Origin of the sequence: Acinetobacter sp. WC-141, from assembly GCF_000313935.1 — a bacterium.
GTDB lineage: Bacteria > Pseudomonadota > Gammaproteobacteria > Pseudomonadales > Moraxellaceae > Acinetobacter.
In genome coordinates this window covers 173,014-230,684 of the sequence record NZ_AMSS01000043.1, presented here as the reverse complement: position 1 = coordinate 230,684, position 57,671 = coordinate 173,014, and the positions used below count along the sequence as shown (strand labels likewise).

Annotated in this window: 51 protein-coding genes and 1 riboswitch (2 of these 52 only partly in view); of the genes, 26 read left to right on the top strand and 25 right to left on the bottom strand. The window is 39.7% G+C overall.

Annotated elements, in window-relative coordinates; all coding sequences use genetic code 11:
* A protein-coding gene (locus ACINWC141_RS07230; RefSeq protein ID WP_009389458.1) for a glycosyltransferase family 25 protein crosses the window boundary here: on the top strand, window positions 1-400 show its 3' portion. It extends 356 nt beyond the left edge of the window; the window shows 400 of its 756 coding nt (coding positions 357-756); the start codon falls outside the window, past its left edge; its stop codon occupies window positions 398-400.
* 30 nt (window positions 401-430) lie between these two features.
* Complete coding sequence (locus tag ACINWC141_RS07225; protein WP_009389380.1) at window positions 431-1,360, top strand: lipooligosaccharide outer core biosynthesis glycosyltransferase GtrOC6; 930 nt, start codon at window positions 431-433, stop codon at window positions 1,358-1,360.
* A gap of 39 nt (window positions 1,361-1,399) precedes the next feature.
* Here the strand turns inward: ACINWC141_RS07225 and ACINWC141_RS07220 are convergent, their stop codons facing one another.
* Complete coding sequence (locus ACINWC141_RS07220; protein WP_009389608.1) at window positions 1,400-1,618, bottom strand: hypothetical protein; 219 nt, start codon at window positions 1,616-1,618, stop codon at window positions 1,400-1,402.
* A gap of 204 nt (window positions 1,619-1,822) precedes the next feature.
* On the opposite strand from ACINWC141_RS07220, the gene ACINWC141_RS07215 reads away from it, so the two are divergent.
* Window positions 1,823-2,851, top strand: coding sequence for a stealth family protein (locus ACINWC141_RS07215; protein WP_009389350.1), 1,029 nt, complete (start codon window positions 1,823-1,825; stop codon window positions 2,849-2,851).
* A gap of 65 nt (window positions 2,852-2,916) precedes the next feature.
* Here the strand turns inward: ACINWC141_RS07215 and aspS are convergent, their stop codons facing one another.
* Together aspS and ACINWC141_RS07205 are read right to left on the bottom strand one after the other, a co-directional pair.
* Complete coding sequence (aspS, locus tag ACINWC141_RS07210) at window positions 2,917-4,701, bottom strand: aspartate--tRNA ligase (protein WP_009389628.1); 1,785 nt, start codon at window positions 4,699-4,701, stop codon at window positions 2,917-2,919.
* A 171-nt stretch (window positions 4,702-4,872) separates the two neighbouring features.
* Window positions 4,873-5,637 carry a DUF4184 family protein gene (locus ACINWC141_RS07205; protein WP_009389410.1) on the bottom strand — a complete coding sequence of 255 codons (765 nt, stop codon included), beginning with the start codon at window positions 5,635-5,637 and terminating at the stop codon, window positions 4,873-4,875.
* Window positions 5,638-5,773: 136 nt separating this feature from the next.
* Here ACINWC141_RS07205 and znuD point away from each other — a divergent pair, with 136 nt between their 5' ends.
* Both znuD and ACINWC141_RS07195 read left to right on the top strand, forming a co-directional pair.
* A complete protein-coding gene (gene znuD / locus ACINWC141_RS07200) occupies window positions 5,774-7,840 on the top strand; it encodes a zinc piracy TonB-dependent receptor ZnuD (protein ID WP_009389679.1) in 2,067 nt (688 codons plus the stop codon).
* Between the two features lie 75 nt (window positions 7,841-7,915).
* A complete protein-coding gene (locus tag ACINWC141_RS07195; protein ID WP_009389435.1) occupies window positions 7,916-9,379 on the top strand; it encodes a phospholipase D family protein in 1,464 nt (487 codons plus the stop codon).
* Window positions 9,380-9,695: 316 nt separating this feature from the next.
* On the opposite strand, the gene ACINWC141_RS07190 is transcribed toward ACINWC141_RS07195, so the two are convergent.
* Window positions 9,696-10,142: a hypothetical protein gene (locus ACINWC141_RS07190; RefSeq protein WP_009389373.1), complete on the bottom strand. Its 447-nt coding sequence runs from the start codon at window positions 10,140-10,142 to the stop codon at window positions 9,696-9,698.
* A gap of 164 nt (window positions 10,143-10,306) precedes the next feature.
* On the opposite strand from ACINWC141_RS07190, the gene ACINWC141_RS07185 reads away from it, so the two are divergent.
* Window positions 10,307-10,690, top strand: coding sequence for an RcnB family protein (locus tag ACINWC141_RS07185; RefSeq protein WP_009389604.1), 384 nt, complete (start codon window positions 10,307-10,309; stop codon window positions 10,688-10,690).
* Between the two features lie 37 nt (window positions 10,691-10,727).
* On the opposite strand, the gene ACINWC141_RS07180 is transcribed toward ACINWC141_RS07185, so the two are convergent.
* The 4 genes from ACINWC141_RS07180 to ACINWC141_RS07165 all read right to left on the bottom strand — a co-directional run bounded on the left by ACINWC141_RS07180 (window position 10,728) and on the right by ACINWC141_RS07165 (window position 15,751).
* A complete protein-coding gene (locus tag ACINWC141_RS07180; RefSeq protein ID WP_005036172.1) occupies window positions 10,728-11,210 on the bottom strand; it encodes a phosphate-starvation-inducible protein PsiE in 483 nt (160 codons plus the stop codon).
* 122 nt (window positions 11,211-11,332) lie between these two features.
* Entirely contained in the window at window positions 11,333-13,114 is a 1,782-nt protein-coding gene (locus ACINWC141_RS07175; protein ID WP_009389352.1) for an acyl-CoA dehydrogenase C-terminal domain-containing protein, read from the bottom strand.
* A gap of 167 nt (window positions 13,115-13,281) precedes the next feature.
* Complete coding sequence (locus ACINWC141_RS07170) at window positions 13,282-15,084, bottom strand: acyl-CoA dehydrogenase C-terminal domain-containing protein (RefSeq protein WP_009389485.1); 1,803 nt, start codon at window positions 15,082-15,084, stop codon at window positions 13,282-13,284.
* A gap of 289 nt (window positions 15,085-15,373) precedes the next feature.
* A complete protein-coding gene (locus ACINWC141_RS07165) occupies window positions 15,374-15,751 on the bottom strand; it encodes a hypothetical protein (RefSeq protein WP_009389720.1) in 378 nt (125 codons plus the stop codon).
* Window positions 15,752-15,883: 132 nt separating this feature from the next.
* Between ACINWC141_RS07165 and baeS the strand changes: the two genes are divergently transcribed.
* Both baeS and ACINWC141_RS07155 read left to right on the top strand, forming a co-directional pair.
* On the top strand, window positions 15,884-17,542 hold the full coding sequence (baeS, locus tag ACINWC141_RS07160; protein ID WP_009389450.1) for a sensor histidine kinase efflux regulator BaeS: 1,659 nt from the start codon (window positions 15,884-15,886) through the stop codon (window positions 17,540-17,542).
* Window positions 17,543-17,563: 21 nt separating this feature from the next.
* Window positions 17,564-18,250 carry a response regulator gene (locus ACINWC141_RS07155; RefSeq protein WP_003655179.1) on the top strand — a complete coding sequence of 229 codons (687 nt, stop codon included), beginning with the start codon at window positions 17,564-17,566 and terminating at the stop codon, window positions 18,248-18,250.
* A 71-nt stretch (window positions 18,251-18,321) separates the two neighbouring features.
* On the opposite strand, the gene ACINWC141_RS07150 is transcribed toward ACINWC141_RS07155, so the two are convergent.
* The 3 genes from ACINWC141_RS07150 to ACINWC141_RS07140 form a co-directional block, all read right to left on the bottom strand.
* A complete protein-coding gene (locus ACINWC141_RS07150) occupies window positions 18,322-18,903 on the bottom strand; it encodes a L,D-transpeptidase family protein (RefSeq protein ID WP_009389248.1) in 582 nt (193 codons plus the stop codon).
* 65 nt (window positions 18,904-18,968) lie between these two features.
* Window positions 18,969-20,411, bottom strand: coding sequence for a protein adenylyltransferase SelO (locus tag ACINWC141_RS07145; RefSeq protein ID WP_009389490.1), 1,443 nt, complete (start codon window positions 20,409-20,411; stop codon window positions 18,969-18,971).
* 99 nt (window positions 20,412-20,510) lie between these two features.
* Complete coding sequence (locus ACINWC141_RS07140; protein ID WP_009389696.1) at window positions 20,511-21,683, bottom strand: acyl-CoA desaturase; 1,173 nt, start codon at window positions 21,681-21,683, stop codon at window positions 20,511-20,513.
* 208 nt (window positions 21,684-21,891) lie between these two features.
* On the opposite strand from ACINWC141_RS07140, the gene ACINWC141_RS07135 reads away from it, so the two are divergent.
* A complete protein-coding gene (locus ACINWC141_RS07135) occupies window positions 21,892-22,425 on the top strand; it encodes an META domain-containing protein (protein WP_009389246.1) in 534 nt (177 codons plus the stop codon).
* 27 nt (window positions 22,426-22,452) lie between these two features.
* Here ACINWC141_RS07135 and ACINWC141_RS07130 read toward each other — a convergent pair whose 3' ends face one another.
* The 3 genes from ACINWC141_RS07130 to ACINWC141_RS07120 all read right to left on the bottom strand — a co-directional run bounded on the left by ACINWC141_RS07130 (window position 22,453) and on the right by ACINWC141_RS07120 (window position 25,833).
* Window positions 22,453-23,166, bottom strand: a complete 714-nt coding sequence (locus tag ACINWC141_RS07130; RefSeq protein ID WP_009389673.1) for a glycerophosphodiester phosphodiesterase — start codon at window positions 23,164-23,166, stop codon at window positions 22,453-22,455.
* Window positions 23,167-23,241: 75 nt separating this feature from the next.
* Window positions 23,242-23,820 carry a cob(I)yrinic acid a,c-diamide adenosyltransferase gene (locus tag ACINWC141_RS07125; protein ID WP_009389416.1) on the bottom strand — a complete coding sequence of 193 codons (579 nt, stop codon included), beginning with the start codon at window positions 23,818-23,820 and terminating at the stop codon, window positions 23,242-23,244.
* Between the two features lie 96 nt (window positions 23,821-23,916).
* Window positions 23,917-25,833 (bottom strand): TonB-dependent receptor plug domain-containing protein, encoded by a 1,917-nt coding sequence (locus ACINWC141_RS07120; protein WP_009389657.1) that lies wholly within the window; start codon window positions 25,831-25,833, stop codon window positions 23,917-23,919.
* 24 nt (window positions 25,834-25,857) lie between these two features.
* Window positions 25,858-26,064, bottom strand: a riboswitch (cobalamin riboswitch).
* A gap of 126 nt (window positions 26,065-26,190) precedes the next feature.
* On the opposite strand from ACINWC141_RS07120, the gene ACINWC141_RS07115 reads away from it, so the two are divergent.
* Genes ACINWC141_RS07115 through ACINWC141_RS07100 form a run of 4 tightly spaced genes read left to right on the top strand, consistent with a single transcriptional unit; the run spans window position 26,191 to window position 29,619 of the window.
* The gene (locus ACINWC141_RS07115) at window positions 26,191-26,859 is read left to right on the top strand and encodes a phosphoribosylanthranilate isomerase (RefSeq protein ID WP_009389376.1); all 669 of its coding nucleotides are present in this window, start codon (window positions 26,191-26,193) and stop codon (window positions 26,857-26,859) included.
* Window positions 26,834-28,063: a tryptophan synthase subunit beta gene (gene trpB, locus ACINWC141_RS07110; protein WP_009389437.1), complete on the top strand. Its 1,230-nt coding sequence runs from the start codon at window positions 26,834-26,836 to the stop codon at window positions 28,061-28,063. Before ACINWC141_RS07115 ends, trpB begins: the two co-directional genes overlap by 26 nt.
* Before the next feature lie 10 nt (window positions 28,064-28,073).
* Window positions 28,074-28,586 carry a DUF1543 domain-containing protein gene (locus tag ACINWC141_RS07105; RefSeq protein WP_009389709.1) on the top strand — a complete coding sequence of 171 codons (513 nt, stop codon included), beginning with the start codon at window positions 28,074-28,076 and terminating at the stop codon, window positions 28,584-28,586.
* A 37-nt stretch (window positions 28,587-28,623) separates the two neighbouring features.
* Window positions 28,624-29,619 (top strand): DUF2804 domain-containing protein, encoded by a 996-nt coding sequence (locus tag ACINWC141_RS07100; protein ID WP_009389479.1) that lies wholly within the window; start codon window positions 28,624-28,626, stop codon window positions 29,617-29,619.
* An 8-nt stretch (window positions 29,620-29,627) separates the two neighbouring features.
* Here the strand turns inward: ACINWC141_RS07100 and ACINWC141_RS07095 are convergent, their stop codons facing one another.
* A complete protein-coding gene (locus ACINWC141_RS07095; RefSeq protein WP_009389605.1) occupies window positions 29,628-30,503 on the bottom strand; it encodes a metal-dependent hydrolase in 876 nt (291 codons plus the stop codon).
* A gap of 121 nt (window positions 30,504-30,624) precedes the next feature.
* Here ACINWC141_RS07095 and ACINWC141_RS07090 point away from each other — a divergent pair, with 121 nt between their 5' ends.
* The 5 genes from ACINWC141_RS07090 (at window position 30,625) to ACINWC141_RS07070 (ending at window position 35,988) form a co-directional block, all read left to right on the top strand.
* Entirely contained in the window at window positions 30,625-31,674 is a 1,050-nt protein-coding gene (locus tag ACINWC141_RS07090; protein ID WP_009389688.1) for an AraC family transcriptional regulator, read from the top strand.
* A gap of 246 nt (window positions 31,675-31,920) precedes the next feature.
* Window positions 31,921-32,724, top strand: a complete 804-nt coding sequence (gene trpA / locus ACINWC141_RS07085) for a tryptophan synthase subunit alpha (protein WP_009389329.1) — start codon at window positions 31,921-31,923, stop codon at window positions 32,722-32,724.
* Entirely contained in the window at window positions 32,721-33,617 is an 897-nt protein-coding gene (gene accD / locus ACINWC141_RS07080; protein ID WP_009389706.1) for an acetyl-CoA carboxylase, carboxyltransferase subunit beta, read from the top strand. Before trpA ends, accD begins: the two co-directional genes overlap by 4 nt.
* A complete protein-coding gene (folC, locus tag ACINWC141_RS07075; protein WP_009389456.1) occupies window positions 33,614-34,900 on the top strand; it encodes a bifunctional tetrahydrofolate synthase/dihydrofolate synthase in 1,287 nt (428 codons plus the stop codon). The genes accD and folC overlap by 4 nt, the downstream gene beginning before the upstream one ends.
* Window positions 34,891-35,988 carry an SPOR domain-containing protein gene (locus ACINWC141_RS07070; protein ID WP_009389698.1) on the top strand — a complete coding sequence of 366 codons (1,098 nt, stop codon included), beginning with the start codon at window positions 34,891-34,893 and terminating at the stop codon, window positions 35,986-35,988. The genes folC and ACINWC141_RS07070 overlap by 10 nt, the downstream gene beginning before the upstream one ends.
* A 29-nt stretch (window positions 35,989-36,017) precedes the next feature.
* On the opposite strand, the gene ACINWC141_RS07065 is transcribed toward ACINWC141_RS07070, so the two are convergent.
* The 3 genes from ACINWC141_RS07065 to ACINWC141_RS07055 form a co-directional block, all read right to left on the bottom strand.
* Window positions 36,018-36,596 (bottom strand): dual specificity protein phosphatase family protein, encoded by a 579-nt coding sequence (locus tag ACINWC141_RS07065; protein WP_034677910.1) that lies wholly within the window; start codon window positions 36,594-36,596, stop codon window positions 36,018-36,020.
* Complete coding sequence (locus ACINWC141_RS07060; RefSeq protein ID WP_204389095.1) at window positions 36,593-37,405, bottom strand: MBL fold metallo-hydrolase; 813 nt, start codon at window positions 37,403-37,405, stop codon at window positions 36,593-36,595. The genes ACINWC141_RS07065 and ACINWC141_RS07060 overlap by 4 nt, the downstream gene beginning before the upstream one ends.
* 275 nt (window positions 37,406-37,680) lie before the next feature.
* Window positions 37,681-38,322, bottom strand: a complete 642-nt coding sequence (locus tag ACINWC141_RS07055; protein ID WP_009389675.1) for a peroxiredoxin — start codon at window positions 38,320-38,322, stop codon at window positions 37,681-37,683.
* Window positions 38,323-38,729: 407 nt separating this feature from the next.
* On the opposite strand from ACINWC141_RS07055, the gene secA reads away from it, so the two are divergent.
* Window positions 38,730-41,450 carry a preprotein translocase subunit SecA gene (gene secA / locus ACINWC141_RS07050; RefSeq protein WP_009389430.1) on the top strand — a complete coding sequence of 907 codons (2,721 nt, stop codon included), beginning with the start codon at window positions 38,730-38,732 and terminating at the stop codon, window positions 41,448-41,450.
* 131 nt (window positions 41,451-41,581) lie between these two features.
* On the top strand, window positions 41,582-42,025 hold the full coding sequence (locus ACINWC141_RS07045; RefSeq protein WP_009389378.1) for a hypothetical protein: 444 nt from the start codon (window positions 41,582-41,584) through the stop codon (window positions 42,023-42,025).
* A gap of 67 nt (window positions 42,026-42,092) precedes the next feature.
* Here the strand turns inward: ACINWC141_RS07045 and ACINWC141_RS07040 are convergent, their stop codons facing one another.
* Both ACINWC141_RS07040 and trhA read right to left on the bottom strand, forming a co-directional pair.
* Entirely contained in the window at window positions 42,093-43,403 is a 1,311-nt protein-coding gene (locus ACINWC141_RS07040) for an MFS transporter (RefSeq protein ID WP_009389556.1), read from the bottom strand.
* A gap of 133 nt (window positions 43,404-43,536) precedes the next feature.
* Window positions 43,537-44,178 carry a PAQR family membrane homeostasis protein TrhA gene (trhA, locus tag ACINWC141_RS07035; protein ID WP_009389402.1) on the bottom strand — a complete coding sequence of 214 codons (642 nt, stop codon included), beginning with the start codon at window positions 44,176-44,178 and terminating at the stop codon, window positions 43,537-43,539.
* 127 nt (window positions 44,179-44,305) lie between these two features.
* Here trhA and ACINWC141_RS07030 point away from each other — a divergent pair, with 127 nt between their 5' ends.
* Both ACINWC141_RS07030 and ACINWC141_RS07025 read left to right on the top strand, forming a co-directional pair.
* Window positions 44,306-45,517 (top strand): class I SAM-dependent methyltransferase, encoded by a 1,212-nt coding sequence (locus ACINWC141_RS07030; protein ID WP_009389663.1) that lies wholly within the window; start codon window positions 44,306-44,308, stop codon window positions 45,515-45,517.
* A 12-nt stretch (window positions 45,518-45,529) separates the two neighbouring features.
* Window positions 45,530-45,949, top strand: coding sequence for a GNAT family N-acetyltransferase (locus tag ACINWC141_RS07025; protein ID WP_009389242.1), 420 nt, complete (start codon window positions 45,530-45,532; stop codon window positions 45,947-45,949).
* A gap of 29 nt (window positions 45,950-45,978) precedes the next feature.
* On the opposite strand, the gene ACINWC141_RS07020 is transcribed toward ACINWC141_RS07025, so the two are convergent.
* The 5 genes from ACINWC141_RS07020 to ACINWC141_RS07000 all read right to left on the bottom strand — a co-directional run bounded on the left by ACINWC141_RS07020 (window position 45,979) and on the right by ACINWC141_RS07000 (window position 51,817).
* Window positions 45,979-46,839, bottom strand: coding sequence for a patatin-like phospholipase family protein (locus tag ACINWC141_RS07020; protein WP_009389412.1), 861 nt, complete (start codon window positions 46,837-46,839; stop codon window positions 45,979-45,981).
* Between the two features lie 15 nt (window positions 46,840-46,854).
* Window positions 46,855-47,112, bottom strand: coding sequence for a hypothetical protein (locus tag ACINWC141_RS07015; RefSeq protein WP_009389397.1), 258 nt, complete (start codon window positions 47,110-47,112; stop codon window positions 46,855-46,857).
* A gap of 164 nt (window positions 47,113-47,276) precedes the next feature.
* Window positions 47,277-49,412: a 3-hydroxyacyl-CoA dehydrogenase NAD-binding domain-containing protein gene (locus tag ACINWC141_RS07010; RefSeq protein ID WP_009389627.1), complete on the bottom strand. Its 2,136-nt coding sequence runs from the start codon at window positions 49,410-49,412 to the stop codon at window positions 47,277-47,279.
* Window positions 49,413-49,430: 18 nt separating this feature from the next.
* Window positions 49,431-50,636, bottom strand: a complete 1,206-nt coding sequence (locus tag ACINWC141_RS07005; protein ID WP_009389443.1) for an acetyl-CoA C-acetyltransferase — start codon at window positions 50,634-50,636, stop codon at window positions 49,431-49,433.
* Window positions 50,637-50,806: 170 nt separating this feature from the next.
* Window positions 50,807-51,817 (bottom strand): AraC family transcriptional regulator, encoded by a 1,011-nt coding sequence (locus ACINWC141_RS07000; RefSeq protein ID WP_004789200.1) that lies wholly within the window; start codon window positions 51,815-51,817, stop codon window positions 50,807-50,809.
* 210 nt (window positions 51,818-52,027) lie between these two features.
* Between ACINWC141_RS07000 and ACINWC141_RS06995 the strand changes: the two genes are divergently transcribed.
* From ACINWC141_RS06995 to ACINWC141_RS06980, 4 genes are all read left to right on the top strand, one after another.
* Window positions 52,028-53,146, top strand: a complete 1,119-nt coding sequence (locus ACINWC141_RS06995; RefSeq protein ID WP_009389304.1) for a CaiB/BaiF CoA transferase family protein — start codon at window positions 52,028-52,030, stop codon at window positions 53,144-53,146.
* 155 nt (window positions 53,147-53,301) lie between these two features.
* Window positions 53,302-54,534, top strand: a complete 1,233-nt coding sequence (locus ACINWC141_RS06990) for a carbohydrate porin (protein WP_081400057.1) — start codon at window positions 53,302-53,304, stop codon at window positions 54,532-54,534.
* Window positions 54,535-54,708: 174 nt separating this feature from the next.
* Window positions 54,709-57,114, top strand: a complete 2,406-nt coding sequence (locus ACINWC141_RS06985) for a glucose/quinate/shikimate family membrane-bound PQQ-dependent dehydrogenase (protein WP_009389461.1) — start codon at window positions 54,709-54,711, stop codon at window positions 57,112-57,114.
* Between the two features lie 166 nt (window positions 57,115-57,280).
* Window positions 57,281-57,671 carry the 5' end (the start) of a nitrite/sulfite reductase gene (locus tag ACINWC141_RS06980; protein ID WP_004789205.1) on the top strand. The gene runs 1,253 nt beyond the window's last position, so only the first 391 of its 1,644 coding nucleotides appear in the window; the start codon lies at window positions 57,281-57,283; its stop codon lies off the right edge, out of view.

The following is a 57,671-nucleotide window of genomic DNA, read 5'->3' as shown; positions in this document are numbered from 1 at the left end:
CTTGGGCGGTATTCAAATGAAAATATGCAATCGCGTTCGTGGAAAATATTTACCCGAAGAGTTGTATAACCAAAAAATTCTAAAAGTTGATTACGACTATCTCGAAAAACTAGCGTATGCGTATGCCTATGTTGTAGACCGTAAAATGGCCCAGATGTTAGTTGATTATCATCAACCGATAAAAATTTATGATCACTGGCAAGATCTTGTTGGACGAGGTGACTTTAGTTTCTATGTCTGTTTTTTATTCGATCACCCGATCATCGAAAATAATGATGCGTTAAGTTATTTAGAAAAGGAAAGAAGCTTAATTACTCCTACTTCACAAGATGACAGTGATTTTTTACGTTACTTAAGAGTTAAATTAAAGAAATATATACTTAATAAATATATAATTTAACCGTTTTTTTTAGGTTTTATTATTAGTTTTATGATTAAGCAAAAAAATATTATTATTGGGTCAGCAACTGGATACAGTGCTGATCTTATTTCTTCTTTTGTATATTCTTTGGAAAAGACAGACTTTGATGGCATTTTGACTTTAATTATCTATAAAGAGCAAATGCCAGAGTTTGTGAATGCATTTTCAGATATCAAAAATTTTAAAATTGAATTTAAAGTTACGACTATTGGGAAATTTAAATCGAAGTCAAAATACTCAGGTATTTACAAGTTTAAGTTTATAAAAAATATTCTTAAGAAAATTATTGGATTAACTGTAAATGAAGCGCTTCCTGATTCAAAAATAAAAGCCCTTAAAATCACAGGCTATCCGCATGTGAGTCGCTTTTTTGAATATAAAGAAGTTGTAGAAAGTCATCCTGATGCTTCACATGTGCTGCTTAGCGATGTGCGAGACGTTTTTTTTCAGGGTAATCCTTTTAAAGATCTCGGCAAAGGACTCTTTGTTGGTATGGAAAATCCAGATTATACGATAGGCACTGATCAATATAATCAAAAATGGATTATCGATGCATATGGAGATGGTTTTTATAATAGTGCAAAAGATGAGCAGGTTTCGTGCTCAGGCGTCACAATTGGAGATATGAACTCGATTAAAGTCTATATCAATAAAATGATTGAAGAGTTCTGCAAACAGCCATATCAAAAAATGTCTGAAAGAATTTATGATCAGGCAATGCACAATAAATTATTAATTACCAATGATTTAGATGGTGTAACTCGCTGTCAGCCGTTTGAGTCTATTATTGTAACTCTTGGATTATATCGAATAGATCAAATTACGATTAATGATCAAGGTTTCATTATTAATCGCAACCAAAAAATCATTCCTATCGTCCATCAGCATGATAGACATCCAGAATTGATACAGTTATGCGATAACTATATTAGGAAATAAATTTTAGGCTTATCTAAATTTTATGATGAGATGCGGATATTAATTTTTATCCGCATTTCCTTTTAAAACCATATAAATCAGCGCAACAAAAATAAGTAATGCACCTGCTAAGCTACTTACGCAGAAATAAAGAATACGTTGACTTGTAGTAATGTTAAATAATTCATTTGCAAGGATATAGCGCATGAGAAACCATTGCGCAAGAGAGAATACAATTACGATTAAAGCATGTCGACGTACATCAGGGCGCATTGCCATAATGAATCACCAAGGGAGAAAAAGTGGGGATATTATGCCATTTGCCTACTCTCAGCTCAATAGAGTCTTATTTGAAACAATTGTGTAGAAAAAATAAAAAATATGAATAAATTGTGAATTTTTATTAACATTAATAAACCTTAAATTCCATTTTTTATCTAAGATTTTCTAGTAAATTTCTGTACTTATTTGGATATATGTTTAATGCAGCCTGTTGATTTTGTAATGATTTGGGTGGATTCAACCGATACAAAATGGCAGCAACAATATATATATTATAAATCCAAAGAAACTAAAAACAATCTAGTTGAACTTACTGAGCAATGCCGCTATCGCGACTGGAATAATCTTCATTACTGGTTTAGAGCTGTTGAGAAATTTTGCCCGTGGGTTAGAAAGATCCATCTGGTGACTTGTGGTCATTTCCCTGAATTTTTAGTCAAAAATCATCCTAAATTAAATTTGGTTACTCACGATCAAATTATTGAACCAAACTGTTTACCGACATTTAACTCACATGCCATTGAAATCAATATTCATAAAATTGAGGGGTTAGCAGAGCATTTTGTCTATTTTAATGATGATACCTTTATTAATAGGCCTTTAGAACCTGAGTTCTTTTTTAGAAATGGTTTACCTTGTGATGGCTTGCATTTACAGCCTCTCATGGTGGTAGGTGAAGAGAACTTTCTGGGGGCAGTTGCCCTAACGGATGTTGCGATTATTAATAAGCATTTTAATAAGCGAAAATTATTCCATAAAAATCCTTATGCACTTTTTAACTATCGCTATTCTATGAGCAGTAATTTAGGAAATCTTTTAAGTTTATATAATCGAAAATTTTCAAGTTTTTATAGTACTCATTTGCCTCAACCTTTTTTGAAATCCGTATTTGAAGAAGTTTGGAAAACCGAAGAAGCTTATTTAAAAGAAGTATCAAGTCATCGATTTAGACAGCCATTAGACGTTAATCAGTATCTTTTTCGGTTGTGGCAGTTGTGCTCATCCCGTTTTTATCCTGTCAATATATTTGAGCGTGGACAAAACTTTAACTTAAGGATACAAAATCTTCCTGAAATTAATCAGGTTATTAAGAATGAACGACTTCCACAAATTTGTTTAAATGATGATGAACACGTGGTCGATTTTGATAAGCTTAAAACAGAAATCATTCAGATTTTTGATCAAAAATTTAAAACGCTTTCAAGTTTTGAAAAAGAAATATCTCATTAAAATTTGAGAATTAATGAATAAAAAACCCTGCATAAGCAGGGTTTTTTAATTTAAAAATCTAAAAATTATTTAGATTCTTCAGCTTTTGGCTTTTCACGTAAGCGGATGCCCAAGTCACGAAGCTGATTTGCTTCAACAGGAGCAGGTGCTTGAGTAAGTGGACATTCAGCAGTCTTGGTTTTAGGGAATGCAATAACGTCACGAATAGAAGTCGCGCCAGTCATTAACATTACTAAACGGTCAAGACCAAATGCCAAACCACCGTGAGGAGGAGCACCGTAACGAAGCGCATTTAATAAGAAGCTAAATTTCTCTTCCGCTTCTTCATCAGAAATACCAAGCGCTTCAAAAATTGCTTTTTGCATTTCTAATGTGTAAATACGTAGAGAACCACCACCAACTTCAGTACCGTTCAATACCATGTCGTAAGCAACAGAAAGTGCTTCACCTGGATTGCTCTTCACTTCTTCTACGCTTGATTTTGGTAGAGTGAATGGATGGTGAACAGAAGTCCATTTACCATCTTCAGTTTCTTCAAACATTGGGAAGTCAACAACCCAAAGTGGAGCCCACTCACAAGTTGCAAGATTCAAATCATGGCCAATCTTCACACGAAGAGCGCCCATTGCATCATTTACAACTTTAGCTTTATCAGCGCCAAAGAATACGATATCGCCATCTTGCGCACCAACACGTGCTAATAGTTCAAGTACAATCGGTTCAATGAATTTCACGATTGGAGATTGAAGACCTTCAATTCCTTTAGCGAGTTCATTAACTTTGATGTAAGCCAAACCTTTTGCACCATAGATGCCAACGAATTTGGTGTATTCATCGATTGCACTACGTGGCAATGACGCTGCACCCGGAACACGTAAGGCAACAATACGACCTTTAGGATCTTTTGCAGGGCCAGCAAATACTTTGAACTCTACTTCTTGCATTAAGTCTGCAACGTCAACGAGTTTCAAAGGAATACGCATATCAGGTTTGTCTGATGCATAGTCACGCATTGCATCTGCGTAAGTCATACGCTGGAATTTATCGAATTTAACGCCAAGAAGTTCATCGAACATCTTCACAGTCAGGACTTCCATTAAGTCCATGATGTCATCGTCACTCATGAACGATGTTTCAACGTCGATTTGAGTAAATTCTGGTTGACGATCAGCACGTAAGTCTTCGTCGCGGAAACATTTTGCGATTTGGTAGTAACGATCAATACCACCCACCATCAATAATTGTTTGAATAATTGTGGTGATTGCGGAAGTGCATAGAAACTACCATTTTGTACACGACTTGGTACTAAATAGTCACGCGCACCTTCAGGTGTTGCACGTGTCAAAATAGGTGTTTCAACGTCTAAGAAACCATTCTCTTCGAAATAATTACGAATAAGGTTGGTCAATTTAGAACGGAAGCGTAAACGATCCAACATTTCAGGACGACGAATATCTAAGAAACGATATTTCAAACGAATTTCTTCAGAAATATTGGTATTTTCATCATTTAACGGGAATGGAGGTGTTTCTGAAGCGGCAAGAACTTCGATATCTTTACCTAAAACTTCAATTTGACCACTCACCATGTTGGCATTTTCAGTACCTTCATAACGGCGACGAACACGACCTGTAATTTTTAATACATATTCAGAGCGTGCTTTATCTGCTGTTGCAAATGCTTCTGGAGTATCTGGGTCAATAACCACTTGAACGAGACCATCACGGTCACGCATATCAAGGAAAATAACACCGCCATGGTCACGGCGACGATGTACCCAACCGCATAGTGTAACGGTTTGGTCGATTTGGGCTTCAGTTAAAGAGCCACAGTAATGAGTTCGCATCATGATGAAAAATATCCAAACTATATTGGCTGAAAAGACGGATGCGTAAACCGCGCACCGTCAAAAAAAATAAGTTTTCGATTATGCCTTGTTGCATGGTTTGCCACAAGAACTAGATCAAAAAACCGCGGAAATTAAGCTGAAAATGAGCAATTTGGCAGCAAGTTTTCCAATTTATCCCATTCTTTGTTGCCGATCTAAAAACAAGAATAATAAGCATCCTAAGCTAAAGGTACTTAACCAACCTTGCATAAACTCATTAATAGAACGCCCTGTAAAATAATAGGTATCAGCATGCCAAACTTCATGGGGTATGTAGCGCGCATAATCCCAAAATGAAAATAAGCCTAAGACTGTAGATAGAATAAACAGAGACCACGCGAAAATTTTAATTTTTTTACTTACTTTCCAGTGTTGTTTGTAGCGCTGGTAATAGTGAATACACATCCAACCAAGAAAAGGTAAGGCAAGAGCAGAGGTGCCAAGTTGTAAAAGACGATGCAAAGGGTAGGGATGACCAAAAAGATGAATAGTTGTCGCTAATACATCTTTAAATACAAACGTTCGAAAGTCTGAATGTGTTAAACCATCCCAAATCAGATGAGTCGCGATACCGACAATGAGTGCAAATATAACTCCAATAAAAAATATAAAAATACGTTTTAAAGAGTTGAGGCCAAGATCATGTTGCACACCAAAAAAACGGTAAACCACTGGGCGGTAAAGAAAATACCAAAATGCACAAAAAACGAGGCCTAGTGCAAGGTTGGGATAAATCAGACCTTTCCATTGGTGCGTCAGCATGCTGGACTGAACTGTAAATAAGCGGTAAAGATCGGGTGTCATACTCCCAATTGCTAACGCAGCAATCGGTAAAGCGTTTTTGCTAAGCTTGGACAGAGGTGGAGCTATAACGGCATGAGAGATCGTAAAAGGCATTAGAAATCAAAAATTACTCACATCATTTAGGTGATCAGTCTAACGAATCGTCTAATTAGAAATGTTTTTTATTGCAATACAACTGGAATGTTATAATATAACAAAATAAAACATATCGTGATCCGGGACACATCCAATGCAGTTTTATAAAAATATTTTGACCTTATCCATTTTAGCTGTCATATCCGTTCCTTCGTTTGCAGCAGAAAGTGAAAATGTTGAAAAGTTAGAAACCATTCGAATTAAGGCTCATCCACTTGAGCAAACTTCACAAGATTTTGCAGTTGCAGATACTGTTGTTGATCAAAAGCATTTATCGCAAGGGGCCGCCACTATTGGGGATGCGCTCAGTAGTGAAGTAGGAATTTACGCTAATCAGTTTGGGGCAGGCTCGAGTCGACCAGTGATCCGTGGACAAGATGGGCCACGCGTTAAAGTTCTTCAGAATTCATCAGAAAATATTGATGTTTCGACTTTGTCGCCTGACCATGCGGTAACTGTAGATCCTGTACTTGCAAAACAAGTGGAAGTGATTCGAGGCCCTTCTACTTTACTGTTCGGTGCAGGAACTGTCGGTGGTTTAGTCAACGTTATTGATAACAAGATCCCTACGCAAATGCCTGAAAACGGTTATGAAGGACAAGTTGGCTTACGTTACAACACTGGAAGTGATGAAAAACTAGCGAGCGCGGGCGTAACTGTAGGATTGGGTAGCCAAGTGGCTTTACGTGTTGAGGGGTTAACACGCGATGCGAATAACTACATTGCGCCAAATTATATTCATGAAGGTGAAAAAGAGCGCCGTGTAGACAATACTTTTGCTCAGGGTGACTCTGTTAACGTCGGGTTATCTTGGATTTATGACCGTGGTTATACGGGTATCTCTTATAGCAACCGCCGAGACCAATATGGCTTACCAGGTCATAGCCATGAATATGAAAGTTGTAGTGCTCATCTAGGCGGAAGACTACATTTAGATTGTGGCGATCATGACCATGATCACGAAGGTCACAGTGATGAAGAAGCTCACGATCACGAACATGGCGGCCCGTGGATTGACTTAAAATCTGAGCGTTATGATTTTAAAACTGAGTTAAATGATCCATTTGCAGGCTTCCAAAAGTTACGTGCTCAGGCGAGCTATACTGACTATCAGCACGATGAAATTGAAGAAGGAGCAATTGCAACCCGATTCCAAAACAAAGGCTATGACGGGCGTGTTGAGTTAGTACATAACCCGATTGCAAGTTGGGAAGGGGTCATTGGTGCACAGTTAGGTCAGCAAAAACTGAATTTAACTGGCGAAGAAGCCTTTATGGCACCGACCACTACCAAAAAGTGGAGCGTATTTGCTTTAGAACATAAACAATGGAAAGACGTACATTTTGAGCTTTCTGCACGTGCAGATCAGCAAGAAGTTGATGTAGACGATAACTCTAAACAAGATTTTGATGGGTCGGCATTTTCCTATGCAGGTGCTGCGAACTGGGAGTTTGCACCGAACTATAAACTTTCTTTTGTCGCTTCACATCAGGAACGCTTACCTTTAGCTCAAGAGTTATATGCAAATGGTGGGCACTTTGCGACGAATACTTATGAGTTAGGAAATGATCAACTCAGTAAGGAAAAATCCAATAATGTTGAGTTAGGTTTGCATTTTGATAATAACAAACTTGATTATCACCTGCATGTTTACCATAACTGGTTTGATGACTACATCTATGCACAAACCCTTGACCGTTATAAAGACTTCCGTTTAGTTCAATACACTCAAGATAAAGCTCGTTTCTATGGTGCAGAGGGTGAAATTGGTTATCAAATTACCCCAATGTACAAGATCAGTGCTTTTGGTGATTATGTGCGCGGTAAAATTGATGCAGAAGGTAATGCTCCGCGTATTCCAGCAGGACGTTTAGGGACTAAAGTCGACGCAGATTTTGGTGATGGCTTTAGTGGTTCTGCCGAGTATTATCATGTCTTTAACCAAGATAAAATCGCGGCCTACGAGACCGAAACCGAAGGGTACAACATGCTCAACCTTGGGGTGGCATATTCTGGGCAATATGGTGCAAAAACAGATTACCGTGTTTATATGAAAGCCAACAACTTGTTAGATGACACGGTTTATCAACATGCTTCGTTCTTATCAAATATTCCGCAAGTTGGACGTAATTTTACAGTCGGTGTTGATTTTACCTTTTAAGGCTTTAACACGAAACTAAACTTGAAAAATCAATCTAAAAGACCTAATTTGAAAGCATCAAGTTAGGTCTTTTTTATGCGTATTTTTCAACGAATTCATCAAAAAATAAATTGGTCAGGGCGTCGTTATATGGCGGTATTACTTTGCGTTGTTGCTATTGCATATCTTGCATCGGCAATTTACCACACAGTAAAACCATTGCCACAAGGGATTAACTTTAGTGGCAAGCTTAGACATGCCGATGTCAAATTTTTAGCTGATAAAACCTACCTAGATGCGAAAGGGCAACAACAGGTCGATCAGCACATTTTTGATGAAATCTTGAAAATGATTGATGAGGCAAAAACCACGATAGTAGTGGATATGTTCTTGTTTAATTCAGAAGTGGGTGACTCAAAACTGAAGCAAAGACTATTAATGCAAGAGTTAACCGATGCATTAGTAAGTAAAAAAAGACAAAACCGCCAAATTCAGATTGTGATGATTACTGACCCGATTAACTCTGTTTACGGTGGCCTAAGCCCTGAACACTACCGTCAGTTACGTCAAGCGGGTGTTGATGTGATTGAAACCAATTTAGCTCCTTTACGTGCTTCTAATCCATTCTGGTCAGGATTATGGTACATCTGCTGTCAGAATGTTGGAAATAACCCTGAAAAAGGCTGGCTACCCAATCCATTCGGTGATGAAAAAATTACACTGCGCAGTTATTTGAACTTATTTAACTTTAAGGCGAATCACCGTAAAACTGTAGTCGTCGATACCGATGCTGGTTGGAAGTCACTGGTGACTTCAGCAAATCCGCATGATGGTAGTTCTAGACACTCAAATGTTGCTTTGGTGGTAACGGGAGCTACAGCAGCAGATGTTTTACAATCTGAAGCTGCGGTTGCGCGAATGTCAGGTAGTAGTTCTCCATCGCTCATTTTAGGTGACTTTGAAAAAGACGTAACTAAACCTCAAGTTCAAGTGTTAACTGAAGGGGCGATTTATCAATCTGTATTGAAATTGATTAACTCAGCTAAGCCTAAAGAGCATCTTGATTTAAGTATGTTCTATTTATCTGAACGCAAGATTATTGAAGCTCTAAAAAGTGCTCAACAAAGAGGTGTGATTGTCCGAGTTCTACTTGATCCTAATAAAGATGCTTTTGGTCGACAAAAGAATGGTATTCCAAACCGTCAAGTTGCCTCGGAGCTACACGCGGCAGGCATTCCAATTCGTTGGTGTGACACACATGGCGAGCAGAACCATAGCAAAATGATATTGAAATATAACGCCCAACAAGCTGAGTTAATTGTGGGATCTGCTAATTTTACAGCCCGTAATTTAAAAAATTATAACCTTGAAACAGATATGTTGGTTATAGGCAAAGTTCAAGATCAAGTCTTTAAAGATGCACAAGATTACTTCAATACTTCATGGTCAAATTTACAAGGTAAGCAGATGAGTCTGGATTACGCGAAATATGCAGATGAGTCTAAAGTGAAGTATTGGATTTATCGTTTTATGGAATGGTCAGGGCTGTCGACTTTCTAATGACCATCTTTGGAGTTTTCCAAAAATGGTTTGTGCCTAGAGTCATCCATAACCTGAGCGAGGGAAAGCAAACATCGTTTGCTTCGAGCGCAAGACAAACAAAGTGCGTAGTTCAAACTCAAGCATAGCTTTCGCCTTGCGGTACGAATAGCAAAGATTATTAATCTTTGCTATTCGTACCTCAGGTTTTGTGGATGACAAATGCTTTTGGTTACTTTGGGCGAAACCAAAGTAACGAATTGGCTACTACAACTAGAACTTAAAGCGGTAAGACTCCGTCGTGCTAATTAAAAAAGAGAATAAAACTTTGAATATATTAAGGCGCTGGAGGAATCAACTGATCCAAAGTCTTATCATCTAACTTTTCCAATTCACTCAAATCAGTCTTAATTTTCCACTGCGACTCATCATTGACAGGATTTGGTAAGCGTGCCTCAAGCCAGTCACAGACCACATCTGGGTTAAATTCAGGATGGTTACACTGAATAATCCACGATAAAAAGTCTTTTGCTTCACCGTTCATGTAAGGCGGCGGTGAAACAGGGAAGAATAAAGTCGGTAGACGTTCATTCGTCGAGAGATAGTTTAAAACATGTCCTAATTCTTGAACTGTTTGCCATGCTAGCGGATGTTCTACATCAATACTGAACTTAAACCACCAAGCATGTTCGCCGTCTGCTCCATGAGCCATGATACGGGCTTCTTGTACGGTTGGAACTTTGCAAAAAAATTGATGAAGACGTTCAAAACTGATTTCAGACACAGCAATTGACCTAGTTTGAAAAATGGTAATGGTAGCACAGATACAGATTCTTCATATTTTCTTTATAGTCATTACAAACAATATCAATCAAAGCTGTTTTATTCATGGTTTCTCCTTGACTCTCTTTTAATCTAGCTTCAGATCAAGATAAAAGGAAATAGGGTATGAAAAAGCCAATCATTTTAGTACTTTCAACATTAATGTTGGGTATGTCAGCTACTGCGATGGCCGATACAAGTCATCGTTGGGACAATAATCATGGTAAAAACTATGATCGATATGAGCATCGTGATGACCGCCGTCATGACTACCGAAATGATCATCGCGCTCCACAGTGGTCAAATGCCGATCGCGGTAAGCACTATGGTCGATATGTAGCATTTAAACGCGGTGAACGTATCCCTGCTGAATATCGCAATAGCCGCTATTATGTTTCGGATTGGAGAGCGCATCGTTTATATGCGCCCCCACGTGGATACCATTGGGTTAAAACCCCTAATCAATATTTGTTAGTTGATTCAAGACACAACATTTATCGAGTTCGTTAAATATAAAATAAAAAAGGCCTCAATATTGAGGCCTTTTTTATGCTAACTCATCATCTTGAGGTTGTGGTGGCTTTAACGTTGTTGGTGTTTTTGCATGTTTTTCTTTCATCACTGAAGGATAATTCCAAGATGCAAAACGGACCACCAATATAGAAAGAGCTAAAATAAGAATTGAGCCGGTAATAATGACTTGGTCCATATCTGCTTTATGGTCATGTTGAATATCTGAAATGAGTAGGCGGGTTAATGCTGTAATTGCGACATAAATAAGAAAGCGTACTGGCATATGATTGGTTTTAAAGTAAATTCCAACCATTGCCCCAAGTTCTAAATATATAAATAATAATAAAATATCATCAATCGAAGCATACTTTTTGACGGTCAAAATTTCAAAAACAGTATTGGCTGCCGACCAAGCCACCATACATCCAATAATAAACAAGGCTAAATAGTGAAAGGCTTCTACGGCGTAATGACCAAAACGGTCAAGTATTCGCTCATATTTTTTAGGATCAGGCATAGTAATATCTTTTGTTTGCTTTGTAATGTTTAGAAATTAAACAAATTTCATGCCAATGGAAATAGTAAATACAAAATAAAAAAGCGCCTGAATATTCAGGCGCTTTTTTTTAATTTTAAATATTAAGCTTGGTTCGTGAAGTAATCTTCACTAAAGCCCATAATTAAGTCAGAACCCGCCTTAATTTTAGCAATACGCGCATCAATATCCGGCAAGATACGTTCAACAAAGTATTGAGCTAAAGCAAGTTTGTTCTGGTAGAAATCACCAGATTTATCTTTTGCTGCCGCTGCGATTTTAGCAAACATATATGCAAAGCTGAGTAAGCCGACTGCATGTAGATAATCGACTGCCGCAGCATTCGGGAAGTCTACGTTTTCAGCAGCTTGTTCAATAATAAACTGAGTGATTGCTTCAATTTCAGTTGCAGCATCTAAAGTTGCATCTTTAATAAAGTTCAAATCGGTGTCTAGATCATTTGCAAAGTCACGAATTTCAGTGATGTATTCAGCAATGAACGCACCGCCACATTTAATGGTTTTACGACCAATTAAATCTTGAGACTGAACGCCATTTGTTCCTTCGTAGATTTGAGCAATACGAAGATCACGGATACATTGCTCCATACCCCATTCACGGATATAACCGTGACCACCAAACACCATCTGAGCATCTAAAGTTGCTTGGAATGCTGTATCTGTAAGGTAAGCTTTAGCAATCGGTGTTAAAAGCGCAACGCGATTATTAGCTTTTTTCACAGCTTCGGCATCAGTTGAGAATTTAGTAATATCGAGCTGTTGACCTACATAGACTGCAAATGCACGCGATGCTTCATTGTTTGCACGTACGTTTAACAACATACGACGCACGTCGCCATGTACTAAAATGCTGTCAGCAGGTTTGTTTGGTGATTGAACACCAGCTGCACTACGACCTTGTAAGCGGTCAGTCGCATATTGTGCTGCATTTTGATATGCAAATTCAGATGCACCTAAACCTTGGATACCCATAGATAAACGTTCGTAGTTCATCATGACAAACATGGCAGCAAGACCTTCGTTTTCTTTACCAACGAGGTAACCTTTAGCCCCATCAAAGTTCATCACACAAGTTGCAGACGCTTTGATCCCCATTTTATGTTCGATAGAACCTGGACCAACGAGGTTACGTTCACCTAATGAACCATCTTCATTTACTAAATATTTTGGTACGATAAATAGCGAGATACCACGTGAACCCGCAGGGGCATCAGGCGTTTTAGCAAGTACCAAGTGAATGATGTTTTCTGCTAAATCGTTGTCACCGCCAGTAATAAAGATTTTAGTACCCGTAATATTATAAGTACCGTCTTCATTAGGTTCTGCTTTAGTTTTAATAATACCTAAATCAGTACCTGCATGTGGTTCGGTTAAGCACATCGTGCCTGACCATTCACCTGAATAAATCTTAGGTAAATAAGTTTCTTTTTGTTCTTGAGATGCATAGCTGCTTAAAGCCATGCCTGCACCCACCGAAAGAAGCGGGTAGAGCATAAATGATGGGTTAGTTGCAAATAACATTTCATCAGAAAGAACGGTGAGCATTTTTGGCATGCCTTGACCGCCCCATTCTTCATCGGCACCTAAGCCAATCCAACCACCTTCTGCATATTGACGGAATGCATCTTTAAAACCAGCTGGTGTGAACACCTCGCCGTTTTCATAGCGAGCGCCTTCTTCATCACCGGTACGGTTTAACGGATGAGTCACGTTCTGAGCAAATTTAGCCATTTCTTCTAAAATTGCTTCAGCTGTTGCAGCATCTACATGAGCGAGTTTCTCATTAGATTGCCAAAATTGTTCTGCTTTAAATACATCATTTAAGATGAATTTCATATCAGCTAAAGGAGCATTGTAAATTGGCATAATCGTTCACCTTTTTTGTGCACATTGGCCTGTGCTAGATATCCTGTAAAACGAAATGGATATGGAATTTAAAGTGTAAATTTATCATTGATTTTATAAAAAAAGGACCGTCAAAACTGAGCAGTCCTTTTTTGTTTTTTAACATTGCATATCGCAACTAACTATGGTTAGAAAGCGAAATGTTCAGCATCTAATGACATCAATGGGTCTAGACCACCTGCAATCACATCAACATGTGAGCGAACACGTGGCAAGATTTTTTTGAAGTAGAATCGAGCTGTAGTGACTTTTGCGTTGTAGAAGTCAACATCGCTAGTACCTGCTGCCAACTTCTCTTGTGCAACAAGTGCCATACGAGCCCATAGGTACGCTAAAGTAATGTAACCTGAGAAGTAGAGGTAATCTACAGCAGCAGCACCTACTTCATCTGGGTTTTGCATTGCACGCATACCAATTTGCATGGTCAGATCGCCCCATTCTTTGTTAAGAGCAGCAAGCGGCTCAACAAATTCTTTCATGGCAGCGTTGTCTTTATTTGCTTCAACAAATTTGTGAATCATTTTTGTGAAGTCTTTTAGCATTGCACCTTGAGTTTGCAATACTTTACGACCTAACAAATCGAGTGCTTGAATTTCGGTTGTACCTTCATACAAGCAAGCAATACGTGTATCACGTACGATTTGTTCCATGCCATGCTCAGAAATAAAGCCATGGCCACCGAAGACTTGAACACCATGCTTAGCAGATTCAGAACCTGTTTCAGTTAAGAATGCTTTTGCAATTGGAGTCAATAAAGACAAGATGTTGTCAGCAAACTTACGCTCTTCTTCTGTTTCGCCTTTTTCAACGATGTCAGCGTATTGAGCAAGTAAGTAAACAAGTGCACGACCGCCTTCAGCAAACGCTTTTTGAGTTAAAAGCATGTTACGTACAGCTGGGTGAACAATGATTGGATCTGCTTCTTTTTCTGGAGCTTTAGGACCAGAAAGTGAACGCATTGCCAAACGTTCTTTTGCGTAAGTCAACGCACCTTGGAAAGATGATTCTGACGCTGCTAAACCTTGAACAGCAGTACCAATACGTGCTGTGTTCATGAAGGTGAACATACAGTTCAAACCACGGTTCTCAGGTCCAATCAAGTAACCTTTAGCTTGGTCAAAGTTAATGACACAAGTTGCGTTACCATGAATACCCATTTTATGTTCGATTGAACCACAACGTACTGCATTACGCTCGCCTAGTGTTCCGTCTGCATTGACGTTGAACTTAGGAACGATGAATAACGAAATACCTTTAGTGCCTTTTGGTGCACCTGGTAAACGAGCAAGAACGATGTGGATGATGTTTTCAGCCATATCATGTTCACCAGCAGAGATAAAGATTTTCTCGCCAGAGATTGAATAGCTACCATCAGCATTTGGTTCTGCTTTAGAACGAATAATACCTAAATCTGAACCTGCATGAGATTCAGTTAAGCACATCGTACCTGTCCAAACACCTGAAACAAGGTTTGGTAAATAAGTATTTTTCTGTTCATCAGAACCATGATGTTCTAATGTACGTACAGCTCCGTGAGATAAGCCAGGGTACATACCCCATGCCCAGTTAGAGCTACCTACCATTTCAGAAATTGCAATGCCTAAAGAGTTAGGTAAAGCCTGGCCACCGTATTGTTCTTCTGCTGATAAAGACGGAAAGCCGAGTTCAATATATTTTTGATAAGCTTCTTTAAAGCCTGTTGGAGTGGTAACTACGCCATCATTCCAAGTACAACCTTCACGGTCGCCAACTTGGTTTAAAGGAGAAAGTTCATTTTCACAAAAGTCTGCCGCAGCTTCTAAATATTGATCAACCAATTCACGGCTTACGTTACCTTGGAAATCAGGTAATTTTGCATAGTGTTCTTCAGCATTTAATAATTCATGCAAAACGAATTGCATATCACGTAAGGGCGCTTTGTATTGTGGCATATCGGGTTCCTCAATACTGGTGAAACCAGAGTTATAATCTTAATCTATGAGAATGTGCCATGAGGCACCTTGGACTATTACATCGTGCAACAACTTGCATAACTGCACAAGCACCTCAGGACCTTTACTTTGTGACTGCAAAGTCAAGAAAAAAATGCTTAAACTAGCTAAGTGCTTTGAGTGTAAACACTTTTGGTTATGTTTATATGATACAAATAGTCAAAATCGTAAATAGTTATGTATAAACAAAAGGCGCCTATAGGCGCCTTTTGTTTCACGATTTTTAGAATTATTTTGCTTGAGCTGATGCTGGAGCAGGGGCATTAACTGGTGGTTGAGGGCGCTTTGGCTCAAAACGAAGGTTACAAGTACCTTCAAGTGTCTTATCTCCAACTTGAACATTTACTGCTTGTCCATTGGCCTTGCCATCGCATGCTTTTTGGATTTGTTCAAAGCGAGCTTGACGTTCTGCACGGTGCTGTTCCCATGCTGCTTTTTGTTCTGGTGTGAACTCACGATGTTTCATACGGTGGTGGCCTTCACGTGGGCCATCTTGCATCATGCCACGCTCTGGCTTTGGCGGTTGAGTCGTCGATTGACACGCCGCTAAACTTCCCATTGTTACAATTGCCGCACTGAATAATGCAAGTTTTGCCGTCATTTTCATATTTAAAGCCCTTTAATGTTGTGTTTACTGATGGCTTAAAGATTAGATAATAAAGATGTAGAAACAATGGAGAGTTTTTCTTTTCGTTGTTGGTTACAATGCCAAATATAGCGTAAAAATGAGAGAGTGCTTTTGAACGTTCTACGTGTTCCCATTGCATTGCGGTTATTTTTAACAGTCTTGCTCACCACATTGCTTATTGCGACTGCAAGCTTGAGCGTTTTGCACTGGACCATGCAAAAGAACTTTGCCAAATATGTGGCCGACGTTGAAATGCAGAAGCTCGACCGTCTCATTACCAATCTGGGCGATGTTTATAGGGTGTACCATGATTGGGGGAATGCGATTCAAGCACAGATTTTACAAATTGAAGGGAATGCGGCTCCCGATGACTATGACCGCCTCTCACAGTGGTGGCTTCGTCGCCAATATGATATTGCTATACAGCAGCATTCTTTCGATGAACATGCTCTTATTAATCTTTCACCTCAAGTTGCATCGACAAATAAAAATACTATTTTTAGTGATGAAGAGTTAAGAACACTCGAACAAAATTTACCTTCTCAATATCAACCCTTTGAAGGATTAAGATTCCCTTTAAGTGCAAACCAGTTTCGTCCAAGTGATGATAAAAATAAATCAAAAAAAGGGAGCTTAAAAGATATTGAAACCCAAAATGGTAAGAAGCGTTTTATTGCCTTGCCTGACCGTTTGGGTTTGAGCTCCCGTTTATCTTTATATGATGCACGGCACCAGTTTGTGGTGGGTGAACCGCCTTCTTCAGATCAGATGTCATTTCGCCCGATTACCTTAAACAATCAAGTTGTAGGATATTTAGGCTTAAAACCCGTCTTAGATAAAGAAGATGCTTTGAGTATTAATTTCTTTAGTAATCAAAAGCGCTATTTACTCTTAATTTATGCTTTAACCTTACTTTCAAGTTTAGTTGCTGCGCTATTGATGGCGACTTATTTTAAGAAACCGATTCAGCGTTTATTAAATGCGACAAATGAATTAACGAAAGGAAATTATCAACATCAAGTTGTTATTAAGCGAAATGATGAGTTGGGCGATTTATCAACTCAATTGAACCATTTGGCAGAAATTTTACACCAGCATGAAGAGTCGCGACGTCAATGGGTGGCAGATACTTCTCATGAGTTAAAAACGCCGCTGGCTGTATTACAAGCACAAATTGAAGCGATGCAAGACGGGATTCGAAAAGCGACTCCTGAACATCTAGATGCAATGATGCGTCAGGTTTCAAGCTTGAAAAAATTAACACAAGACCTTGCAGACTTGGCGCAGGCAGATGCTCAGCAGCTTAAGTGTTATTTGAGTTCTGTAAACCCGTGGGAAGTGGTATTACAAGAAGTTGAAAACTTTAAACCGAAACTTGAGCAGGCTGGTCTCGAAATTCAAGTTGAAGGAACAAGTTCTCCGTTATTGTTAGACCGTGATCGCTTTAAACAGATTATTGTTAATTTAATTAGTAATAGTATTCGTTACACAGAAACAGGTGGCAAAATTCATATTCATACAGCTCAAACTCCGCAGGAGTGGACTTTGTGTGTCGATGACAGCCCATTTGGTTTAAACGATGAGCAGTTGTCTCGTTTAGGTGAACGTTTCTATCGCGTAGATGATTCGCGTACGCGTAGTACTGGTGGAACAGGGCTAGGCTTGGCTTTGTCTTGTAAAATTGCGCAGGCGCTTGGTGGTACACTCAGTTTTGAACATTCACCATTAGGTGGTTTACGTTGTGTACTTACTTTTAAAAAGCAGAGTTAAATATAAAAGGAAAAATATCTCATGAAACATGTGATGTTGGTTGAAGATGAAGTCGAATTAGCGCATTTAGTGCGTGATTATCTTGAAGCTGCCGGTTTTGAAGTAAGTATGTTTCATGATGGTCAAGATGCCTATGCGAGTTTCCAGCAACGTAAACCGAATTTAATGGTTCTGGACTTAATGGTTCCAAGAATGGATGGTTTGACCATTTGCCGTAAAGTTCGTGAACAGTCAGATTTACCGATTATTATGGTCACTGCCCGTACAGAGGAAATTGACCGTGTATTAGGTCTGAATATGGGCGCTGATGATTACGTATGTAAACCATTTAGCCCAAAAGAGTTGGTGGCTCGCGTACAAGCTGTTCTGCGCCGTTTAGAGCGTAAGGCAGAGCCTGAACAAAATGATTCTTTCCGAATTGATAAAGCACAGCAAAGAATTTGGTATCAACAAAAATCGTTGAGTTTAACACCTACTGAATTTCGCTTACTTGAGCTATTTTTAGAGCATGTAGGGCAAGTATATTCACGTGCACAATTATTGGATCATATTAATCCAGATAGTTTTGACGTTGCCGATCGTGTAATTGACAGTCATATCAAAAACTTGCGCCGAAAAATTAGTGAAGCAGCTGAAACTGGTAACCGTCATGAATGGATTCAAGCTGTTTATGGTGTAGGTTACCGCTTCGAATATCCTGAAGAGTAAAACACTAGCAAAAGTTATTCTGTGGATAACCACAATGTTATCCACAGAAAATGTGGATAGTTTTAAAGATTTTATGGATAAATTATAATCTTTGTATGATCGGGTACTAATTGCCAAATCTCGTCTATATCTACATTTCTAACCGCGATACATCCTAATGTCCAATCCTTATGGGGCATATACGTCGAGCTAAAAGGCATAGATAAGAAGGATTTTGGAACTGATCCGTGAATCATGATATCTCCACCCGTTGGTTGATTATGTTGCTTGGCATAAGCAATATCTTTCGTATCGGGATAGGAAATATGCAAAGATTTATAGTACGTACTTTGTGAATTGCGCCAATCTATAGAATAAATCCCCTCAGGTGTTTTCCCATCATTTTCAAAGTGTTTATGTCCGTTAGGATTAAAGCCAAGACGGAGAGGATAACGGCGAATCACGTCCTGATTACTCTTGAGCAGAAGTAGGCGTTGACTTTTGAACACTTCAATTGAAGTGATGGGCTTTGTCTTGATAAGTTCTAAGATCTCTTTATTTGAAAGTGCTTGATGGCTTGGCGTAAAAGTCGGTAAATATTTTTCATATTTATAAAAAGCGATTCCGAGTGGAACTATAAGAAGTGTACAAATAATGGTAGGTCTAATTTTCATATATTATTCTTTGATGTTTAAGAAACTCCCTTAAGCGACTTAAGAGAGTTTTAGTCTTTAAAGTATTAAGAAGAACAACTGACTGCTACGTCTGGTACGTCACTTGGTAAAGGACCTAAATCTTGTGGTTGTTCGAGCTCTGGTTGTCTTGTATATGGCTGATCAAGTAGCTTAAACAAGCGGTCCACTTCGCTAAAATCATCTCTTTCCGCTGCTTCAATAGCCCGCTGAGCCATGTGATTCCGTAAAATATAAACTGGATTTGCTTTTTCCATATTCGCATCAAGTTCATCGGTATCTTGATGTTCACGAATGCTTTGATATTGGCTAAGAAACTCATCAAACTGTCGAATATCAAGGCAATCATCTCGTAGAGTTTTATATTCTTTATTTTGAAGTCGGATAAAGCTCTGAGTGTAATCAAGTTGTTCAGTTTGTAAGATTCTTAAAAACGCAAAACTACAATCAAGACTGTCTTTATGAAAATGGGGAAGTCCCATTTTTTGACATAAACCAGTTGTGTAATGTTCAATAAAAGTTGGTTCAAATTGTTCTAAGCAACGCGCTAACTCTTCTTTGAACTGATCCTTTTGCTCAGGTTCAGCGAGAGGAATTAAGTTGTTTAACCAAGTCCATAAATTCCAATGACCTATGCTTGGCTGATTTTGATAAGTATAACGGCCTTGATAATCTGAGTGGTTATTGATCCAGTTCGGGCGGAAGCGTTCCATAAAACCATATGGACCGAAATCGAGTGTTGAACCTGTAATATTTAAGTTATCGGTATTCATTACGCCATGAGCAAATCCAACTAATTGCCATTTCGCAATCATGATTGCAGTCCGTTCTATTACTTTCTTTGCAAAGGATAAAATAGGGTTCTCAGTTTCTAGACATTCAGGATAATGCCATTCAATACATTTTTGAGTGAACTCTGACAGTAACTCTGGAGCGTATTGATTAATCCATTCAAAATGTCCTAAGCGGATATGACATTCAGATGTTCTGAGTAGCATTGCGCCTAACTCTAGTTTTTCACGCTGTACACCTTGAGTAGAGGTCGTAAAACCTACCGCGTGACTAGAAGCGACGCCTAAGGCATTTAATGCATGCCCAGCTAAATATTCGCGGACGACAGAACGCAATACCGCGCGCCCATCTCCCATTCTTGAGTAGGGTGTCGGGCCTGCACCTTTTAGATGTAAATCTATAGTTTGGCCCTTTGTATTCAGTATTTGCGCGATAAGTAAGCCGCGTCCATCACCAAGTTGTCCTGCCCACTGTCCGAATTGGTGGCCAGCATAGACCATAGCAAGAGAAGGGAATTCAGGGAAAGTACGCTGCCCGCTACAAATTTCAACCCATGCATTTTTTTCGTCCTCTGACCATCGCAGTTCATCTGCCAAAGCGGTATTAAAATGTCCCGCTTTTGCACCACGCAAAGGTGATGGCTGCTGAACATGGAATAATTTAGACGGAAGTGAAGGGTAGAGCGGATTAAATTGCATGGGCTTGGCAAAATAGAGAGAGCGGATTTCACTATACCATAGTTAAAAAGCAGGCATAAAAATAGCTCCCGAAAGAGCTATTTTAGATCAGAATTTATTTTAGTCTGATACCACATTAGTATTCTTTTTAACACTACGCATAAGTGTTTCTAAGCATTCGCGGTGATGACTTAGACGGTGTTCAAGCAATTGAAAATCAACTTTAAGCTTGTGATCCATTCTATGAATCTTTTCAGCCATTGCTGCTTTTTTCACTTGTAACTCTTGTTCTTTAAGTTTTGCCCAATCATTTAAAGTATGAGTAAATGCTTCGTATTCTTGTGCAATACGTTGCTTCATTTGACTAATGTCAGCATTTACATCATGACCATAAATAGCAAGATCTTGCTCGGCATATTTAAACTTCATCGCCAGTTCAGCTTTCTTAATATTAAAGCTTGGAATACGACGTAAGTTTTTAGCTAAACCAAGTTTAGAACAAGACCAAATCAACCATTTTGTTGGGTCATATTGCCACCATTTCACCCCATTACGATAATCGTATTGGAAGATATGGTGGTAGTTGTGGTAACCCTCGCCCCAAGTGGCGATAGCTAACCAGAAATTATCACGTGCTGAGTTTTCGTCTGTATAAGGACGTTTACCCCACATGTGGCAAAGCGAGTTAATGAAGAAAGTCACTTGATGGCTAATGATTAAACGCAATAGACCACCTATGAGAACTACACCCCATAAATCGCCAGTTGCCCAACCAATTAAACCTAAAATTCCAACGTGAACTGCAACTACGAGTAAACCGTAGTATTTATGCTGGAACATAACCAATTTATCATTGAGCAAGTCAGGTGCATTTTTAAAGTCAGGCTCAGATGGTGAATGATCGCGGATCATCCAACCCATATGGGCATACCAAAAACCACGCTCAATTGAATATGGATCTTCGTCAACATCATCAACATGACGATGGTGTGTACGGTGACCAGATGCCCAAAACAAAATACTATTTTGCACGGCAAACGTTCCACCGATCATTAAAAGAATTTTAAGCGGTAACGACGCTTCGTAAGCTCGGTGAGCCCACAGGCGGTGATAACCAGCAGTAATCCCCATACTACTTAGAGCTAAAAGAAAAAATAAGCTTACCCATGCGCTTACACTAAAATCATAATAATACGCGTAAATCGGGATTATGATTGCGGCAAGAATTGGTAAACCAATTAAGGTAATGCTAGCGGTCCAGTTAATTGGGGCTTTGAGTGGGGCGGAAGTCATATCCGGCAGCGCTCCTAGAATCCTTGTTAGACAAGGTACAAAGACAAAACGACATAGCAAAACCAATCATCAAGATATATTGCTATTCTATCCCTCATATTAGCACGTGCTTAGTGAGAATCACTAACATTATTGTACAGATGTATTGAAAGAACGGTAACAGATTTAAACTATGTCACAGAGTTTTTCAAGTAGGAGAAGTTGTTTAATGAACGTACAACGATTGAAAAAAAAGAACAGCATTGATATTGCAAGAAAATTATCATTGAAGTGTATCTTGGTCACAATCAGTCTTGTATTAGCCGCATGTCAAAGTGCACCCGATCAAAATACAAAAAAAGTTCAAACAAAAAAAACAGTTCATCATGTTCAACCTCCAGTTGTAAAAAAACGAGTGAGTACCGATGGCATTCAAGATATTGATTGGCAGATCACTCAAATCAGTGGTCATAAAGCAAAATTTTTTACACAGTGGCCGACTCTTTCTCTAAATTCTGCGATCAAAACAGTATCAGGCCATACGGGCTGTAACGGCGTTTTTGGTCGATATACATTTGATTTCAGCCAGCAAAAACTTGATATGCAGGTAAATGCAGGACATTTAAGCTGTGATGGTGCTTTGGCTCAAGAGGCAGAGTTGGTGGATGCTTTACAACGTATTCAACGCTTCCAGTTAGTAGGTAATACCTTATATCTGCTCGATCAGAGTGGACAACGCCTCATTCAAGCACAAAAGAAATAAAAGGTGGATTTACCACCTTTTTTATATTTATAGGGCTTGTAACATCGTGGTTGGAATATCTGTAATTAGCCCTTGTACATCTAAATCCTTGAGCCTTTTTGCCCTTTCTACATCATTGACTGTCCAGACACTAATATTTAAGTCGGCCTGCTGGGAAAGTTGAATCATTTCATCTGTTGCGAGTTGATCGTGCCAGCCAATATGACAGCAACCATATTGATGAGCGAGTTCAATTGCGATTGCACCCACTGGAAGCTCAACCAATAAGCCTCGTTTAAATTGAGAATTTATCTCACGTAAGGCGGTTAAAATTTGAAGATCAAAACTTGTGATAGTGACGACTTTTTCATAACCCTGTAATTCAATCTCAAGCTTTTCAACAATTTTTTCTGCTAAAGCCATGTCTCTTACAGCTTTCACTTCAACTTCAATATGTTCAAAGTTATCAAGTAATTTTAAAACGCCTGTAAGGGTAGGTGTTGGTTCTGAATTTGGCCAGTCAGGCCAGTTTCGACGATGATCAAATGACAACGCTTGAGCCAAATTAGATTGCTCAACAATGTGGTCGACTCCAGCTGTACGTAAAAAGTTGTCATCATGAATAACGACTAATTCTTGATCTTGAAGTTGACGAATATCAAATTCGACACCACGAATACCTAAGTCTTTTATGTGCTGAAAACCGCCTAACGTGTTTTCAGGAGCTTCTTTGCGTGCACCACGGTGACCAATAATGCGCATAATTTTCTTCTATCAAGTATTTTCAATGATGGTCTCTTCAAAAAGAGCAGAGACCATTCTTAATCTAATCTATTTTTAAATGATCTCATTAATATTTTTTTGCCAAAGTACTTCTTGTCCACCTTCCGCACGTTGTAAAGCACGAGATGCGACAAACAACCAGTCAGACAGGCGGTTTAAAAGTTGGAGCGCCGTGGTTTGAATATTTTGGTCGCGTGTTTGTACCGACAGCAGTGATCGTTCTGCGCGGCGGCAAACGGCACGGGCTTGATGGGCATAACTGCAAGATAAAGAACCAGACGGGAGAATAAATTCTTTAAGCATCGGCAAGTCTTCATTCATACGGTCAATTTCTTTTTCAAGAAATTCAATACAAACAGGCTCAAGTAAATTGTAGTTTGGAATACAAACCTCGCCACCTAAATCGAAAAGCCAGTGTTGAACAAGACTGAGACTTTTGTCCCAATCAGCTTTATTAGTTACTTGACTGGCTGTGATTTGAGCACGAAGTACCCCAATAATGGCATTGAGTTCATCGACATCACCAAGTGCTGCAATTCGTAAATCATCTTTGGCAACACGAGAACCATCGCCTAAACCTGTTGTGCCTGAGTCGCCTGTGCGTGTATAGATTTTGCTTAAACGGTGTCCCATGAATGGATATCCTGAACATAAAAAAGGGATAATGTCGGTCAGAACATTACCCCGAAACTGGAGTTAAGAAAATATTTTTATAATCAGAGTGAAAAATTAATAACGGAAAGTGACCCCAACAGAAGCTTGGCGGCCACCATTCACATACCAATTACCAAAGTTGTAAACCGTTTTATATTCAGAATCACCCACATTTTCGATATTAGTAAATACTTTAACGTTTGGATTGATATTCCAGTAAGCATTTAAATCGACAGTAGCATAGCCTGGGACTTTTTGTGGATTAGCACTATTTTGAGCATTAGAGTTAGAGCGGGCAATAAGTGAAGCACTGATACCGTAAACAGTATTTTCTAAACCTGTAGTTAAGGTGAGTGTTTGCTTAGGACGATAAGCAATCTCTAAACCAGTTTCTTTATTTTCGGTTTTTACATAGGCATATTCAGTCGATAAAAATAGATCATCTTGTTTCCATTTAAAACCAGCCTCTCCACCAGAAAATCGTGCTTTGTTTAGATTTTCATAAGTACTTGTCGTTGTGTTAGTTGCAGCATCAAAACTAGAACTTGATGCAATTAAATTTTTGACGTCTGTTTTGTATACCGATAAATATGCTGTTAATGCAGGAGTAAACTGATGGTCTAAGCCAATTTCATATGAAGTACTTTCTTCTGGTTTTAGATTGGTATTCCCATAAGTATGATAAATTCCACCAGAACCATAATCAGCTTCGCTGTGATAATACAATTCAGTAAGTGAAGGAGCTCTAAAAGCTGTTCCGATATTTGCATAAATACTGGTTGACGGTAATACAAAATAACGAACAGCTCCTTGCCCCACATTATGTGTTCCAAATTTTTCATTATCTTCGAGGCGTACGCCTAATTGCGTGCTGATTTTATCAGTTTTATATTGGTGTTGTAGATAATAGCCAGTAGAATCAATATCTTGCTTTCCATTTAAAATAGAGGCATCTTGATATTCTGTATTATCAATACTTGCGCCAACCAAGATATTTTGTGCCTGTGTAAATTGCCACTTAACATTTAAATCACCTTCATTGCGTTTAGTGTCAGCATGATAAGGTGATGATTCACGATACTCTTGTGTATCTTTAAAATTAGAATATCTTGTATTGATAGTGATATTAGATGTCGGTTTGTATTCGACTCTGGTACTGACTAACTGATTGTCAAACTCACGTTTAGCTGTATTGCTTATGCCACCATTGTCTGAATAATTATTAGCGCCCTTATTTTGAGAAATTTCAACAATTGTATTTAAATTATTCTTATTGTCATAACCTAATTTTGCGCTATAACCTTTTTGATCATAAGCAGCTTTTAAATTGTCTGGTTGTGTGTTGAAAATATGTGTTCCATCACTTTCCATACTTTGCCCACGAATCTGAGCAAAGAATCCTGCATCACTGACTAAATCTGTTCCAATAATCGCCTTATACGTATTATCCTCACCATAAATACCTGTAACGAATGCAGAGTTTCTTTCAGGTGTAGATGTAATCATTTGGATCACACCACCAATCGCATCAGTACCATATTGAACTGATGCAGGACCTTTTAAGATTTCAATGCGGTCAAGATTAGTTGTATCTAAAAGTTCAGGATAAATTGGGGAAAGGGTATTTGGAGTATTTAGACGTGCCCCATCTTTTAATAACAGTACATGATTTGGATTTGTACCACGAATCAAAAGATTAGTACCTTGCCCAAGACCACCATTTTGTTTTACATAAATAGATGCATCTTTTTGTAAGATATTAGATAAATTTGAAGTAGGGTTTTTTTCAATTTCTTCTTTAGAAATCACTGAAATACGTGCCGGAACCTCACTCGCTTTTTCAGCACTTTTTGAGGCAGTGACTACAATTGGATCAAGTTGAGTTGCGTTCGTTGTATCTTCAGCAAAAATAACAGGCGAAAACCCCATCGCAATAGCGATAGCCCCTACCAGACGGGTAGGTTGAAAAGACTTAGACATAACATGCTCCATACATTCACCCCACGTGAATGATCGGGTAGATAGATGAAACAAGTAGGTCTCCGGACTTCAGCGCCATATTTAATTTATGGACATATTCACCTTCCCACATCATTGCAGTGGTGTAAGTCGATATCGACTTAAAAAATATGCTTTACAGTGTTACCGTTGCGGGGGCAGTGCCGGACTTTCACCAGCTTCCCTAAAGCATTAATTGCTTATACTTGCTTCCAATTTTACGCAGTATAAAGTGGCGATTTATTTCATACAATGTCATTTAGCCCAATTCCCAGAGAACTTTTACGCAAGGGACAAAAATTGCATTACAATGGCGTTTATTTTAAGAAATGGTTGTAGTTTAGGCAGATCATGAGCCCTTCAAACCAAAAACGTACACGCGCAAAAATCTGTGGAATTACTCGCATTCAAGATGTTCAGGCAGTTGTTGCTGCTGGAGCAGATGCGATCGGTTTTGTTTTTTTCCCGCCAAGCCCAAGACATGTAACAGTTGAACAGGCCCAAGAATTAGCAAAAGTAATTCCACCTTATGTACAAATGGTTGGTTTGTTTGTTAATGCAAGTGCCACTGAAATTCAGGATGTACTTGATTGTGTTCCCCTAGATGTATTACAACTACATGGCGATGAAACTCCAGAACAATGTCAGGAAATAGCTCGCCATTGTAAACGTCGCTGGTATAAAGCGATTCAGGTTAAACCTGATTTAGATGTAATTGCTGAAATTCAAAAATATCAGGCGGCAGGAGCCAGTGCTGTATTGCTCGATGCGTGGCATCCTGAGCTTAAAGGCGGTACAGGACATCAGTTTGACTGGTCTAAATTTCCAAAACTTGATATTCCATTAATCTTGGCAGGCGGGTTAACCCCTGACAATGTCATTGACGCTATTCATACTACCGGTGCTTTTGCAGTAGATGTGAGCGGAGGCGTAGAATCCGCAAAAGGTATAAAAGACCAACAACTCATTGAACGATTTATGCAAGGAGTCCAACGTGGATCAGCAAAACAATGTGATTGACTATACACAGTACCCAGATGCTGCAGGGCATTTCGGTATCCATGGCGGACGTTTTGTGTCAGAAACTTTAATGGCGGCATTAGAAGATTTAGAAAATCTCTATTCTCGCATGAAAAATGATGAACAGTTTCTGGCAGAATTCGACCGCGATCTCGCCTACTATGTAGGTCGTCCTAGTCCACTTTATTATGCTGAGCGATGGTCAAAAGAGTTAGGTGGTGCGCAAATTTATCTTAAACGTGAAGATTTGAACCATACAGGCTCGCACAAGGTAAACAACACGATTGGTCAGGCGTTATTGGCAAAGCTTTCTGGTAAAAAACGTATTATTGCCGAAACTGGTGCTGGGCAGCATGGTGTAGCAACTGCAACAATTGCAGCGCGTTTAGGGCTTGAATGTGTTGTTTATATGGGTGCCGAAGACGTTAAGCGCCAAGCGATGAACGTTTATCGTATGCGTTTGTTGGGTGCCACAGTTGTTCCTGTACAAAGTGGTTCTAAAACGCTGAAAGATGCCATGAACGAAGCGATGCGTGACTGGGTAACCAACGTTGATACGACGTACTATGTAATTGGTACAGTTGCAGGCCCACATCCATATCCTCAACTCGTTCGTGACTTCCAGTCGATTATTGGCCGTGAAGCACGTAAACAGATCTTAGAGCAAGCAGGTCGCTTACCAGATGCATTGGTTGCATGTGTGGGTGGCGGTTCAAATGCAATGGGCTTGTTCTATCCATTCTTAAACGATACCAACGTGAAAATGTATGGTGTTGAAGCTGCTGGTTTGGGTATTGAAACTGGTAAGCACTCCGCGCCGTTAAATGCAGGCCATGTGGGCGTATTGCACGGTAACCGTACTTACTTGATGAGTGATGAGCAAGGTCAGATTATTGAGACACATAGTATCTCAGCGGGCCTAGATTATCCGGGTGTTGGTCCTGAACATAGCTTCTTGAAAGATATGAAACGCGTAGAATACGTGCCGATTAATGATACAGAAGCTCTGCAAGGTTTCCGTGATTTAACCAAAATCGAAGGGATTATTCCTGCCCTTGAAAGCTCGCACGCAATGGCATACGTTTCTAAGCTTGCACCAACAATGTCTAAAGATCAGATTATTATTGCGACTGTTTCAGGCCGTGGTGATAAAGATTTAATGACTGTTGCACGCATTGATGGCGTAGAAATGGTCGAGATGTAAGAGAACTATAATGCCAAGCTTGTTTATGGTGATGTTAGGTGGGCGTCATGCACGCGCTAATACAGAAGTTCATGATGTAGTCATGGCTGTAGGGGATACTTTGGAAGAAGTTTATCCTCAACTTAAACAGGCTTGGTTTGGCGAGACTCAAGGATTACATATTGATGCTTGGGCTAAACTCTCTGGTGTTAGCTCTCAAGGGCAAAATTATCAAATTCATTTTACAGATGCTGCACCTAAACCCGATGATTTAAAATTATATTTAATTAATCTGGGTGGATATAATGCTCGTGAATTCGGTGAACTTCACCGTTATGAGTTTGTAGTTGCACCAAATGCTGTCGTTGCTAAACAATTAGGTAAACAATTTATAGATCAACAGTGGCAAAAACCACACACAGATCGGGTCATTGATATTGATGACTGCTTAGCGATAGATTGTGTAGCAGGGCGCTATATTCATTTAATAAAAGGCGATTTTGCTGCAACGATTTGGGAAAATACGTATTTGACCGTGGTATAGGTCATTTGAAATCTAATATTCATATGGAAGTGGGTAAATGGATTTAATTCAAGAAAATGGACAGCCTCGTTACGGGCGTTTTGAATCTGTACCGTCAACCATTCACGTACAACATTATATTTATAAAACCCCTTATGGTAAGGTCTTAAAAGGCTGGCGTAAGCAATTAAAATATAAGAAATTTAAATTCTGCGGCATTCAACATAAACACTATAGTATTGGTCTGGCAATTGCGGATATTGGCTGGGTTGGGCATGGTTTTTTCTATATTTATGATCATGAAACCCAGCAGGTCATTGAGTGGAATGCAATTCAGCCTTTGGGGCATAAAACCTATCTTGATGAACAGCCATTGTTTAATCAAAGCTATTTTTCTAAATCCCCTTATCAGTTTGATATTCAGCATGCCAATGGCGTGCGGTACATTCGAGTGACCAAATATGGTGAGATTCAACTCAGCGCTCGTATTTTTTGTGCTGGGACCGATATCTTAAGTTTATGTACACCGACAGGAATTAACGGTTGGACCTATACCCAAAAGCAGACCACGCTAGGTGTAGAGGGGATGTTTATTAATAAACAAAACCAAGTTGTACAATTTGATGAAAAGACTTTTGCATCGCTAGATGATACTTGTGGCTTTTTGCGACCTGAAACGGCTTGGTTCTGGCTTTCATGTAATTTCTGGGATGAGCAAGGGCGGCGTATTGGTTTAAATTTAGCTTCAGGGGTTAATGAAAGCTTTGGTAATGAAAACTGCTTATGGATTAACGGAGTTTTATTTCCACTGACTGATGTTTTATTTGAAAAAGTAAATGATGAGCTTTGGAAAATTAGCTCTCTAGATCAAAAACTTAATCTACAGGTCCATATTGGTTGGTGTCGATACGAAAATATTAATTTAAGAATGATTGGAAGCCAGTTCAATCAGTGGCAAGCTAAAATTAGCGGGACGATTGAGCATGAGCCAACCGATATAATCAATTGCAAAGAACAATACGGTTTACTCGAACAACATTATGCAAAATGGTAACAAGCAGGTTATAAACCTGCTTGCCAAAATGCTTCACCAGCTGCAATAGGGTCATTTGTCTTTTCGAGTGTTTCAATCCAAACAGGATATTGACGAATGACCGGATGTTGACTTGGATGAAAATCTTTTTTAAACCAATCTAAATATTGGTTTTTCATGGCAGTTAAAGTGCCATTTTTGCCAAAGAACCAAGGTAAGCCTTTAAGGTTCATTAAGAGTCGTTCTCTAGAACTAAAGCCATCACATTTCAACATGATATTCGTGCGATAGAGCGTAAAACCAAACATCAGCACCGTCGTAAGAACTAATACAAAACGACGAGTCGACTCAGGAACTTCACCTACTTGTTTCATGACATCAAAAGCAACATCTCGGTGCTCCATCTCTTCAATGGCATGCCATGCAAACAGCGCTCGGACATACGGATGTGCATTTTCCAATGTTTTTTTATTGCTATAAAAGGTTTCTGCCATTAATGCAGTTAAATGTTCTGCCGCCGCCGTCATCGCAATATTGTATTGCGGTGAGCGTTTGGTAAGTTCAAAACGAAAAATTCTTTTTAGTGTGGTTGTGAATTGGTCAACAGGCATACCTTGCTCTTTCATGAGCTGATTCATTTTGTCATGAGCAATACCGTGTTGAGCTTCTTGTTTAATAAAGTCCATAACTCGTTTTTGTAGTTCTGGATCATCAATTTTGTCTCGGAACATACGAACACATTCGATAAAATAACGCTCTCCATCTGGAAAGGTTAAGCTGAGTGCATCAAACATACGAGTCAAAAAAGGATCATTATTAAACCAAAAGCGAGGTGCTTCGTTTAAGTGAAAATCTAGATCTTTACGAACCACTGGCTCGACTTGATAAGAAACATGTGCGTTCATATTTTTATTTCTCGCATCTAACTTGTTTACTAGTATGTCGCGGCTGGTCGGCTTTGTTTTGACAGTTATTGCCAATTTTTATACAGTTTGCGACAAGATGGCAGTAAAAAAAGGATGCGCCATGCAGGATTTTACGATTTCAAATGGATATTTTTACCTTTGGAATACTTACTTAAAAGAAAGGGAAATGGACTGGCAGGCAATAAATCTAACGGATGTTCAGGCCCGCCAAGTTCAAAATATTTTAGCTTCGTCTATTGATGCTCAATCATCTTTAACTTTTTTTCTTGAGCTTTTAGAGCTAACCGAATCTCAGCTACAAGTTTCCAATTTAGCTTTGGAAATGGCCACTTGCATTACACCTGCCAATTTTGGAGTGTTGGGTTATATGGCATCCCGAAGTGGCAGTTTTGCAGAGGTTCTTGAATATATTATGAAGTTTCATCGTCTGGTGATTGACGGTGAGCAAGTGGTGCCTATGCAAATTGAGCAAGATGCTTCTAAAATTCGTTTGTATTGGCCCTTGGTTGATGACAGCAATATCATACTTTGTGAATTGACTTTGGCAGCGATGGTACAGCTTGCTAAACAGATAGCCCCATTACATGATTTTCTCTTGCATCAAGTTGAGTTCGTGCACCGTGCACGTGGTCCGTTAGTACACTATCAGCGTTTCTTTCAATGCAAATTATCATTTGAAAAACCTTACTATGCATTAACTTTTGCAAGTGAGGGATTAAGTATTCGCCCTCAGCATGCAGACCCAACCTTAATGCAACTTTTGGTGAAACAGGCAGAAGAAGCGTTAGCTCAGCGTAAAATACATACAGATTTAGTTCAGCAAATTCATTGGATCGTTCATGAATATTTTAAGCAAAGGCAGCAAGCCCCTAAAATAGAAGATATTGCCATCGAGTTGAATATTTCAGTACGAAGCTTGCAGCGCCAACTACAGTCATTAAACACTTCATTTAAATTAATTTTAGATGCAGAGCGTATGAGACGCTGTGAGATATTGCTTAACCAAAATGCCAGCCTCACTTTAATTGCTGAACAATTGGGATATTCGGACCAGTCAGCACTTGCACGTGCCCATAAAAATTTGACAGGACAAACCCTATTAGCAAGAAAAAGACAATTACAGCTAACAAATAAAAATGCAATAAAATAGCCTTTCTATGGTGATTTTCTGTTCAGATGACGATCTAATAATGGCTCGAAAATAGGAAGCTTTGATCATTGAGAAAAGTTTCAAAATATTGATAAATGTACGCCATGGGTTGTATGAATCATACAATCGAATATCGCCATAACGTTAGACCTGTTCAATGGACAAAAAATAGCGTTAAAATGCGATGTTCTTGTATTTCTACAAACAACTCCTCAATTTTAAATAATTCAAGGAAAGCACAACCCTATGTCACGTCTTGCCACCCGTTTTGAAAAGCTTAAGTCCCAACAACGTAAAGCGCTTGTATCTTATGTCATGGCGGGTGATCCACAACCGCAAGTAACAGTTCCGTTACTGCATAAAATGGTTGCGGCAGGAGTAGATGTCATTGAGCTTGGTTTACCATTTTCAGATCCAATGGCCGATGGTCCAGTAATTGCGCTTGCAGCTGAACGTGCGCTTGCAGCAGGGACTAACACATTAGATGCGCTTAATATGGTAAAGGAGTTCCGTGAACAGGATCGGGATACACCTGTTGTTTTAATGGGTTATCTGAATCCGGTTGAAGTGATTGGTTACGAGAAGTTTGTTTCTCATGCGAAAGAGTGTGGTGTAGATGGCTTATTACTGGTGGATTTACCGCCAGAAGAGTCAAAAGAGTTTGGTGCTGTGTTGAAGCAACATGACATGGATCAAATCTTCTTGCTCGCACCAACTTCTACAGACCAACGCATTCAACATGTGGCAAATCAGGCAAGTGGATTTATCTACTATGTTTCACTCAAGGGTGTAACGGGAGCCGCAACACTAGATACGGCAGAAGCTGCTGCACGTATTCAAAAAATCAAAAATGCCACTGATATTCCAGTAGGTGTTGGTTTTGGTATCAGTGATGCTGCTTCAGCAAAAGCAATGGGTAGCGTTGCTGACGCGGTGATTGTAGGTAGTGCTTTCGTTAAAAATTTTGCAACGTTGGCAGCGGATGACGCTGTTGAACAGACGGTGAATAAAGTCAAGGAGCTTCGAGCAGCGCTCGATGAGTTAGTATGAATCAAGAAGTGAAATCAGGGAAAGTTCTTAGCCCTTCGACACCATGGACAAAACGTCCGGTTCCAGGTATTGAAGTCGCAAATGAGCAACAAATTCTCAAAGCAACATTTACTGAGCCAACGATTGAATGCCCTGAATGTCATGCTCTAGTGACACGTACAGCAATCTCTTTCAATGCATATGTTTGTCCACAGTGTGATGAACACTTACGAATGAAAGCTCGTGATCGTTTGAACTGGTTCTTCGACAATGTCGTAGCAGAATTAGGGCAAGAATTTAGCGCGAAAGATCCGTTAAAGTTTGTCGACACCAAGCCATATCCAGAACGTATGCGTGAAGCGCAAAGCAAAACTGGTGAAACAGAAGCTTTAATCGCCATGCAAGGTAATTTAAATGGCGTAGATATGATTGCTTGTGCTTTTGAGTTCGACTTTATGGGCGGCTCTATGGGTACTGTAGTAGGCGACCGTTTTGTTCAGGCTGCTGAACTTGCTATTGAAAAACGTCAACCATTGATCTGTTTCGCAGCTTCTGGTGGCGCACGTATGCAAGAAGGCATGTTGTCACTTATGCAAATGGCGCGTACTTCGGCTGCGATTCAAAGATTAAAAGATGCAGGCTTACCTTATATCGTGGTGTTAACACATCCGGTGTATGGCGGCGTAACTGCTTCTTTAGCAATGTTGGGTGATATTCATATTGCTGAACCTAAAGCGATGATCGGTTTTGCTGGTAAACGTGTAATTGAACAAACTGTACGTGAAACGCTAGAAGAACCGTTCCAACGTGCTGAATATTTGCTTGATCATGGTGTAATCGATCAGATTGTTCATCGTCATGCTTTACGTGATACTGTATCTCGACTTGTATCGAAATTGATGAACTTACCTTGAATCAACAAGCTCCACTTTCAATAGACTCTTTAGATACATGGCTCAATTATTGGAGCCATGTTCACGTTACAGGGATAGATCTTGGTCTGGAACGTGTAATTCCTGTTGCAGAAAAGCTGGGTGTAACTCAGCCTACTGCTAAAGTTTTTACAGTAGCCGGAACGAATGGTAAAGGCTCAACTACAACCACACTGGCCGCGATATTAAACGCACAGGGTTATAAAGTTGGGCTATATCAGTCACCGCATATCTATCGCTTTAATGAGCGAGTCAAATTAGGTGGAGTTGAAGTCGATGATCAAAGTCTGATTGATGCTTTTGTTCAAGTCGATCAGGCTCGTCGCGATTGTGATTTAAGCTTATCTTTTTTTGAAGCAACCACTTTGGCTGCTTTTGTTATTTTTAAACAACAACAATGTGATGTATGGGTGCTCGAAGTCGGTTTGGGCGGGCGTTTAGATGTCGTTAATGTAATTGATCCCGACGTTGCAGTTATTACTAATATTGGCTTAGATCATACTGACTGGTTAGGCGATACTATCGAAAAAATTGCTTTTGAAAAAGCAGGCATTATTCGTCCACAAATTCCAGTTGTTTTTGCCGGCGAACAGCTTTTACCGCAAGCAATTCAAGATAAAGTAGAAAGTACGCAAGCAATTTTATATACCGTTAATCGTGATTATTTTTATAAACTCGCCGATGATGGAAAAAACTGGTACTTTGCCTCAGAAGGAACCACTTTAAAGCTTCCTTTAGGTCATTTAGCTATTGAAAATATTGCAGGGGCGGTTGCTGCCATTTTAAATAGCGGACTTGAGATTTCTCAGTTTGCTTTAGAAAAAGGTATTCGAGCTGCACGTTTAGCAGGGCGTTTTGAACAGCGTCAAGTGGAAGGGAAAACGGTAATTTTTGATGCTGGACACAATCCACATGGTGTTGAATTTTTGTTAAAGCAATTGCGAAATTTCTTAGAATACAATAAACAGTACACAGAAGTTGTCGCAGTATTTTCAATGCTGGCAGATAAAGATATAAAATCAGTAGTCGATTTATTGAAACCTACTGTTTTACATTGGAAAATTGCTGAGTTGAATGTGCCGCGTGCTGCATCAATTCAGCAACTCAATGATGCCTTGCAAGGTCAGAGAGTACAACAATATGGCAATATCAAAGAGGCTTTTAAATCAGCGCTTGAGCAAACAAATAACAATCAGCTGATTTTGGCCTGTGGTTCGTTTCATACTTTAGAAGCGATTTGGGAGTATTTGGAAGAATGTCAATGAATAACAAACAACGCTGGATGGGTGGTGTTGTTTTACTGGGAGGTGGTGTTTTATTGGCAGCATTACTTCTAAAAGGAAATGAGGAAATAAAACAGGTTGAAGTTCAACCACCCGCATCCACATCGCCAAAAGCTCAAACTAAACCAAAACAAGCAACCGAAGGACAAATGGTACAACTACAACCTCTAGCGGTTGATGTTGAAACAGAAAAGCGGTTGCTAGAAGAACAACGTCGTTCACGTGAAAAAGCTGTTGCAGAACAAGAAGCACGTGCAGCGGAGTTTTTAGCAATGCAGCAGCAAGCTGAAGCTGATGCGGCTCGTAAAGCTGCAGCGGAGTACGCTGCAATTAATGCACGTCGTACAGCAGCGCAAGAAAGTTCAGATAATATTCCACCAGAGTTAGTGGGTGAGGCGAAAGCTAAAAACCAGCAAACCAATACGGCGAATAAACCAACTGATACTTCAAAAATAGATGCAGACAAAAAAGCAGCTGAAGCAAAACGCCAAGCGGAAGCTGATAAGAAAGCAGCTGAAGCAAAACGCCAAGCCGAAACTGATAAGAAAGCAACTGAAGCAAAACGCCAAGCAGAAGCTGATAAGAAAGCAGCTGAAGCAAAGCGACAGGCAGAAGCTGATAGGAAAGCAGCTGAAGCAAAACGTCAGGCAGAAGCAGATAGAAAATCAACTGAAGCAAAACGCCAAGCGGAAGCTGATAAGAAAACAGCTGAAGCAAAACGCCAAGCAGAAGCCGATAAGAAAGCAGCTGAAGCAAAACGCAAAGCTGAAGCAGATAAAAAAGCCGAAGCTGAAAAAGCACGTGAACTGCTTGAAAATGGTGATAAAAAGTGGATGGTGCAGGTTGCATTGGCTGCTAACCAAGCAAACGCAGATGCCGTTGTTTCTAAATTACGAGCTAAAGGCTATAAGGTAACCACGAGTCAAACTAGTAAGGGAATCCGTATTATGGTAGGACCTGCGAAAGATCGTGATACAGCAGATGCAGCCCGTAAGAAAATTACTTCTGATTCAAGTTTAAATATGAAATCGGCTTGGGTCATTGATTGGGTGCCGTTAGACCAACGCTAGTCAAATCAAAGTTTACACTCAAAAAATTATTAAGATGGATTCGACAGTTGCTGTTGAATCCATCTTACATTTTCAGGTGTAAATAAACGGTCAATGTTCTTCCAAATAATATGATAACCATAACCCCCTTGTTTCATTTCTTTAATCGCATCATCAATTGCCCAATTCTCAAAAATAATTCGATACATCGCAACACTAGCTCCTGTACGGTCTGAACCATGGTAGCAGTGCAATAAGACACGTTGATTATTCTGTTTTGCAATCTTAATTTGTTGCATGACTTCTAATAAGTCTTGTCGGTCAATAGCCCATGTATTGATAGGAATATGCACAAGATTAAAGTTTTCATTTTTAAAAACTAAAGTATCTGCATCTTTAGCTCTTAAATTAATAATAGTTCCAATTCGATTACGTTTTAACTCAGGAATCATCGCTGCATCGGGTTGTTCACTGCGAAAAACATCATTACTAATTTGATAAAAATTATGAGTCTGCGCGACTATAGTGCCCCATTCTTGTGGTCGATGCTCATGTGCAATATTTTCATGCTGCATACATCCCTGTAAATTTATACAGATGAGCAGTGTGATGAGCGTTAATTTTTTCATTTTTGATACCGGTTAAGCTCATAAGGATCATGAGCACAAATTATTTCAATCGTTGGCTCATGTTGAGCTAAATGCTGTAAGCATTTGAGATTAACAAGGCGTTTCTCATTATCCTCTGCAAATGTTTTTTCCAGCAGACTGAGTGATCTTAATTTATTTTTAGGGTTTAGCTCTAGGTGAGAGTAGTAGGCATCCCCACAAAATAATAACCATTGATTTTGTTGTTTTATCGCAATTCCACAATGGCCGGCTGAATGCCCTAATAGAGGCACCATTAAAATTTCATCATGAAACTGAGGAAAGCCTTTTACTTTTTCGAGGTTAAACCATGCTTCACCATGCTGATATTCAACAAAGTTCCAGTAGCGATGGTCTTTATATTGATTAGTTCTATAACGAAGTTTGCCCTTAAAATTTGGAAGTTGAGCTGCGTTATATTCTGCTGCTAAAACATGCACAGTGGCATGTGGAAAATCTGAAATTCCACCTGCATGATCAAAATCAAGATGAGTGACAAAGATGTGCTGTACATCCTTCGGATTAAACCCGAGCTTTTGGATTTGCTGAATGGCACTAAACTCAAGGTTAGGCTCAATTTTGCCTAAACGTTTAACTAATGTGCCTAGGCGTTGTTTCATATGTAAGTAATCTTGTAAGCCAAAACCTGTATCGATAAGCACTAGACCCCGATCAGTTTCAACCAGAAGACAGTGACAGATGACTTCAGCCCGGAAACCTTTTTGACCAAAGAGTGGAGCGCAAACTGGGCACATGCTGCCACACTTTAAATGATGAATTTTATAGATCATGATTTTTATTTTTTATACCGAATCGCTTCGAGTTATAACTGATCTGAACAGTAAAAACCATGTGTATTCAATACATAAATAAAAAGCCATCGCGTTGGATGACTTTTCAAGGGTGGGATATTTACTTATTTTGCTTAAGATTTACTACGCGCTTGGCTTATTTGAAATTTTCTGATGTTTGCCTACGCGCTTCGTTTATCTCGTAGCCAACTTTTCGAATGCTTGCCTACGCGCTTCGCTTGTCTTGCGCTTCAATTAAAGCCTTTTTAAAAGCTTTAATCTTGCTCAGGCTGTGGCGTTAAGCGTAGATAAGGCTTAACCGCTGTATAACCTTTAGGGAAACGTTGTTTAATTTCTTCTTCATCTTTAAGTGAAGGCACAATAACTACATCTTCGCCTTGTTGCCAGTTCGCTGGTGTAGCGACTTTATGCTTATCGGTTAATTGTAATGAGTCAACAACACGTAAGACTTCATTAAAATTTCGACCTGTTGAAGCAGGGTAGGTAATAATTAAACGAACTTTTTTATTTGGGTCGATAATCACTAAAGAACGAACGGTGAGCGTTTCACTGGCGTTAGGATGGATGAAATCATATAGCTCAGATACTTTACGATCTTTATCTGCAATGATTGGAAAGTTTACAGTTGTATTTTGTGTTTCGTTAATGTCGTTGATCCAACCCTTATGAGACTCTACATCATCTACTGACAGTGCGATCGCTTTAACATTACGTTTTTCAAATTCATCTTTTAATTTTGCTGTGTAGCCTAACTCTGTTGTACATACTGGCGTATAGTCGGCTGGATGTGAAAATAAGATTCCCCAACTATCTCCTAGAAAATCATAAAAATGAATAGTGCCTTCGCTCGATTCTTGTTGAAAATCGGGGGCAGTGTCTCCTAATCGTAGTGTCATGGTCGTTCCTTAATTGCTCATAATTTGTTATGTGTTCTAATGAATATGCAGCATTTACTTTATGATTAAAATTATTGTTTTTGTATTTTATTATGAACTTTTTATATAAGTGTAAATATATATGACTAAAACTCACTATTTTATATGCTTAATCAATGTAACTTTAAGGTAAATTTGCTAAATTAGATTTCTCGGAAGTTATGCGTAATAGATGAGCGCTAATGTTACGTTTTTAGGTGCAAGGCACATTACGGGGGACTAGAGGAATGATAAAACCATTCGTCTAACTATCAGATTTTTTTTAGGGGTTTTGTGCAAACCCCTTGTACTTCAAATTTCTGGCACCATAATAAACGACTGAGAAAAAGTTTATTCATTTGACCAAGCAAGATTTAGAGAGTTTATCCATGTTGGCAAGTCTGATCGGAGGTATCTTCGGTACAAAAAATGAGCGCGAACTCAAACGCATGCGCAAAATTGTTGAGCAAATCAATGCGCTCGAGCCGACGATATCAGCTTTAAGCGATGCAGACTTATCTGCAAAAACTCCAGAATTCAAACAACGTTATAATAATGGCGAAAGTTTAGATAAATTACTTCCAGAAGCGTTTGCAGTTTGTCGTGAAGCAGCCAAGCGTGTAATGGGCATGCGTCACTATGACGTTCAGCTTATTGGTGGTATTACCTTACATGAAGGTAAAATTGCCGAAATGCGTACCGGTGAAGGTAAAACCCTGATGGGTACTTTGGCGTGTTATTTAAACGCATTAAGTGGCGAAGGCGTTCATGTGATTACTGTGAACGATTATTTGGCACAACGTGATGCTGAGTTGAACCGCCCATTATTTGAATTTTTGGGTTTATCGATTGGTACGATCTATTCAATGCAAGGCCCGTCTGAAAAAGCGGAAGCTTATCTTGCTGATATTACGTATGGTACCAATAACGAATTCGGTTTTGACTACTTACGTGACAACATGGTGTTTTCTTTAGCAGAAAAGAAACAACGTGGCTTGCACTATGCCATTATCGATGAAGTTGACTCAATCTTGATTGACGAAGCACGTACACCATTAATTATTTCTGGTCAAAGTGAAGACTCTTCGCATCTGTATGCTGCAATTAATACAATTCCCCCTAAATTACATCCGCAAAAAGAAGAAAAAGTGGTAGATGGTGGGCATTTCTGGATTGACGAAAAGCAGCGTTCAGTTGAAATGACCGAAATTGGTTATGAAACTGTTGAACAAGAACTCATTCAGATGGGGTTGTTGGCCGAAGGTGAAAGCTTATATTCAGCAACGAATCTAAGCCTTGTTCACCATGTATCTGCCGCTATTCGTGCACATTTCTTATTCCAGCGCGATGTTCACTATATTATTCACGATGGTGAAGTCGTGATTGTTGATGAACATACTGGTCGTACAATGCCAGGTCGTCGTTGGTCAGAAGGTTTGCATCAAGCAGTTGAAGCGAAAGAAGGTTTGGAAATTCAACCTGAAAACCAGACTTTAGCGACCACAACATTCCAGAATTACTTCCGTCTATATAAAAAGCTTTCAGGTATGACAGGTACTGCTGATACTGAAGCTGCGGAAATGAAAGAAATTTATGGCCTTGACGTTGTGATTATTCCAACTCACCGTCCAATGATCCGTAACGACCAAAACGATTTAATTTATTTAAACCGTAACGGTAAATACAATGCGATTATTCAAGAAATTATGAATATTCGTCAGCAGGGTGTTGCTCCGATTCTGATCGGTACAGCAACCATTGAAGCCAGTGAAATTCTATCTTCTAAGTTAATGCAGGCTGGTATTCACCACGAAGTTTTGAATGCAAAGCAACATGAGCGTGAAGCTGACATTATTGCTCAGGCAGGTAGCCCGAATGCAGTAACGATTGCAACGAACATGGCTGGTCGTGGTACTGACATTATCTTGGGTGGTAACTGGAAGGCGAAACTTGCCAAGCTTGAAAACCCTACTGCTGAAGATGAAGCACGTCTGAAAGCACAATGGGAACAAGACCACGAAGATGTATTGCAAGCAGGTGGTTTGCACATCATTGGTTCTGAACGCCATGAATCACGTCGTATTGATAACCAGTTACGTGGTCGTGCGGGCCGTCAGGGTGACCCTGGTGTTTCTCGTTTCTATTTGTCTCTTGAAGATGACCTTATGCGTATTTTCGCAGGTGACCGTGTCGTTGGAATGATGCGCGCAATGGGTTTAAAAGAAGACGAAGCGATTGAACATAAAATGGTGAGTCGTTCAATTGAGAACGCTCAGCGTAAAGTTGAAGCGCGTAACTTTGATATTCGTAAAAACTTATTGAAATACGATGATGTGAATAATGAACAACGTAAGATCATTTATTCACAACGTGATGAAGTGTTAGCGGAAAATACTTTAAAAGAATACGTTGAAGAAATGCATCATGAAGTGATGAAAGGCGTGATTGCTAACTTTATTCCGCCAGAGTCGATTCATGACCAGTGGGATGTTGAAGGTTTAGAAAACGCTTTACGTATTGATTTAGGTATTGAGTTACCAATTCAAGAATGGTTAGATCAAGATCGCCGTCTAGATGAAGAAGGTTTAGTTGAGCGAATCAGTGATGAAGTGATTGAGCGCTATCGTCAACGCCGCGCTCAAATGGGTGATGAATCAGCAGCAATGCTTGAACGTCACTTCGTTTTAAACTCTCTTGATCGTCATTGGAAAGATCACTTAGCGGCAATGGATTATTTGCGTCAAGGTATTCACTTACGTGGCTATGCGCAAAAGAATCCTGAACAGGAATACAAGAAGGAAGCTTTCAACCTGTTTGTAAATATGCTGGGTATTATTAAAACTGATGTTGTGACTGATCTGTCTCGCGTACATATCCCAACACCAGAAGAACTTGCAGAAATGGAAGCTCAACAGCAGCAGCAAGCTGAATCGATGAAGCTTTCTTTTGAACATGATGATGTAGATGGTTTAACTGGAGAAGTTACACTTTCTCAAGAAACCATGAACGAGTCTGATGATCAGCAAGCTTTCCCTGTTCCAGAAAGTCGCAATGCGCCATGCCCATGTGGATCTGGCCTAAAATATAAACAATGTCACGGTAAGATCTAATCTGCCTTACGAAAAAAAGCAGAACAATTGTTCTGCTTTTTTTATGTTTGTAGTAAGCCTGTGAATAATGTTTGCAGTTTTAAGCATTAAATGCTATTTACTTCTCATCCAGAGTGTATGTTGGAAAGACAATGAAAAAATTATTACAACCTTTATTTTTAACTGTTCTTGCTGTGCCTAGTTTTGTTTTCGCAGCAGAAGCAACTTCAGCCCCTCAAACGACAACGGTTGATAAAGTACTGGCAGCAAAAGGGCCAACTTCGGCTCAGGCTGTAGTGAAGCAAGAAAATACAACAGTGATTAGTCCGCGTACAGGCATTCGCTATACGTTGGGTAATACAGGTAATCGCCCAATTATTTTACAAACTACAGCGATTGCTCCAGCAAATTCAGCAAATATTAATCGCATTGTGGCAACTAATCCTGCTTTATCTGCGAAGAGCCAAGAAAAAGCAAAAGTGGCACTCATTGGTGAAGCTGCTGTTGCCGGACCAGCTGCTGTTGCAGCAAGCAATTTAACAGCTCCCGCTGTAACGAATAGCATTGCACCTTCGAATCCAGCATCAATAAATTAAGTCATATATTTATAAAAAAAGCCGGTCAATCATGAACCGGCTTTTTTTATATAAGAATTTCTAATTTTTAGATCTGATTATTCACATCATCATTTTTTGTTTCACGAATGAGTAAGAACGCGATGAGTGATAAAAGGGATGCCGCGGTAAGATAATAACCAACCGCATATAAACCATAAGTTTCAGCAAGCTTAGTGGCAATAAGGGGCGCAAATGACGCACCAAAAATACCAGCCAAGTTAAACGTTAATGCTGAACCTGTATAACGCACTGAAGTTGGGAAAAGTTCAGAAAGAACTGTACCAATTGGACCATAAGTCAATCCCATAATTGCCAAGCCAGTACATAAGAAAAGGAATACGATTAAGGTATTTCCAGACTCTAACATGCTAGAGAAGAACAAACCGAAAATCGCAGCTGCAATACAGACGCCAATTGAAGTTGTTTTACGGCCAAATTTTTCTGCAAAAATAGCTGATAAAGGTATGAATGCAGCAAAGCAAAGGGTGGCAAAGAGTTGAAGTTCTAAGAACTCACCACGCGCATAGCCAAGCTTTGTGGTTCCCCAGTTTAAGGCAAATACGGTAGTAAGATAGAACACGACAAAAGTACAGATTGCGGCAACTGTGCCCAGAATAAGTTTGCCTGTGTGTTTGGTTAAGACTTCTTTAAATGGAATATTTACTTCTTTTTGCTTATCCAAAACTTTTTGGAATGCTGGCGTCTCATGGAGCTTTAAACGGATATATAAGCCCACAATCACTAATACAGCACTTGCAATAAAGGGAATACGCCAGCCCCATTGCATGAAGGCTTGCTCAGGAATAGTCGCACTCAATAATAAAAATGAACCAGTTGCTAAAATAAAACCAATTGGAGCGCCGAGCTGTGGGAACATGCCATACCATGCTCTTTTCCCTTCTGGGGCATTTTCGGTCGCGAGTAATACGGCTCCACTCCATTCACCACCTAAGCCTAGACCTTGTCCTAAACGACATACGGCCAATAGTAAGGGGGCAAAAATCCCGATGTGTGCATAGGTTGGAAGTAAACCAATACAGACGGTTGAAATACCCATGGTCAGTAAAGCTGCAACCAATGTGGCTTTACGACCAATACGGTCACCTAAATGTCCGAATATTGCTGCACCGATGGGGCGGGCAATAAAGGCAATTGCGAAGGTTGCTAAAGATTGTAAGACTGCGGCACTGCCACTACTAGCAGGGAAAAACAGGTGAGGAAAAATAATAACGGCAGCCGTTGCATAGATATAAAAGTCGAAGAACTCAATAGTTGTACCGACTAAGCTTGCAAACAGAACCCGTGTTTTCGAATTAGTGGCTACCGCCGGAGCAGCAGTCGCAGAGGTTGACTCCATATAAGACCTTATATCAGTTAAAATTTATTTTTGATTTACTATTCTTTTTAAAGACGTATTTTTCTAAAAGAATAGCGTGAAAGAACATCATCCATGACTCTTTCAGGATCACTGAATAAGAGTGAAAAATGAACTAAACTATGTACCAATAGATAGCAAGGAAATGTGCTCCTGCACCTAAAAGCACAAAAATGTGCCAGATCGCATGGGTATATCTTACCTTTTTTAACGCGTAAAACAATGCTCCAACCGTATAAGCTAATCCACCAATGATCAAGAAAATCAATGCATCTTTACTTAAATAGGTGCGCATATCGTCCATTACAAAAACGGCAAGCCATCCCATTAAAATATAAGCGAGCAAAGAAATTTTTTGAAAGCGATGAATAAAAACTAACTTGAAAAGTGTACCAATTGCAGCAATGCTCCATAGTGCAATTAGCAGATAATGAGCTTTTGTAGTAGGAATCGCGATGCTTAAGAAAGGGGTATATGTTCCTGCAATTAAATAATAAATGGCTGTATGGTCAAGCTTCTTATACCAGTAACGTAGATTTTGTGTTTGAGCAAAGTGATAGAGTGTAGAGCTAGTGAAAACTAAAATGAGACTAAATGAGTATACCCATAAACCAACCCACTGAGCAGTTGGAAGATAAGATCCCTTCATAATTAAAAAGATAGAAGCAACAACTGCCATAACCACACCAGCACCATGGCTGTAGGCGTTAAATAATTCCTCTTTAGGATCGTAAGTTTCCAGTACAGATTTACTCATAAGTTTAATTTTTTTGATTAAAAATACGAATGTATAGAAATACAAAACAGTCGTAAAGTTATTTTATTTTTAATCCTAGACCCTTTAAACTTCTATTCTATATGAGTCTTCATTTTTAGGTATATCCGTGTCGGTTTTTTCCTTTGAGCAAGAGCAACAATTCTTCCATGAAATTAAGCAAATGCTTGATCAACAAACTTTTGAGCGTTTGATCTTGAGCCAGTACAAGGGGGAGTTGGAACAGTTGGAAAAAATCACTTTCCGTGTTGTAGAGTTACATGGTCAAAAACAGCTTTCCGCGCTATATCACCACACTACTCAGGATGTGACCAAAAACTATTCATTTGAAGAAGGTTTGCAGCAGATTAAGCAATTAATCATGGAGTGTAAGCAAGCGAATTTATTTTCGACTACTCAAGAAATTCAACTCAAAAAAAATAAGAAAAAAGCCTTATTGAATATGGGTAAAAAGCAGGCGGTAAATGCGACACAAACGGTTCAGACACATGATCGTGAAAAGCATCGCTATGTACAGCAGGGCAATGCGTTTTTAAAAGAGCTTGGTATTACTGATGAAAAAGGCCAAGTTATTCCAAGCATGGCCCGTAAATGGAAACAGATTAATAAATTTATTGAAATTTTTGCGAGCGCTTATGAGCAAATTGATGCATCTCAGCAAGAACTACGCATTGTAGATTTTGGTTCGGGTAAAGGTTATTTAACTTTTGCGTTATATGACTATTTGCAAGAGCAGCAAAAAACACCATTGATCACTGGAGTTGAATTGCGCCCGAATCTGGTTGAGTTTTGCCAGAATGTTGCGGACAAAGTGCATTTTAACCACTTAGACTTTTTTGAAGGTGACGTCCGTAGTTATCAGCCAGAAAAACTGGACGTTATGATTGCCTTACACGCGTGTGATATTGCAACAGACTTTGCCATTCATACTGGAATTCGTTTAAACGCTTCGATGATTATGTGTGCGCCGTGTTGTCACAAAGAGTTACGCCCACAATTACATAGTCCTGAAGTGTTACAGCCAATGCTGCAATTTGGTATTCATGCGGGGCAACAAGCCGAGATGCTGACGGATACTTTACGTGCGTTACTTTTAAAAGCGTATGGCTATGAAACTAAAGTTTTTGAGTTTGTATCGCTTGAACATACCAGTAAAAACAAAATGATTTTGGCCACGAAACGCAAAAACGTTTCTGAACCTGATGCGAAAATTATGGCTCAAATTCAAGCATTGAAAGAAATGTACGGTATTAAAAAACAAACGTTGGAATTACTATTGCAAGATCAGTTGCCGATCGAAAATATTGGTTGTAAGTGCTAGGGTGGTGATCGGATGTATAAAATTATAGCGGGTGGTTGGGAACAGCTTGAGCAAGATGCGAAATATATCCGTGAACAAGTCTTTATTCAAGAACAGGGGATTGCGCCTGAAGATGAATGGGACGATTTGGATGCCACAGTTTTGCATTTTATTGTTTATGACAAAGAACAGCCTATTGCTACAGCACGTCTGTTGCCACAGCATAGCGTAGGGCGTGTTGCGGTTTTAGTGCCTTATCGAAAGCAGGGTATTGGTAAAATTTTAATGCAGCATATTATTGACTATGCACGTTATCATAAACTGCCTTATTTAAAGCTTTCAGCACAAACCTATGTAACAGCTTTTTACGAAGCTTTAGGTTTTCATGTGCAAGGTGAAGTTTATCAAGATTGTGGTATTCCACATATTGATATGGTTTTAGAGTTAAATTGAGACTTCTTTTTAGAAATCTCAATTTAAATTTATTTCATTGCATTCCAGCTTTCAATTGCCTGTAGACCTGTTTCTAAACCGACTTCATAGCTGTAACGAAGCTTTTTCGGGTTAGTAGTTAAACGGCCAGCCATATTTTTAAGTGGCGGTGGGCAAACTTCTAAAATTTGCTGGTCTGGGTTTTGACCACGCACAAAATCTACTGAAGCGTTATAACGAGCGCAACGGCTACGCAAACTATTTGCAAAACCATAATGATGTTTAAATGCATATTTCGCGAGGAATTGATCACCGCGACTACTGGCCTTAAAGTAATTTTTCGGACGAGTGCGTAAAACCAATAGTTTTTTGACGTCACTTTGCTGAGCCGTCCAGCGAACGGGTAGGGCATCTGCAACGCCACCATCAAAGTAGGGTTCACCCATAATATCGACCGGATGACGCGTTAAAACTGGAATTGAGCTAGATGCACGAAGCGCATTTAACAGGTTATCTTTACCGGCACGAAGGTATTCAGCATGGCCTGTTTTAGCATGCGTCAACACCATATAAAAATCAGGATTTTTGGCAAACAGACTTTGTTGATCAAGTGGGTGCTCTTTTTCACCAATTTCCCACATCCATTCTAAATCGAGTAAATCACCGCCTTTAAGGAAGCGCTTGTAATCGATAAATTCAGGGCGAAGTGAGTGATCGACATAAAACGTTAGAGTGCGGCCTTGTTGACCAGCTAAGTAGTTTGCAACATTGGTTGAGCCAGATGACACTCCAACGTATAGATTGAAAGGATTGAACTGTTGTTGTAAAAACGTGTCAAGTACACCACTGGTAAAGGCACCACGCATGCCTCCACCCTCTACAACCAATGCATTACGGGAAAAATCTGTCATTTGAAAAATATCTGTTTACTGAGTTGAATGCTGATGTTCTGACATGTCCATTTCAGGCATATTATCGCTATGTTGAGCTGGTTGTTCGGTAGAGTTTCCAGCTTTTTGTTGCATCTGCTCTTGTTGTGCTTTGCGCTGTGCTCCTGGCATATAGTCAGGTTCATTACTCATCGCTAAATAGAAAAAACTAAGGAAAATCGCACTTAAAACACCAACAATCAGAACAAATTTCCAGCCTAAAATTGCTGACTCGGAAGAATTTTTATCGGACATAAGGATTTCTCGAATGTGCTTTAGAAGCACAAAAATGAAGTCTATTTATAGCATATTTAGGCAGTCGGCTGAAATCTTAAAGGTCATAAAGAAAAACCCATATAAATAAAATATATTTATATGGGCAAGGTTTATGCAGTTTTTAAATATTCAATACGTCTAAGTTATTGAATATTTTGTTTCTGCTCTGCTTTGGTTTTTAGTAAAGCTGGCGGTGTAAAACGTTCACCATATTTTGCAGCTAACTCTTCAGCTCGTTTTTGTGCTTTATCAGTACCATACTGATTTAGGAATTGAATTGCTCCACCCGTCCAAGGTGCGTAACCAATCCCAAAGATAGAACCGACATTGGCATCAATCACAGACTCTAATACGCCTTCTTCATAACAACGTAACGTATCTAGCGCCTGTACAAACAGAATGCGATCAATCATGTCTTGTTCAGAAATGTCATGATCTTTTTGCCAGCGGTTTAAGCCTTCCCAAAGATGCTTTTTACCATTCTCTGGATATTCATAGAAACCTGCACCAGCCGCCTTACCTTTACGGTTTAACTCATGAATCATGGTGTGAACCACTTCATCTACAGAAGTTCTAGGTAAATCTTTACCTTCGGCTTGTAATGCTTTGCGTGCTTCACTAGCAACATGTTCGGTTAATGTTAAAGATACTTCATCTTGAATAGCGAGTGGTCCGACAGGCATACCTGCTTTAAGCGCTGCCATTTCGATACGCGCTGGATGAACACCTTCGGCAAGTAAGCGCATACCTTCTTGAATGAACGTACCAAACACACGACTCGTAAAGAAGCCACGGCTATCATTAACAACAATTGGTGTTTTTCCAATTTGCTGTACAAAGTCGTAAGCTTTCGCAAGTGTTTCTGCGGAGGTGTTTTTACCTTTAATAATCTCGACCAACTGCATTTTGTCGACAGGGCTAAAGAAGTGCAGACCGATAAAAGCTTTATCATCTTTACTTGCTTGAGCTAAACCTGTAATTGGCAGGGTTGATGTATTTGATGCCATTACGCCATTGGCTGCTAAATATTGTTCAGCTTCTTGAGTGACTTTAGCTTTGAGTTCTTGGTTTTCAAATACCGCTTCAATAATTAAGTCACAGCCTTGTAGATCTGCTGCTGAAGCGGTAGCCGTAATCAGTGATAAAACCTGATCACGTTTTTCTGCGGTCATACGGCCTTGCGAAACACGTTTATCAAGAAGCTTTTGTGAGTAAGCTTTACCTTTCTCCGCATTTTCAACAGATACATCTTTCAGTACAACTGGAATGCCTTTAATTGCGGCTGAATATGCAATGCCCGCACCCATCATGCCCGCACCTAACACACCCACTTTAGTCGCTTGCCATTTTGCAACATCGGCAGGGCGGCTTGCACCAGACTTAATTGCATTTAGACCGTGCCAGAACGTGCCGATCATATTTTTAGAGATTTGGCCTGTTGTAAGCTGAGTAAAGTAGCGAGATTCAATACGCAAAGCGGTATCGACATCGACTTGAGCACCTTCAACTGCGGCAGCCATAATTGCTTCAGGGGCAGGGTAACAACCTTTGGTTTTGTCTCTTAACATGGCGGGGGCAATCGCAAGAACTTGTGCAACTGCCGGAGTCTTTGGATCACCACCCGGAATTTTATAGCCCTTCACGTCAAAAGGTTGTTGAGATTTTGGATTCGCTTTTACCCATGCAATTGCTTTATCTAAAAGCTCTTGTTCATTTTCAGCAGTATCGTGAATTAAGCCTAAAGATTTTGCTTTATCAACACCGAACTGTTTGCCTTCCATTAAAAATGGAAATGCATTTTGAAGCCCAAGCAGACGTACCATGCGCACAATACCGCCGCCACCCGGTAACAAACCTAAAGTGACTTCTGGTAGGCCAAATTTACTTTTCGCGTCATTGATTGCAATACGGTGATGGCAACTTAATGCGATTTCCCAACCGCCGCCAAGTGCAGTGCCATTTAATGCTGCAACAACTGGAATTCCTAGCGTTTCAATTGTACGTAAATGACCTTTTAGCTTTTCAACCATATTAAAAAAGTCAGTCGCGTGTTCAGGCTGAACTTGAATCAGCTCATCTAGATCACCGCCTGCAAAGAAAGTTTTTTTAGCTGAGCAGAAAATAACACCTGAAAGTTCTGTTTCTGCTTTAATTTTCTGAGTCGCCTCATCGAGCGAGTCACGAAACTCGGCATTCATGGTGTTTGCAGATTGACCAGTTGAATCAAGCGTTAATATGACAATATTGTCGGCATTTTTTTCGTATTGAATTGCACTCATCTTTTATATCCCTAATTTTTATACGCGTTCAATAATGGTGGCAATACCCATTCCACCGCCAACACAGAGCGTCGCTAAACCGCGCTTTTTGTCTTGTCGTTCAAGCTCATCAAGTAATGTGCCTAAAATCATGGCACCTGTTGCTCCTAGTGGATGGCCTAAAGCAATTGCACCGCCATTTACGTTGACTTTTTCAGCAGGGACGTTGAGCTCATTAATAAAACGCATAACAACTGCCGCGAATGCTTCATTGACTTCAAATAGGTCAATATCATCAATCGTAAGACCAGCTTTTTCTAACGCTTTACGTGCAGCAGGAGCAGGGCCTGTTAGCATGATGGTCGGGTCAGTACCGACTAGTGCAGTGGCCAAAACTTTAGCGCGTGGTTTTAAATTTTGTTCTTTTACCGCTTTTTCTGAGGCTAATAAAACAACAGCAGCACCATCGACAATGCCTGACGAGTTACCTGCGTGATGAACATGATTTATTTTTTGTGCTTCCGGATATTTTTGTAAAGCAACTGCATCAAAACCCATTTGCCCCATCATTTCAAAACTTGGGTTGAGCTTCGTTAGACCTTCGAGTGTAGTATTGCCTTTAATAAACTCATCTTTATCTAAAATCACCACACCTGCGTGATCTTTTACTGGTACGACTGAGTGATTGAAATAACCATTTGATTGAGCAGCTGCCGCTTTTTGTTGTGACTTTACAGCGAAATTATCAACATCTTCTCGGCTATAGCCATCTAGGGTTGCAATGAGGTCGGCCCCAATACCTTGCGGAACAAATGATGATTTAAGGTTTGTTTCTGGGTCTAGCGCCCATGGTCCACCATCGGAACCCATTGGAATGCGTGACATTGATTCAACTCCACCAGCAACCACTAAATCTTCCCAGCCTGAGCGAACTTTCATGGCTGCCATGTTGACTGCTTCTAAACCTGAAGCACAAAAACGATTGATTTGTACCCCAGCAACATCATCATTCCAACCCGCTGCAATCGCTGCTGTTTTTGCTATGTCACCGCCTTGATCACCAATTGGTGTTACACAGCCCAAAATAATGTCGTCAACTTTAGATGTATCGAGTTGATGGCGCTGCTGTAATTCATTTAATAAAGTGGTGAGTAAGGTAATTGGTTTTACTTCGTAAAGAGAGCCATCTTTTTTTCCTTTTCCGCGTGGTGTGCGAATGGCATCAATAATATAAGCCTCGCTCATAACAGTTCCTTTTTTATTGCTTAAAATTTATTTGTGTTTTGAGTGTACTGGTTTTAATAGCGAGTGCAATGACGATAAGCGCACCAGTCAGGTGATGATTTTTGCCAATAGAAATACAAAAAAGCCCAAGTCGAACTTGGGCTAAATGTGAAACTAAAGAGATTTAAGAATTAGTGATAACCGTGTAGCTGGCGATATAAACCTGGGGTTACGCCTGTCCACTTTTTAAATGCACGGTGGAATGTACTGGTTTCACTAAAACCGACTTGTTGAGCAACGTCTTCAAGTGTTAATTCAGGGTTGAGTAATAAGTGAATTGCAGCATCTCGACGCAAAGCATCTTTTACGCCTTGATAGCTTTTCCCTTCAGCAGCCAAGCGGCGACGTAAGGTTTGAGGAGATAAATACAGCATTGATGCAACGTCATTAAGCGTTGGCATTTCTTCACCAATCTGGCTTTTGAGCACTTCACGAATACGAGAAGTCAGCGAGTTGGTGTTTTTGAATTTGACTAAAAGCTGAGCAGGTGCTGCTTTTAAGAACTCTTCTAGCGTTTTTTCATCTTGGCGGATTGGTAAGTCAAGATAATCAGCCGCAAAGGTAATTTCAGTACGTGGTGCATCAAACTGCATGACTGGTGCAAAAAATAATGCATCATATTCATCTGCATGTGCAGGACGTGGATAGCTAAAATGAACACGCTCTAATGGCAAACGGCGTTCAATGAGCCATGATGCTAGACCGTGCCAAATCATAAGCATACTTTCGGTAATGAAATGATCTGGATCTAAAGTTTTTGGAATGAGCGGAACTAGACGTGCTTCATGCTTGTCACGTTCTAGGCTGACAGACCATTCATCGCCAAATAATTTGTAAAATTGAGATGACAGTTCAAGGGCTTGGCCCAATGTTTTTGCGTGAATAATCAACTGACACATAATGGCAAAAGTGCCCAGACGACGTGGTTGTACGTCAAATCCAACGTGTTCATCCTGTGTGACCATCCACAACATTTTTATAAAACGAGTGTATTGTTCTGGTGAGATTCGAGCTTTAGGTTGACGTAATAATTCCGCTTCAATGCCCACATGTGAAAGGAGCATTTCAACATCCATGCCAAGGCGCTTTACGCCTGTCAAAGCCGCATTCACGAAGTGGATGCTAATCGTATCGCGACTCATATTGAATCCTTCAGTCTCTTTGATGTTCACTTTAAATTGACCTAAATGACCGTCTAAAAAAATAAATTGGCGATTTACAACAGAGTAAAAGCACTTTTTACATGTTAAATTGCCGAAATGATCAAGGTAAATGGCTGAACATGACATTGTTTTAGAATATTTGCTTAACTAATATAAAAGAAAATATGAATAATAGTGGTTAAAAAAACGATGACGACAGCATTAAATGGACTTAAAGTTCTCGATTTCTCGACACTCTTACCTGGACCTTTTGCCACAATGTACTTAGCCGATATGGGGGCAGAAGTTATCCATATCGAATCTCCATCACGACCTGATCTAATTCGGATCATGCCGCCATACGCAAATGGGCAAGCAACAGCACATAGTTATTTAAATCGAAACAAACAGTCGATTGTTCTCGATTTAAAAGATCCGGCGAGTATTGAATTAATTAAAGCCAAGATTTCTGATTTTGATATTGTCATAGAGCAGTTTCGACCTGATGTCATGCACCGCTTAGGATTAGACTACTCAACACTTGCCGAAATTAACCCGCGTTTAATTTACTGCTCAATTACAGGTTATGGTCAAACTGGAAGCTATAAAGATAGAGCAGGGCATGACATTAACTATTTAGCCTTAGCTGGTATTGCTGGGTATAGCGGCCGACAAGACAGTGGTCCGCCACCGCTCGGTATTCAAGTTGCAGATATTGCAGGTGGTTCCCTTCATGCGGTCATCGCTATTTTAGCTGCGGTGGTTGAACGTGAGCGTAGTGGAATGGGGCAATATATTGATATTTCCATGACCGATTGTGTTGCTAGCTTAAATAGTATGGCTGCTTCAGCCACACTTGCTGCACAGGTCGAGCAGGCTCCAGAGCATGGCATGCTCAATGGTGGCATTTTCTATGATTATTATATGACGCAAGATGGTCGTTATCTTTCAATTGGTAGTCTTGAACCACAATTTATGTCAGGTTTATCAATCGCTCTTGACTTACCACTATTATTACAAAAAGGTGCTTCATTAGATGCCGAAGATCGACAAGAAGTTAAACAAGCTATTCAAGAAAAAATTAAAAGCAAAACATTTAAAGAATGGCATGAAATTTTTGCAAATCTTGATGTGTGTGTAGAACCTGTCTTAAGTCTAAATGAGGCATTAAATTCGCCCTTAGCACAACAACGTGGATGGATTGTGGATGTACCTTTGCAAAATAATACAGCCGATACCGAACCACAATTAGCTTGTCCAATTAAGTTTTCAAGATCAAAAATGAGATATTCCTTTATAGGTCAGAAACTTGGTGAAGGACAGTGGTAAAGAGCAGAGGCTATTTGTTATACAATGTGTATTAAGATTATTATTAGATTAATCAATTGATTAACATTTTGAATAATTTCTTTACATAAAATTAGCGTACCCTTTATAAACAAAGACATAAAAGGTATGTAAACATGAAAACACATAAATCCTTGATGGCTTCCTGTTTATCCGTTTTATCAATTACTCTTTTTATACAGCACGCACAAGCTGCTGCTGCATTTGACCCAAATAGTCCTTGGATGTTGGGTGATTGGAACGGTCAACGCACCGCGTTACAAGCACAAGGTTATGATTTTTCTTTTGGATATACCGGCGAATATGCCGGTATTTTAGATTCAAAAAATACATCTACGCATGGTAGTGCTTATACGGGGCAACTGGCATTAGGAACTCATTTTGACCTAAATAAAATTTTAGGGTGGCAAGATACCGAAGCTCAAATCACGTTAACTTATCGTGATGGGCAGTCGCTTTCTGAACATTCACCAGCTTTAGCAGGGCATTTAAGCTCGGTACAAGAAGTGTGGGGGCGTGAGCAAACTTGGCGTTTAACAGATTTGTGGATTAAGAAAAAATTCATGGATCAAAAATTAGACGTTAAAGTCGGTCGTTTTGGTGAAGGTGAAGACTTTAATAGTTTTGACTGTGATTTCCAGAACTTGGCACTTTGTGGCTCGCAAGTCGGCAACTGGGTGGGTGAGCAATGGTATAACTGGCCAGTTAGCCAATGGGCAATGCGTGTTAAATATAACTTGCAGCCTGACCTATATACGCAAGTAGGGGTATATGAATATAACCCAGAAAATCTGGACCGAGGCAAAGGTTTTAATCTAAGTACTGATGGTTCACATGGGGCAATTATTCCTGCCGAAGTGGTGTGGTCACCTAAACTAGGCGCTCAAAGCATGGCTGGTGAATACCGTTTAGGTTATTACTACAGCACTGCTGATGCCGAAGAAATTACAAATAAGGCTCAAACATCTCATAAGCAAGGTGTATGGGTAACTGCAAAACAAAAATTATTCCAGCCTGCTGATCAAACAGACCGTGGGTTGACTGGTTTTGTGAACCTGACGTTCCACGACTCTGATACCAACAAAATTGATAACATGCAAAATGTAGGCTTGGTCTATAAAGGTTTGCTCAATCAACGTCCTCAAGATGAGTTGGCATTAGGTGTTGCGCGTATCCATATCAACGATGATTGGAACGATGTCCAAACTAAAGAATATGACACTGAATACAATACCGAGCTTTACTACGGTATTCATGCGACAAACTGGCTGACTATCCGTCCAAATGTGCAATATGTTCGTCATGTTGGTGCATTAAAAAATGGTGATAACACTTGGGTAGGCGGTATTAAATTCTCAACTGCATTCTAAGCGTAATTACCCTGAAAACGGATTGTCGAGGACTAAATCATTGATTGAAGCATCCTGACCTTCCGTTTTTTCTTTATGCCTGAATTTTGTTTTAGATGTATTGGTGATGTCGATTTTTAATTAAAAACTCGGCATATCTTTCCGATAAAAATGATGATTGATAAGAGGTGGTTTATGAATCAACCTACTTCAAGATCAGGTTTAACGACTTTTACCGTAATTATTATTGGGTTATTAGCGTTATTCCTGTTAATTGGAGGTATTTGGCTCGCTACATTAGGCGGTTCAATTTACTATATTATTGCTGGTGTATTACTCCTTATTGTTGCATGGCAACTCTATAAGCGCGCATCTACGGCCCTATGGGTATATGCCGCTTTGATGCTAGGTACTATTATTTGGGGCGTCTGGGAAGTTGGAACTGACTTCTGGGCACTTGCACCTCGTTTAGATATTTTAGGTATTCTTGGTTTATGGTTATTGATTCCAGCTGTGACTCGTGGAATCAACAACCTTGGATCAAGTAAAGTTGCCTTATCTTCTACTCTAGCAATTGCAATCTTGTTGATGGTCTATTCCATTTTCAACGATCCGCAAGAAATTAATGGTGAAATCAAGACACCTCAACCAGAAACAGCTCAGGCTGTACCTGGTGTTGCAGAGAGTGACTGGCCAGCCTATGGTCGTACTCAGGCAGGTGTACGTTACTCTCCGTTGAAACAGATCAATGATCAAAACGTAAAAGATTTGAAAGTTGCTTGGACTTTACGTACTGGCGATCTTAAAACGGGTAATGACTCTGGCGAAACAACTAATCAGGTTACACCGATTAAAATCGGTAATAACATGTTTATCTGTACAGCTCATCAACAATTAATTTCGATTGATCCTGCGACAGGTAAAGAAAAATGGCGTTTTGATCCGAAGCTTAAAACGGATAAATCGTTCCAGCATTTAACTTGTCGTGGTGTGATGTACTACGATGCAAACAATACAACTGAGTTTGCAACGAGTCTTCAAGGCAAGAAATCTAACTCTACACAATGTCCGCGTAAAGTCTTCGTTCCAGTGAATGACGGCCGTTTAGTGGCTGTGAATGCTGACACTGGTAAAGCATGTACTGACTTTGGTCAAAATGGTGAAGTGAACTTGCAAGAGTTTATGCCATACGCTTACCCAGGTGGTTACAACCCAACATCTCCTGGTATTGTGACTGGTTCAACTGTTGTTATTGCTGGTTCGGTAACCGATAACTACTCAAGTAAAGAGCCATCTGGTGTAATTCGCGGCTACGACGTTAACACTGGTAAACTTCTTTGGGTATTTGATACAGGCGCAGCAGATCCAAATGCAATGCCGGGTGAAGGAACTACTTTTGTTCATAACTCGCCAAACGCGTGGGCACCTTTAGCATACGATGCCAAACTTGATATCGTTTATGTACCAACAGGTGTAGGTACACCAGACATCTGGGGTGGCGACCGTACCGAGTTGAAAGAACGTTATGCAAACTCGATGTTAGCGATTAATGCTTCAACAGGTAAATTAGTGTGGAACTTCCAGACAACCCATCACGATTTATGGGATATGGACGTACCATCACAACCATCTTTAGCGGATATCAAAAACAAAGCTGGTCAAACTGTTCCTGCAATCTATGTATTGACGAAAACAGGTAATGCCTTTGTTCTTGATCGCCGTAATGGTCAACCAATTGTTCCTGTAACTGAGAAACCAGTTCCACAAACAGTTAAACGTGGTCCACAAACTAAAGGCGAGCATTATTCAAAAACTCAGCCATTCTCTGACTTGAACTTGGCACCACAAGACAAATTGACTGATAAAGATATGTGGGGTGCCACTATGCTTGATCAGCTCATGTGTCGTGTATCTTTCAAACGTCTAAATTACGATGGTATTTACACTCCACCATCTGAAAACGGTACTTTAGTTTTCCCTGGTAACTTAGGTGTGTTTGAATGGGGCGGTATGTCAGTTAACCCTGACCGTCAGGTTGCTGTAATGAACCCGATTGGATTGCCATTCGTTAGTCGTTTAATTCCTGCCGATCCAAACCGTGCAGAAACTGCAAAAGGTGCGGGAACTGAACAGGGCGTACAACCGATGTACGGCGTACCTTATGGTGTTGAAATTAGCGCATTCTTATCTCCGCTTGGTTTACCTTGTAAACAACCAGCTTGGGGATATGTAGCTGGCGTAGATTTGAAAACTCATGAAGTGGTATGGAAAAAACGTATTGGTACAATTCGTGACAGCTTACCGAACTTGTTCCAGTTACCAGCTGTGAAAATTGGTGTGCCTGGTTTAGGTGGTTCAATTTCTACTGCCGGTAATGTCATGTTTGTTGGTGCAACTCAAGATAACTACTTACGTGCGTTTAACGTCACGAATGGTAAGAAACTTTGGGAAGCGCGTTTACCAGCGGGTGGACAAGCAACACCAATGACTTATGAAATCAATGGTAAGCAATATGTTGTGATCATGGCTGGTGGTCATGGTTCATTTGGTACGAAAATGGGCGACTATTTAGTGGCTTACGCTTTACCAGATAACAAATAAAATGCTTCTATAAAAAGAGCTCGGATTTATCCGGGCTTTTTTTATATTGATTTATATTAAAGCTTATCAATAAAACCGTTATTAAATATGCAAAAAAAGCATTTTATTGATGAATGAAAGCTCGCTATGCTATCCGCCTTAATAATGAATCTACTAGCCATACGCCATGTATTTATATACCGATTTCGACCAGCAGCTGGTTAATGAACGAGTTGCTCAGTTCCGTGATCAGACTGAACGCTATTTAGCTGGCAAACTTTCTGAAGATGAATATCGTCCGTTACGTTTGCAAAATGGTTTATATGTGCAACGCTATGCGCCTATGCTGCGTATTGCTGTGCCGTATGGCTTAATGAATTCTAAGCAATTACGTAAAGTTGCTGAAGTTTCAACTGCTTATGACCGTGGTTATGCACACGTATCTACACGTCAAAACATCCAGCTGAACTGGCCTGCACTTGAAGATGTGCCAGATATTTTGGCAGAACTTGCAACTGTACAAATGCATGCCATTCAAACCAGTGGTAACTGTATTCGTAACACAACAACTGACCAAT

Bases quoted from the DNA above. Each gene is read 5' to 3' on its own strand.
- ACINWC141_RS07120 (WP_009389657.1), bottom strand. From the start codon at position 25,833: ATGGAGCATGTTATGTCTAAGTCTTTTCAACCTACCCGTCTGGTAGGG.
- ACINWC141_RS07040 (WP_009389556.1), bottom strand. From the start codon at position 43,403: ATGGAGTCAACCTCTGCGACTGCTGCTCCGGCGGTAGCCACTAATTCG.
- ACINWC141_RS07015 (WP_009389397.1), bottom strand. From the start codon at position 47,112: ATGTCCGATAAAAATTCTTCCGAGTCAGCAATTTTAGGCTGGAAATTT.
- trpA (WP_009389329.1), top strand. From the start codon at position 31,921: ATGTCACGTCTTGCCACCCGTTTTGAAAAGCTTAAGTCCCAACAACGT.
- ACINWC141_RS07185 (WP_009389604.1), top strand. From the start codon at position 10,307: ATGAAAAAGCCAATCATTTTAGTACTTTCAACATTAATGTTGGGTATG.
- ACINWC141_RS07215 (WP_009389350.1), top strand. From the start codon at position 1,823: ATGCAGCCTGTTGATTTTGTAATGATTTGGGTGGATTCAACCGATACA.
- ACINWC141_RS07170 (WP_009389485.1), bottom strand. From the start codon at position 15,084: ATGCCACAATACAAAGCGCCCTTACGTGATATGCAATTCGTTTTGCAT.
- ACINWC141_RS07150 (WP_009389248.1), bottom strand. From the start codon at position 18,903: ATGAAAATTAGACCTACCATTATTTGTACACTTCTTATAGTTCCACTC.
- ACINWC141_RS07010 (WP_009389627.1), bottom strand. From the start codon at position 49,412: ATGAGTGCAATTCAATACGAAAAAAATGCCGACAATATTGTCATATTA.
- ACINWC141_RS07225 (WP_009389380.1), top strand. From the start codon at position 431: ATGATTAAGCAAAAAAATATTATTATTGGGTCAGCAACTGGATACAGT.
- ACINWC141_RS07180 (WP_005036172.1), bottom strand. From the start codon at position 11,210: ATGCCTGATCCTAAAAAATATGAGCGAATACTTGACCGTTTTGGTCAT.
- aspS (WP_009389628.1), bottom strand. From the start codon at position 4,701: ATGATGCGAACTCATTACTGTGGCTCTTTAACTGAAGCCCAAATCGAC.
- ACINWC141_RS07060 (WP_204389095.1), bottom strand. From the start codon at position 37,405: ATGATCTATAAAATTCATCATTTAAAGTGTGGCAGCATGTGCCCAGTT.
- ACINWC141_RS07095 (WP_009389605.1), bottom strand. From the start codon at position 30,503: ATGAACGCACATGTTTCTTATCAAGTCGAGCCAGTGGTTCGTAAAGAT.
- ACINWC141_RS07065 (WP_034677910.1), bottom strand. From the start codon at position 36,596: ATGAAAAAATTAACGCTCATCACACTGCTCATCTGTATAAATTTACAG.
- ACINWC141_RS07155 (WP_003655179.1), top strand. From the start codon at position 17,564: ATGAAACATGTGATGTTGGTTGAAGATGAAGTCGAATTAGCGCATTTA.
- ACINWC141_RS07140 (WP_009389696.1), bottom strand. From the start codon at position 21,683: ATGACTTCCGCCCCACTCAAAGCCCCAATTAACTGGACCGCTAGCATT.
- ACINWC141_RS07025 (WP_009389242.1), top strand. From the start codon at position 45,530: ATGTATAAAATTATAGCGGGTGGTTGGGAACAGCTTGAGCAAGATGCG.
- ACINWC141_RS07055 (WP_009389675.1), bottom strand. From the start codon at position 38,322: ATGACACTACGATTAGGAGACACTGCCCCCGATTTTCAACAAGAATCG.
- secA (WP_009389430.1), top strand. From the start codon at position 38,730: ATGTTGGCAAGTCTGATCGGAGGTATCTTCGGTACAAAAAATGAGCGC.
- znuD (WP_009389679.1), top strand. From the start codon at position 5,774: ATGCAGTTTTATAAAAATATTTTGACCTTATCCATTTTAGCTGTCATA.
- ACINWC141_RS06990 (WP_081400057.1), top strand. From the start codon at position 53,302: ATGGCTTCCTGTTTATCCGTTTTATCAATTACTCTTTTTATACAGCAC.
- ACINWC141_RS07125 (WP_009389416.1), bottom strand. From the start codon at position 23,820: ATGGGACACCGTTTAAGCAAAATCTATACACGCACAGGCGACTCAGGC.
- ACINWC141_RS07100 (WP_009389479.1), top strand. From the start codon at position 28,624: ATGGATTTAATTCAAGAAAATGGACAGCCTCGTTACGGGCGTTTTGAA.
- ACINWC141_RS07115 (WP_009389376.1), top strand. From the start codon at position 26,191: ATGAGCCCTTCAAACCAAAAACGTACACGCGCAAAAATCTGTGGAATT.
- ACINWC141_RS07195 (WP_009389435.1), top strand. From the start codon at position 7,916: ATGCGTATTTTTCAACGAATTCATCAAAAAATAAATTGGTCAGGGCGT.
- accD (WP_009389706.1), top strand. From the start codon at position 32,721: ATGAATCAAGAAGTGAAATCAGGGAAAGTTCTTAGCCCTTCGACACCA.
- ACINWC141_RS07105 (WP_009389709.1), top strand. From the start codon at position 28,074: ATGCCAAGCTTGTTTATGGTGATGTTAGGTGGGCGTCATGCACGCGCT.
- ACINWC141_RS07020 (WP_009389412.1), bottom strand. From the start codon at position 46,839: ATGACAGATTTTTCCCGTAATGCATTGGTTGTAGAGGGTGGAGGCATG.
- ACINWC141_RS07070 (WP_009389698.1), top strand. From the start codon at position 34,891: ATGTCAATGAATAACAAACAACGCTGGATGGGTGGTGTTGTTTTACTG.
- ACINWC141_RS07175 (WP_009389352.1), bottom strand. From the start codon at position 13,114: ATGCCAATTTACAATGCTCCTTTAGCTGATATGAAATTCATCTTAAAT.
- ACINWC141_RS06985 (WP_009389461.1), top strand. From the start codon at position 54,709: ATGAATCAACCTACTTCAAGATCAGGTTTAACGACTTTTACCGTAATT.
- ACINWC141_RS07000 (WP_004789200.1), bottom strand. From the start codon at position 51,817: ATGAGTCGCGATACGATTAGCATCCACTTCGTGAATGCGGCTTTGACA.
- ACINWC141_RS07220 (WP_009389608.1), bottom strand. From the start codon at position 1,618: ATGGCAATGCGCCCTGATGTACGTCGACATGCTTTAATCGTAATTGTA.
- ACINWC141_RS07005 (WP_009389443.1), bottom strand. From the start codon at position 50,636: ATGAGCGAGGCTTATATTATTGATGCCATTCGCACACCACGCGGAAAA.
- ACINWC141_RS07135 (WP_009389246.1), top strand. From the start codon at position 21,892: ATGAACGTACAACGATTGAAAAAAAAGAACAGCATTGATATTGCAAGA.
- ACINWC141_RS07145 (WP_009389490.1), bottom strand. From the start codon at position 20,411: ATGCAATTTAATCCGCTCTACCCTTCACTTCCGTCTAAATTATTCCAT.
- ACINWC141_RS07165 (WP_009389720.1), bottom strand. From the start codon at position 15,751: ATGAAAATGACGGCAAAACTTGCATTATTCAGTGCGGCAATTGTAACA.
- trhA (WP_009389402.1), bottom strand. From the start codon at position 44,178: ATGAGTAAATCTGTACTGGAAACTTACGATCCTAAAGAGGAATTATTT.
- ACINWC141_RS07205 (WP_009389410.1), bottom strand. From the start codon at position 5,637: ATGCCTTTTACGATCTCTCATGCCGTTATAGCTCCACCTCTGTCCAAG.
- ACINWC141_RS07090 (WP_009389688.1), top strand. From the start codon at position 30,625: ATGCAGGATTTTACGATTTCAAATGGATATTTTTACCTTTGGAATACT.
- ACINWC141_RS07130 (WP_009389673.1), bottom strand. From the start codon at position 23,166: ATGCGCATTATTGGTCACCGTGGTGCACGCAAAGAAGCTCCTGAAAAC.
- ACINWC141_RS07045 (WP_009389378.1), top strand. From the start codon at position 41,582: ATGAAAAAATTATTACAACCTTTATTTTTAACTGTTCTTGCTGTGCCT.
- ACINWC141_RS06995 (WP_009389304.1), top strand. From the start codon at position 52,028: ATGACGACAGCATTAAATGGACTTAAAGTTCTCGATTTCTCGACACTC.